Here is a 57,671-nt window from a genome sequence, read left to right as displayed (position 1 = left end):
GTCGTCGCCGGGCGCCTCGCCCTCGCCCTTGACGTAGTGGTCGAGCCACTGGACAGTCAGGAACTTCACCCGGTCCGAATCCGAGCGGGGGCCCGCACCGCCGTCATGCCCGCCGGTGAACCAGGCCACCCGTACCGGGGTGCCGGTGGCGGCGATGCCGCGCGCGTTGGCGTCCGCCTCGCCGAGCGGGAAGAGGGTGTCCGCCTCGCCCTGCACCAGCAGGGTGGGCGCGGCGATCCGGTCCAGCACGCCCGCCGGGCTGGACCGGCGCAGCAGGTCCACCGCGGCCTGGTCGGCGCGCCCGGTGGTGGCGATCCGCAGGTACGCGGCGCACACGTCGGCGGCGAACCGGCCGCAGGACGGGTCGGCGGCACCCGCCGGGGCGCCACCGGGACCGGTGCCCGGGCCGGCGCCCGGCCCCGGGCTGGGCGGGCCGGCGGAGGCCGGCGCGCCCTGCGGCTGGGCGGCGGTCCCGCCGGAGAGCCCGGCCGGGCCGGTGCCCACGTTGCCGCCCCCGCCGAAGAAGAGACCCGCCCAGCCCTTCTTGAACACGCCCTCGGTCGGCGCTCCACCGGTGCTCTCCGGCAGGAACGCCCGAGACAGGTCGTTCCAGGTGATCATGGGGACGATCGCGTCCACCCGGCGGTCCTGTGCGGCCAGCAGCAACGCCAACCCGCCGCCGTACGAGCCGCCGACCACGCCGACCTTCGGGTCGCCGGCACCGTCGGTGCGCACCTCCGGCCGGGCGGCCAGCCAGTCCAGCAGCCGTTGCGCGTCGCGCACCTCGTAGTCCGGGCTGTCCAGGTGGATCTCACCGCCGCTGCGGCCGAAGCCCCGCGCGGTCCAGGTGAGCACCGCGTAGCCGCGCCCGGCGAACTCCTCGGCGTCGGAACGCACCGACTCCTTGGTGCCGCCGAACCCGTGCGCCAACAGCACCGCCGGCACCTTCCGGCCCGACGACGCGTCGGCCGGCAGGTAGAGGGTGGTGTCCAGGGCCACCGGCTGGTCGCCGGCCGGTCCGGAGCGGACCGTGAGCATCGCGCTCTCGGTGCGTACGCCCGATCCCCGCGGCCACACCGCCCAGGTCACGGCGGCCGCCAGGAGCACGACGACCGCCCCTGCGGCGATCGCTCGACGGCGGGTGGGCAGGGCACGCCGGAACCACGCGGCCGGCGACGGCGATCTCATGCGGCACACGGTACGGCCCGCAGGCTGAGCGTTGGCTGAGATCCGCCGTACGTCCGTCCGGTTGCCCCGATCGGCGATCGGGCGAGGTGCGACCGCTCACCGTCGGAGGCGGCACAGCGAGTTGAGTTCGGATCACGTGAATTCCGATCTTCGGCGGATATCCACCTCGATCCCTTCATGTCACACCCACCGATGGGACGGAGCGTGCCGACAACACGGACGAACGGTGACATCGCTCGATCTGACGCAAACCTGACTCGCCGGCAACCGCTTGGCCAACGGCGATTCGGTTAGTTTTCCGGTCCGGTGCACGGGACCCGTCGGCCAACCCGACACCGCGCCGAGCCCCCGCCCGACGCCGGAGGAGACACACATGACAGTCCCCGCGCCGCGGGCCCGTCGACGACCGTCCAGGTGGGGCCGGCTGCTGCCGCTGCTGCTCGTCGTGGCACTGCTGGCACCGGTGGGTCTGCTCTTCACGCAGACCTGGCGGCAGACCGGCGACAACCGCGACCTGGCCGCCCGGGAACGGCTCGGCGTGCAGTACCTCCGCGCCCTCGCCCCGGTCACCGCCGCCCTGGTGGAGGCCCAGTCCGCCGCGGTCAACGGCCGCCCCGCCCCCCGCGAGGCGCTGACCCGCGCGGTCGAGGACGCCGCCGCGGTGGACACCCGGATCGGCACCGACCTGCGCAGCCAGGAACGCTGGGCCGGGCTGCGGGCCAAGCTGGAGGCGTTGCGGGACCGCAGCCCCACCGACCCCGAGTCCGCCTACACGGCGTACGGGGAGGTCACCGATCTGCTGCTGGCCCTGCACCGCAAGGTCCGGGAAAGCTCCGGACTGGTTCGCGACCCCGGCGCCGACTCCTTCTTCCTCCAGGACAGCGCCGGCCAGGAGCTGCCCGAGGCGGTGGTGTTCGCCGGGCGGCTCGCTGACCTCGGCACGCTCGCCCCGCGCCGGCCGGCCGCCGAGCAGACCCGCGGCCTGATCGAGCTGACCGGCCTGCGGGTGGCCGCCCTGGCCCCCGCCACCGACCTGGTCGACAACCTGCGCGCCGCGGTGGACAGCTCGGAGAGCACCGACCTGGGCGCGAACGTGCTGACCCCGCTCGACACCTACCAGCGCTCGGTGGAGGCGCTCGCCGCGTCCTCCGCACCGGCCCCCGGCACCGGCGCGGTGGACCCGGGCCGGCTGGCCGCCGCGCGGCTCGCCACGCACACCGCCGCCCTCCAGCTCCAGCCGGTCATCCTCAGTGAGCTGGACGCCCTGCTGGTGGAGCGGATCGACGGGCTGGACCGGGACCGCTGGCGGGCCACCGGGGCCGGGGTGGCCGCCGTGCTGCTGCTGGGTTGGCTCGCCGCACTGCTCATCGCCGCCGGCCGTCGGGCCCGTCGCCGGGCCGCCATGCCCGTTGCGCCGGCGGACAGCCCCGACCTCCCGCCAACCGGCGACCCCTGGCAGCCGGCGGTCCACACCGGTCGACCCGGCGACCCACGGCCCCTCCAGGCGGTCGGTGCGGCCCGTGACCCGGAATCCGTCCAGTGGGGGCCGTCCGATGCTGCTCGGTAGGCTCCGGATCCGCGGCAAGCTCGCGCTGCTCGTGGTGATCCCCCTGCTCAGCATGGTCGGCCTCGCCGTGCCCGTGGGGCTCGAGCGGGCCGCCGCGGCGCAGCGGGCCAGCGACATCGCCGAGCGGGTACGGCTCGCCAGCCGGGTCGGCAGTCTGGTGCAGGACCTCCAGCAGGAACGCATCCTCTCGGTCGGCTTCCTGCTCGGCCGGGTGGAGCGCGCCGAGCTGGTCCGCAAGACCGCCGACGTGGACGACCGGGTCGCCGACCTGCGGGCCGGGGGCGGCGACGCGCTGACCGACCAGGTCGACCACGCCCTGTTCGGGGTGTCCAGCCTCATCGACCTGCGGACCGCCGTCCTCGCCCGGGCGGCGAGCCCCACCCAGGTGATGGACGCGTTCGGCCCGGTCAACCGGGGCATGATCGAGTCGCTGCGGCTGCCGTTCAGCGTGGACACCGACACCCGGCCGGGCCGCCAGGTGCTGGCACTGGACGGGCTGCTGCGCGCCGACGAGGGGCTGGGCGCCTGCGCCACCCTGATCGTGCTGGTCAAAGCGACCGGCAGCGCGCAGGCCAGCGCCGGTTACGTGGCCTGCATGGCCGCCCTCCAGGTGGACAGCCAGCGCTTCCGCAGCCTGATCACGCCCGAGCAGTTGAAGGTCGCCCGGCTCAACGACGTGGCCGTGGCCGCCCGTACCAGCGCCGACTTCCTGGTCACCAGCGCCCGGGACCCGGCCGGCGCGATCCGCCACGTGCCCCTGGACGCCCTCTTCCCGTCCGTCCGCTCGATGATCCGCCTCGGCCAGTTCGTGGAGAAGAAGCTGGTCGCCGACGTACTCGCCGAGGTGACCGCCGAGCAGCGGCGGGCGCTGACCGTCGCGTACCTGGTCGGGGGCACCGCGGCGCTGATCCTGGCGTTGGTGGTGCTGCTCAGCACGGTCGTCGCCCGTACGGTGGCCCGACCGCTGACCCGGCTCACCCGCTCCGCGGACCGGGTCGCCCGGGTCGCCGAGGCGGAACTGGTGCGGGTCACCGACGACGACGCGGAGAGCGCCCAACCGGTCCGGCTGGACCCGGTGGACATCCGCGCCAACGACGAGATCGGTGACCTGGCCCGTGCCTTCGACCGGGTGCAGAGCACCGCGGCCCGCCTGGTCGAGCGGCAGGTCGCCGGCCGGCGCAACGTGGCGCAGATGTTCGGCCACGTCGGGCGGCGCACCCAGAACCTGGTGGGCCGGCAGATCGCGCTGATCGACCGGCTGGAGCAGCAGGAGACCGACCCGAGCCGGCTGGAGCACCTGTACCGGCTGGACCACATCTCCAGCCGGCTGCGGCGCAACGCCGGCAGCCTCGTGGTGCTCTCCGGCTCGGCCGGGGCCGACGCGCACACCGCGCCGGTGCCACTGGCCGACGTCGTCCGGCTGGCACTCGGCGAGATCGAGGACTACACCCGGGTGGAGGTGCGGGTGCCCGCCGGCATCTCGGCCGCGCCTGCGGTGGTCGGCGACCTCGTTCTGGCGCTGGCCGAGCTGATGGAGAACGCCACCATCTTCTCCCCGCCGCACACCCGGGTGCTGGTGGCCGGGGAGGCGTCCGGGCTCGGCGCCCGGATCACGGTGGTGGACCACGGCATCGGGATGAGCGAGCAGCGGCTGACCGACGAGAACGCACGGCTCACCCGGCGGGAACGACTCGACCTGGCACCCACCGAGGTGCTCGGGCTCTTCGTGGTGGGCCGGTTGGCCCGCCGCCACGGCTGGGCGGTGAGCCTGGCCGCCACCGAGGGGGGCGGAGTGACCGCCCAGCTGGAGATCCCGCCGGCGTCGCTGGTGCTCCGCCAGGCCGACCGGGTCGGGGCCACCGTGGCCCGGGCCACCGTGCCGGACCGCGATCGGCGCTCGCCGGCCACGCTCGGCCGCGGCCGGGGAGCACCGTCCCTCACGGCCACGGCGGCGCCGACACACTTCGACTCGGACCTGCTCAGCCGGGCCACCCGCAGCCTGGAGTCCGGCGCGTCCTGGAACGCGTTCGGCACCGGGGAACCGGCCGGCGCCGACGCCCCGCAGATCAGCGGGCCGGCGCACGCCCCCGACACGACGGCACCCGCCCCGGTCGACCTCCCCGCCACCGGGTCCGGCCTGCCCCGCCGACCGGCCCGTGGGGCCGCCAGCGTCGGCCAGGGCATCGCCGGAGCCCGCATCCCCCACCCGGACCGCACCGCGCCGGCCCCGGACAGCCCGGCACCGTCCGGCACACCGACCGGCCCACGGGTCCGGCAGCGGGTGCCCGGCGCCAGCCTGCCCCCCGCCTCCGCGCCGGTCGGGCCGGTGGACGCCACCGGCGCCGACCCAGCCGCCGCCCGCGCGCTCGTCGAGGCGTTCCAGTCCGGCGTACGACGGGCCGAAGCCGAACCGACCGGGGCGACGCCGGGCCGACCCCTGCTGTCCCGGCGGGTCCCCGGGACGAGCCTCACCGTCACCCCGCCCTGCCAGCCGGCCGTCCCGCACCTCGGCGACCCGGCCGAGGTCCGCGACCTCATCACCGATTTCGAGGCGGGCGTCGCCCGCGCTCTCCGCGAAGTCAGCCCAGACCGCCGGAACGAAGAAGGATCATCACGGTGACCAGCCCCTTCCTGCACGACAACGTCGACCACCAGAACCAGTCCGCCGCCGGGGACCTCAGCCCGGAGGCCCGCACGTTCAACTGGCTGCTGGACTCCTTCACCTCCAGCACCGCCGGGGTGCTGGAGGCCATAGCGGTCTCCTCGGACGGGCTGCTGATGGCCATGTCGGCGATCAAGGACCGGTCCAACGCCGAGCGGCTGGCCGCCGTGGTCTCCGGCATGACGAGCCTCGCGGGTGGGGCGGCCAGCTGGTACGCCCTCGGCGGCCTCAACCGGGTGATCGTCGACATGGCCGACGGCTACCTGCTGATCAGCGCGATCAGCAGTGGATCGGTGCTCGGCGTCGTGGCCGACCGGTCGGCGAACCTGGGCACGGTCGCGTACGAGATGACGCTCTTCGCCGGACGGGCGGGAGGCGCCCTCACACCACGGCTGATCGCCGAGCTGAAGAACGCCGTCCAGCAATGACGTCCGACGTCTCCGGCGAGGATCCGGACGCGGAACCGGGGTTCCGGATCCGTCCCTACCTGCGCGCGGCCCTCTCCAGCGAGGGCGGCGCGCCGATGGCGCCGGAGGCGGAGGATCGGTCCGCGAGTCCCCGGCCGTTCGTGCTGACCTCCGGGCGGGTTGCGGGCGCGGACCCGGCGATCGGGCTGGAGACGCAGGTGAGCGCCCGCCCGGACGACGGCCTGTGGACCGCGGCGGCGGCCGTCGCGTTGGCACCGGAGCTCCAGGCGATCATCGCGCTCTGCGCCGAGCCGATCTCGGTGGCCGAACTCTCGGCGCGAGCCCGGCTGCACTTCGGCGTGACCCGGGTGCTGGTCGGCGACCTGCGGGCTGCCGGACACCTGGATGTGCACGTCAGCGACGACGACCATGCCCTCAACCCCGACCTCATCCTGCGAGTGATTGATGGACTCCGTGCGATCTCCTGAATGGCCGGTCGCCCCGCTCGGGGGGCTCGCCGGCAACAGCGCCGCCGCCCGCTACGGCACATCGCCGGGTGCCGGCCCCACGCTCGGGCGCACCGGCCAGCCACCGGCCGCGCCACCGCCGCCGTACCGGCTGCCGACCGGCGCCGGGTCGGGGCCGCCACCGGCCCACCGGCCGCCGGCCGCGCCACCCGTCCCGGTCAAGATCCTGGTTGCCGGCGGATTCGGGGTGGGCAAGACCACCACGGTCGGGGCGATCTCCGAGATCGCGCCGCTGACCACCGAGGCCGAGATGACCAGCGCCGGGATCGGGGTGGACGACCCGGGCTCTCGGTCGGCCAAGACCACCACCACCGTTGCCATGGACTTCGGTTGCGTGACCATCGACCGAAGCCTGAAGCTGTACCTGTTCGGTACGCCGGGGCAGGCCCGGTTCGGCTTCATGTGGGACGACCTCGCCCGGGGAGCGCTCGGCGCGCTGGTGGTGGTCGACAGCGCCCGGCTGGACGACTGCTTCCCGGCGATCGACTTCTTCGAGCGGGCCGGCCTGCCCTTCGTGGTCGGGGTCAACGCCTTCGACGGGCGGCTGGCCCTGGAGCTGGGTGAGATCCGGTGGGCGCTGACCATCGGGGATCATGTACCCCTGGTGCAGTTCGACGCTCGGGACCGGCTCTCGGTGCGGGACGCCCTGCTGGTCGTCCTGGATCGTGCGCTGGACCGGGCCACCCGGGACAGGAGGGCCTGAGCCGACCGGCTCCGGCCGTGGCGGGAAGGGGTGATCTGGTGAGGGGCGACCTGGACGAGACGCTGGCCCGGCTGGCCCGGCGCGAGGAGGCGCTGCGCCGGCGGGCCAACGACCGTGACGAGACCGCACCACTGCCGGGCCCGGCCGGTGAACCGGCCCAGCCCGGGGACGGCCGCACCGACGCCCGCAACGCCGGGCCGGGCCGGCACGCGGGGTGGGACACCCCCGCCGAGGTGGCGGGGTGGGGCCCGGTGGAGGAGGTGGCCGAGGCGGTACGTCAGGTCGTCGGCGCCCACCCGGGGCTGGCGGTGACCGTCCGCGTCGAGCACGCCGGGCGGACGTACCCCCTGCGGGTCTCCTGGGACGGCCCGCAGGTCACGGTCGGTCCGGAGCCCTCGGCGGCCCCGGTGGAGCCCCCGCCGGCCTGGCCGCTGTCCGGGCGGACGGTGCCGGCCTGGGCGCCCGGCCCGAACGGGTTGACCCCGGACCCGGCGGCACGGCTGGCCGAGCTGATCCGGCGGGACCCGTCGCTGCTGGACGAGCTGGATCCTCGGCGCTGACGGCGGAACGGGCTGACGGCGGCTACGGTCGGGCGGTGGCGCAACCCGACCTGACCCTCACGGCGAGCCTGCGGCCGGCGGCGCTGGACGCCCGACGGGGCATCGTCCGGCTGCACCCCGAGGTGCTGACCGCACTGGGGCTGCGGCCCGGCGACCCGGTGCGGCTGGCCGGTCGACGGGAGACGGCCGGAATCGTGGCGGCGGCCGGGGCGGGCACGAGCGCGGCCCTGCTGTACGCCGACGACCTGACGCTGGGCAACCTCGGCCTGCACGACGGCGGTCAGGTACGGGTGAGCCCGGTGCCGCTGACCCCGGCGAGCCGGGTCACCCTGGCCGGGCCGGTGGAGGTGATCGCGGCCGTCAGCCCGGAGATGCTCCGGCTCGCCCTGCTCGGCAAGGTGGTCACCTCCGGCGACGACGTCTCGCTGCTGCCGCAGGACGTGTCGCCGGACGCGTCGGTGCGCAGCCTGATCGAGGCGGCCCGACGCAGCCTCGCCAACACGGTCGGGTTCGCCTGGACCAGCACCCTGCTCACCGTTGTCGCGGTCGAGCCGACCGCCGGCGCGCTGGTCACCATGGACACGCTGGTCGGCTGGGAGCACGGCCCGGTCACCCACGGCGCGATCCCCGGTCGGCTCACCCCGGCGGAGCGGCCTCTCGCCGGTTCCGGCGTGCGCCGCCCGGCCGAGGCGGCTCCGGCCGGTGCGGTGGTGGGCCCGCCGGAGGAGGACGACGCTCCCGACGTCGACGAGCTGCCCGGGCTGCGGGCCCAGGCCGAGGAGTTGACCGAGTTGCTCGACCTCGGTTTCCACCACCGGGAGGTGCTGGGCCGGCTGGGCACCACCATCTCGATGGGGGTGCTGCTCGGCGGGCCGGCCGGTTCCGGTAAGTCGGCGCTGGTCCGGGCCGTGGCGGCCCGGGTCGGCGCCCGCGTCCACCCGCTCTGGGCACCCGAGGTGGCCGCGCTGGCCAACCAGGCCGCCGCCGACCGGCTGCGTGCCGCGGCGGCGGCGGTCCGTGCCGGCGGGCCGGCGGTGCTGCTGGTCACCGACGTGGAGGCGCTCGCCCCGGCGGACGAACCCGGCCCGGTGGCGACGGTGTTCCGCCAGGTGCTCGCGGAGACCGTCCGGTCGGGTGCCGCCGTGGTGTGCACCACCGGCCGCCCGGAGGCGGTCGACCCGGCCCTGCGTGCTCCGGACCTGCTGTCGCTGCGGATCAACATCCCGCTGCCCGATCCGGCGCTGCGCCGCGAGCAGCTCACCGTGCTGACCCGGCAGGTGCCGCTGGCCGACGACGTCCGGTTGGACGAGGTTGCCGGGCGTACCCCCGGGTTCGTCGCGGCGGACCTCGCGGCCCTGGTCCGTGAGGCCGGGGTACGGGCGGCGCTGCGGCAGAAGTCGGCCGAGACGCCGACCGTGTCGATGGCCGACTTCACCGCCGCCCTGGAGGTGGTCCGGCCGACCACGATGGCGGCGTCCACGCTGGAGCTGGCCTCGGTGACCCTCGACGACGTGGGTGACCTGGTCGAGGTCAAGCAGACGCTGACCGAGTCGGTGCTCTGGCCGTTGACCTACCCGGACACCTTCGCCCGACTCGGCGTGCAGCCGCCGCGCGGTGTGCTGCTCTACGGGCCGCCGGGCTGCGGCAAGACGTACCTGGTCACCGCGCTCGCCGGCTCGGGCCGGGCGAACGTGCTGTCGGTGAAGGGCGCGGAGCTGCTCTCCAAGTGGGTGGGTGAGAGCGAACGCGGAGTCCGTGAGCTGTTCCGCCGGGCCCGGGAGGCGGCCCCGACGCTGATCTTCCTGGACGAGGTGGACGCGCTGGCGCCGGTCCGTGGGCAGGCCACCGACGGCGGGACCACCGACCGGGTGGTCGCCGCGCTGCTCACCGAGCTGGACGGCGTGGAGACGCTGCGCAACGTCGTGGTGGTCGGCGCGACGAACCGGCCGGACCTGGTCGACCCGGCGCTGCTGCGGCCGGGCCGGCTGGAGCGGCTGGTCTACGTGCCGCCGCCGGACGGGGCGGCCCGCGCGGAGATCCTGCGGGCCGCGTCCCGGCACGTGCCGCTGGCGCCGGACGTCGACCTGGCCGCCCTCGGCGGGGAGCTGGACGGGTTCTCCGCGGCCGACTGCGCGGCGCTGGTCCGGGAGGCGGCGCTCGCCGCGATGCGTGAGTCGCTGGCCGCGGCCACGGTCACCGCCGCACACGTCGCCACGGCCCGGCGCCGGGTCCGTCCGTCGTTGGACCCGGCGCAGGTCGCCTGGCTGGCGGCGTACGCCGCCGAGGGCGGCTGAACACACAAAACTGATCTGCGAGTCAACCTTTCGTCGTGCCCAGGGTGTTCCTAGGACGGCACATTCCTCAGTGGAGATATCCACGACGACGTCAGGCGGTGTTTCTTGCGCAAGCTGCTCTCGCTTCTTCTCGTTCCCCTGGTGGCGGCGGCCACCCTCACCACGGTCGGCTCGCCCGCGACCGCCCATCCGACGAAGCCGTTCCCGAGCCGGATAGCCCTGCCCGACGGGTTCACCCCGGAGGGACTGACGATCGGCCGGGGCACCACCGTGTATGTAGGGTCCATTTTGGACGGTGCGGTGTGGCGCGGTGACTTACGCACCGGGCGCGGCTCGGTGCTGATCCCGGGCGTGCCGGGCAAGGACAAGGCCGGCCTCAAGCTCGACCAGCAGGGCCGGCTGTGGACCGCCGACTTCTCCGGCGGCGGCGCCAGCGTCTACGACGCCGGCAGCGGCGCCCAACTGGCCCACTACCAGTTCACCGACGAGCCGGGCAGCTTCGTCAACGACCTCGTGATCACCAAGCGAGCGGTCTACTTCACCGACTCCGGCCGGCAGGTGCTGTACGTGGTGCCGCTGGGCCCGGGTGGCCGGCTGCCGGCCGCGACGGCCTTCCGGGTACTGCCGCTCACCGGCCCGGCGGCGACGCCGGACGCGTACCACAACGGGATCGTGGCACTGCCGGACGGCGATCTGCTGGTGGCGCAGATGCTGCCCGGCCGGCTGGTACGCATCGACCCGCGCACCGGCGGCAGCCGCCTCGTCGACCTCGGTGGCTACTCGGTGGAGCGGGCCGACGGGCTGGTGCTGCGCGGCCACACCCTGTACGTGATCCGGAACCTGACCAACGTCATCGCGGTGGTACGGCTGAACGCCGGGTACAGCGCCGGGGTGGTGCAGCGGGAGATCACCGGCCCGCAGCTGCGGGTGCCGGCCACCGGTGACCTGCTCGGCTCGGCGTTGTACGTCGTGAACGGCCGGTTCGACGTGGAATCCACGCCCGACACGGACTACGACATCGTCCGGGTGCCCGCCTGATCCCACCCGGCCGGCGGCGGCCCCTTCGGGGGTTGCCGCCGGCCGGTTCGGGTCAGTCGGTCGGAAGGAGCGGACCGAGTGGGCCGAGATCCAGATTCAGGTCCTCCGGGGCGAGGCCGAAATGCTCGCGCAGACCGGTCATCTGCTCCTCCAACGCCATCAGCGTCACCCCGATCCGCTCGATCTGCTCCTCGGTCAGGTCACCGAGGTCGACCCGGCGCAGCGCCTGCCGCTCCATCAGCTGACGCAGCAGCTCGACGATCGTGAGCACCAGGCTGGCCAGCCCTCGCTCGACCGAGTCACGGTCCACCGCGATCCGGCGGTCCAGCGGGGTGACCCGGGGCGGCTGCCACGACTCCGCGCCCAGCGCCGCGGCCAGCTCGGCCGCCTCGTCCCGCCCGGTCATCCGGCGTCCTCCGGCGGGGCCAGCGCGCCGACCGAGGCGACCAGCGCACGCAGCGAGATCCGGACGAGGTCCACGTCCGCGATGGCCAGAGTCAGATCGCCGCTGATCACCACGCCGGTGGCGAGCACCCGGTCGAGCAGATCCACCAGGGCCACCGGACGATAGGCCAGCGCGTCGTCGGCGCTGTTCGGTGCGAGCGAGGTGGTCACCGCGGCTCCCGTACGGTGTGCGTCGGCTCGGCCGGTCGCTCCGCGACGAAGGAGTACGGCGGCCACGGGCCGGTCAGCTCCAGCTTGATCTCCGGATGCCGGTCGGCCAGCGCGCCGACCAGGGCGGTGAAGTCGGCCAGTACGGCGAGATCAAGCAGATACGCCCCGTTGAGCACCATCGAGGTGGCCGCACCGGACAGCCGCCGGTCCTGGGGGGCGTGCCGCCGGCCCGCCACGGCCAGCTCGCACAGGGCGGCGTGCACCTCCTCGGCCGCCGCGCTGGCCGCCTGCTGACCCTCATCCCGCGCGGTCAACTGGGCCCGGCGCCGGCGCAGGTACGCCGTTCCCACCCCGCCGGCGCCAGCCGGTTCGGCGCTCACGGCGGCGGCACCCGGCACCAGGTAACCCTTCACACCCCACTCGCCGCGCCCGGTGAGGCGGTCCAGAGTAGCGACCAGCTCGGCCCGACGGGCGGCCAGCGACTCGGCCACCCGGCCGTCGTCGGTGTGCACAGTGGCGAGCCGGGCGGGCACCACCGGCCCCCGGCGCGCCAACGCCGCGACCACCTCGTGGTGCGCCCGAGCCGCTCGTTCCAGCCAGGCCAGGTCCTCCAGGTTGCGGCGCAACGGCTGCTCGCCGTACTCGTCGAGCGGCGCGGTGCTGACCACCGCGACCAGCCCGGCGGCGGACACCGCCCGGACCGGAGCGCCGTCCATTCCGGCGATCGCCGCCAGCGCAGCCCGATCGGCGTCCCGAACCACACCGTGCAGCCACGCCCCGGCGACCGCGGGCCGGGCGGCGGCTGCCTCAACCGTCGAACTCATTCCACTCCTCCAGTTCGGCGTCCCGGCGCCGCGCCTTGGCCGCCACCCGGGGGCGGCGCTCCGCCTCGACCTGCTCCGGGTCACGCGGTCCCGGCTCCACCGGGGGCCGGGCCCGCGAGCTGAGCCACGGGTCGTGCTCCCACCAGTCGATGCCGATCTGACGCGCGGTGTCGACCGACGCGATGACCAGCCGCAGTTTCAGCGTCAGCAGCTCGATGTCGAGCAGGCTGACCCGGATGTCGCCGGCGATCACGATGCCCCGGTCGAGCACCCGCTCCAGGATGTCGCCCAGGTTGGCCGGCTCGTGGCCGGCGGGCAGGACCTGGCCGGAGTTCTGCACGACCGACGGAGCCTGCGGTCTGGTCATCTCAGCCCACCTCGCCCTTCCCGCGCTGGTAGCGGCGCACCCGCCGGTATCCCAGCAGGCCGCCCTCGATGTCGAGTTCGACCTCGTAGAGGCCGAGCAGATCGGTCGACGCGGGAATCCGGTGATCCTCGACCACCTCGACCCCGATCAGCCAGCCGTCGTCGGTGGCCTGGACCGAGGTGGCTCCGACCGGGTCCCGGCCGGACAGCTCGACAACCTGGCGCAGTCCTTCCCGGACCGCCTCGGCGGCCGACACGGGCTCGACGTACTCCTCCTCGTCGTACTGATCGGCGTCGCCGCCCTCCGGCTCCCGCCGGCGGGTGCGTTCGCCGTCGCTGCGGATTGCCACCTCGCTCACCTCCCCCGCCGCCGGTCCGGGTCACCCGGCCGGTCGGCACGCCGTCGATGGCCGGTCCCCCGTGGCCCCCCGGAGCGGGCCGGGCGGTCACCCGCCCGGCCCGCGCCCAGGGCAGCGCTACGAGCGCCGCCACCCGCGCCCATCAGCCGGTCCAGGACCTGCTGCTGTCTCAGGTCACGCTCCTGCGAGGTGATGTCGCCAGCGGCCGCCGCCGCGTCCAACTCCTCCAGCTCACGCCGGATGTTGGCCGGGTTGTACCGCTGTGACTCCGCCTCCCGCGCGATCACCTTCACCACGGCGGTCAGCCCTCGCATCGGTGCGTACGGCAGGGTCAGCAGCCCCCAGAGGATGTCCATGCGTCACTCCACCAGCTGATGGGCGCTGACGAAGTCGTACGGGGCGAGCGGCCCGAGCAGCCGCATCCGGATCAGGTCCCGGCGCTGCTCGGCGAACTCCTCCAGTACCCGCACGAACTCCTCCTCGTCGTCGGCGGCGACCAGGAAGGCGACGTTCATCGCGTCCAGTTCGCTGCTCGGTGGGCGCGGCACGTGCGCCACCGCGTACGGGGTGAGCACCTCGATCAGCGCCCGGTTCTCCGCCTCCCGGCGCAGCTCCACCCCCTGGCTGATCATCTCGCCGAGCCGGATCCGCTGTTCCCGGCTCTCCGCCTCCGGCCGGCCGCGCACATGGTCGGCGAGCGCGGCGGCGGAGCGGTTCTCGGCGAGGAAGTCGCTGATCATTTCCTCCTCGTCGAAGCGGCCGTGCACGGTGTACTGCAGCCGGTCCTCGAACTCGTCGAGGGCGTCGGCGAACCGGTCGTGGTGGGCCTCCAGCAGGTCCTGGACCGCGTCCGGCCCGGTCACCACCGTGCCGAACCGGACCGGCAGCACGGGCGCGACGGCCGCTGTCCCGTCCAACAGCGTCTGGTACGCGGTCAGGTCGGCCGGGCGGCCCATCGGCTCCTCCAACCCGACCTCGCTGACCAGCGCGGCCAGCTCGCCGTGCCGGACCACGGTCACCTCGCCCGGCGGGTTGCCGACCCCTTCCGCGTCCGGGGTCGGCTCCACGTCGGACGGCACGATGCCGTAGATGAACAGCCCGGCCTCGCCGGCCGGCTGGGCCTGCTCGTCGGTCATCTTCCCCGCTCCTCGTCCCGGCGTCGGCGTGGCCGCTCCCGCTCCCGATCGGAGCCGCGGTCGCTCAGCGAGTCCGCCACCGCGCCGCTGATCTCCTGGGCCGCCTTGCCGAGGCCGGAGATCGCCTTGCCCTTGGTCGCCGCCCCGGCCGCGTCCCCCACCATGTCGGGCAGCCCCTTCGTGCCCTTGGGCACGATGCTCAGCCGGTCGACCGCCTCTGCGAACCGCAGGTACGTGTCGACGCTGGCGATCACGATCCGGGCGTTGATCTCCAACAGCTGGATGCCGACCACGGCGACCGACACCTGCGCGTCGATCACCACGCCCTTGTCCAGCACCGTCTCCACGACGTCGGCCAGCGTGCCGCCGCCGCCGCCGCCGCGCTCCAACGCGCCGCCCTGGCTGCTGGTCGTCGCGATGCTCACTGGTCACGCTCCTCACGTCGACGGCGGACCACCGGCCGTCGTGGTGCCTCCGGGGCCCGACGGGCGGCGGGGCGGGAGCGCTGCGGCTCCTCGCGCGGCTCCCGCTCCTCGCGGGGCTCCCGCTCCTGCCGGGGTTCCCGCTCCTGGCGCGGTTGGGGGCGGCGGGCCCGCTCCGGCTGGCGCCGGCGCGGCGGAGGCTGCTCCTCCTCGGGCTCTTCCTCGTACCCCTCGTCGTAGTCCTCGCCCTCGTCGTACGCCTCGTACTCCGCCTCCTCCGGGGGACGGCGACGCTCCGGCGGCCGACGGCGGCCGCGCTCGGCGGGCCGGCGCCGCTCCTCCTCCGGCTGTTCCTCCCACTCCTCCTCGGCCTCCTCGACCCGGCCCTGCTCCTCGCGGGCCTCCTGCTCCTCGCGGAGCGCGGTCTCGTGGTCCTTGACCACCTGGGAGTCCTCGATCTCGCCCCGCCAGCCCTCGACCGAGTCCGGGTCGAGCACGGTCGTGGTCATCACGTGCCGGACGAAGTGCTTCAACTCCAGCCGGGCCCGTCGGCCCTGGGCCCGCCAGAGGTTGCCGGTGTGCTCGAAGAGCCCCTGCGGGTGGTACTCCAGCACCACCAGGATGCGGGTCAGGTCCGGGGCGATCTCGTGGAAGCTGACGGTGCCGTCGACCGAGCCCTTCTCACCCTTGGACCGCCAGTGGATGAGCTTGTCCGGCACCTGCCGGACGATGGTCGACTCCCAGGTCCGGTGCGACCAGAAGACCTGCGCCTTCCAGGTCAGCTTCTCGTCCGAATCGGCGTCGACGGTCTTGACCTTCTTCATGAAGCTCGGGAAGTCGCCGAACTGGGTCCACTGGTTGTACGCGACCCGCACGGGCACGCCGACCTCGATCGTCTCGACGATGTTGGTGACCTTCTGCTTCTTGCCGCCCTTGCCGCCACCCTTCGCACCAACGCGGCCGAGAGCCGACATCACCTTCTCCTTACCGCCGGCCACACCGGCATGCACCATCGCCTTCATCGGTGACCCACCCTCGGCCAGCTTCTGCGCGCCGGTGGCGGCGGCGACCAGACCGGGTCCGCCGCCCTGGCGCGCGTACTGACTGAGCCGGCCGGTCGCGCCGGTGAGCCGCTCGGTCACGACCGTCATCGCCCGCTCGCCGATCGCCTCGGCGAGGTTGCGTACCTCGGCGGTCAACTGGCCGCGGAGCTTGTCGCCGAGTCCACCCGGGTTGGTGTTCGCCGCCATGGTCACCGCCCCCGTCGCTGGCCGGCCGCCGCGTCGTCCCGGTCGGTCTGCTTCGCGGTGTCGCGGTCGGTGTCGCGGCCCGTGTCGTTGTCGGGGCCAGCGTCGTCGTCGGGGCCAGCGTCGTTGTCGCCCGCACCGCCCTGTGGTCCGGATCGACGGCGCAGGGCGTCGGCCGAGCCGCGCAGCCGACCGGTGAGCGCGTCCACGCCGCTGCCGGCCGCCGCTGTCGCGGCGGCCCGCCCGGCGTTGACCAGTGGGCCGCCGAGCCGGCTCAGGTTGCTCAACTGCGGGGACGCGTGCAGCACGTCGGTGCCCCGCTTCAGCAGCCCGCCTGGATCGCTGCTGGCCCGGCCGGCGGCGACCGCCGCGGCCAGGGTGAGTGCGGTACGCAGCTTGCGGCGGCGGCCCAGCAGGTAGCCGAAGCCCACCGCCAGCCCGATTCGTGTTCCCGTCTTCATCAGTTCTCCTTCTTCCCCGGGGATCCGGACGCCTGCTGGTGGGGGCCAGAGAAGGGCTACCGGGGAACGGCTCGAACCATGCCTTCAATCAGGCGTCCCGTATCTGCGGACCCGGCGGGCAGTACCCGGAGGCATTCCGCCGAAACCATTTCGGCAATTTCCCTCTGCATCGCCGACCGCCATCAGGAAACACGGGAATGGACGCCCCAGAACGGACGTCCAGGCGGTAACCACCAGGGAGAACGACAGAGAAGACGAACCTTCAGAATCGTTTCAGAGTGCGGGCGGAGTCGAATCGAGGCAGATTTCGGCGTGCACCTTGCCGCCCTCCTCGCGCAATTTCGCACCGCACTTTTTCAGCACGCCGACCGCGCCGACATTGTCCGGCGTCGTCTCGGCCACAACGCCCCGCATGCCGGCGCGGGCGGCGGCGTTCAGCAACTCGCGCAGGGCGGTGGCGCCGATCCCCTGCCCGCGTGCGGAGCGACCCAGCCACATCCCGGCCTCCACCGTGCCCGGCTCGTCACAGCGCGTCATCCGGATCATCCCCACGACCTCGCCGCCGACGAGGATCGCGTACATCTGGGAACGGGTCGGGCCGTCCAGGCCGCCGAAGCTCGCCCGGTGGAAGTCCCGGAACGCCTCGCGGCGGGCGAGCGACCAGCCGGCGGGGGCCTCCACCGGGGGCATCACGTCACCCGGCTCGGCCTCGGCAGCCGCTACGGAGAGCAATGGCTCCAGGTTCTGCTCATCCACCGGCTCCAACCGGACCGCACCCGCCACGTGCCGCAGTCTGCCGCCCTCACCGGCCGAAGTCCACCCCATTGGGCATCCACTGGCGGTCCGGCTACCGGTACCGGCCGGTCGGACCGCCCGAGTGTTCCACCTCACGCTCTGTTGCCACCCGGCTGGATGGCGGGGCCCTCAGGCCTCCGGCCCGAACTCGCAGAACACCACCGAGGCGTCGTCGGTGGGCTTGTGCCGGCGCAGCCGGTCGGGGAGGTCACGCTCGGCCTCCCGGACCCGGTCGAGCAATGCGCCCGGGCCGTCGGCGCTCAGCATGTCCAGCAGGCCGGCCCAGTCGGTCAGCTCGAACTGCTCGACAGCGCTCGACGCGCCGTCGCTGAGCAGCGCCGCCCGGCGCAGCGCCGACCGCCCCCGCAGGGGCACCGTCCCGTTCACCGCGTGGAAGGCCGCGTCCGGGTCGGCGGCCGCCACCCAGTAGCCGTGTGTGCGGTTCATCCGCTCCCGCTGGACGCCCACGGCGTGCCGGAAACGGGTGACCGGGTCCGAGTCGCCGGCCGGCACGGTGGCGACCGTCCGGCGCAGCTCGGCCATCGCCGACTCCAGCCGGTCGTCGGTCACCACGCTGACCTGGCCGGTGTCCAGCACCAGCGGGCTGTCGCAGAGCACCAGGTAGTCCACCCTGTCGCCGCACTCACGCAGCAGGCAGACGGTGCTGGACGGCGTACCCGGATGGTCGAGGTCGCACTGGCCGCCGTGGTCGGCGCGGACGGCGAGGATGGCCGCCGCCAGGTTGCTGGTCAGCCGGGCCGACGGTCGGGCAGCCTCGGCCACGCCGATCCGCGCGGCCAGGTGCCGGACGTACCACTCGGGCCCGTGCACGCAGCCGGTGTCGAAACCCTCCGGCACCGTGGCGCCATCCAGGACGCCGACCAGCGGGCCGAACCGGAAAACCAGATCCTCGTTGACCGGCCGGCCCGGGGCCGGCGCGGACGCGCAACTCACCCGCATCATCGGCACCGACCCCACCCCGGCCTGATCAACGTTGCCGGAGGTCGTCAGCGGCCGCACGGGTCTGCCCCTGCACCTGACCGGCGGCTGAGCGACCCTGGTCGCGTACCGCGGACACCCCCTGCTGCGCGGTCGACCGCACCGACTGCGCCGCCTGCTGCGCGGGCTCCCGCAGGTTGTCCTGCATCTGGTGGCCGACCTGGCTCGCCTGCCCGCGCAGCTGGTCGGAGCGCTCGCTCACCATGCCGCGGGCGCGTCCGGCGAGTTGCCGCTCACGCCCGGTCGACGGAAGCAGCGAGGCAGCCAGCAGCCCGACGCCGAAGGCGACCACGCCGGCGGCCAGCGGGTTGCCCTGCGCCTGCTCCCGGGACTGCCGACCGAGCGAGCGCGCCTCGTCGCGCACCGAGCCCATGGCCTGCCGGGACTGCTGCCCGACCGAACGGGTCTCGTCACGTACCGAGCCGGCGACGTGCGACATCCGCTGACTCGTCTCCTGCCCCATGTGGCTCGAGCTACCCATCACCTTCTCCTTCGCTCGCGTGACCGCACCGCGGGCCTGCCCGACGCGCTCACCCGCGATCCGACGCGGGTTGACCCTCTCGGCCAGCGCGTCGACGTCATTGCTCAACTCGGCGCGGGTGGTTTCGATCTCCCGCCGGATCCGATCCGGATCACTGGACATGATCTGTTCCCTCCCGACTCGTTCACCGACCTCGCAGGGCGTTCGGTACTTCCCGGGCGGTCTGCTTCGTCCGAGGCAGCACCGCACGCGCCTGTCGCAGCTGGCTCCGGGCGTTGATGAAGAGCCCACCGGCCACGACGGCCCAGATCACCGCGACGATCAGCGCCGCCCAGCCCTGGTCCATCGTGTTCGACAGGCCCCACCACACGGCGTACGACACGAACAGTACGGCCAGGAACCCGGCCAGCCCGGCCCCGCCGAACATGCCACCGGCCTTGCCGACCTGGCTCGCCTCCTCGCGGATTTCGGCCTTGGCCAGCTCGACCTCCTTACGCATCAGCGTGGAGAGGTCCCGGGTGACGTCACCCAACAGGTCGCCAACCGAGGCCTGGGACCGCTCCTTCTCGGGGGCACTCACAGCGCCACCCCACCCGGTACGTCCGGACCGGGCCGACCGGCCGGCGAGACGTTCTGCGGCCGCGCCGCCCCGGTGTACGGCTGGTACGGCGCGTCGACCGCACGGTCGTAGGGTTGCGGTCCGCCCCCGTCCGGATGGCCCTGCCCTGCCGGTTGGCCGCCGGACATCCCTGCGCCGCCACCGCTGGTCAGACCACGGGTGAGTCGACCGACCAGCAGTCCAGCCACCGCCGCCCCGGCCAGGAACATCCCCGGGTTGCGCCGGGCGTACGTGCGTACCTCGTCCAGCACCTCCCCCGGCTCCCGCCCGTCCAACCAGCCGGCGGCCCGTTGCGCGGCGTCCCCGGCCCGGCGGACCGCCTGACCGGCCAGCCCGGAGTCACCGTCCCGCTCGGCCATCGAGTTGAGCCCCTGGCCCAGGTCACGCAGCCCGTCCACCGCCCGCTGCTGTTGCGACCGGGCCTGCTCACGTAGCTGGTTGGTGGCCTCCCCGGTCAGGTGCCGGGCCTGCTGGCGCGCCTCGGCGGCCACCTGTCCGCCCTGCTCGGCGGCGGTGTGGGCCACCTGGCCACCGGCCTGGGCCGCCTGCTGTCCGACCCGGGACGCCTCCTGCCGAGTCTGCTGTGCGGTGCCGGTCGCCCCCTGCGGTGGCCGGCTCGGGTTCATACCCGTCATAGCCCGCTCCCTCCGTCGGCCCGGAGCCGCGCGGGAGCGGCCCGGGACGCTCCCCGCCTACCCGCCGGGTCTGGTGGCATGCACCGGCGGCCGGGACGGAGCCGGACACCGGTCGCAGCGGTCGGCGAACCGGCGGGCGGGAACGCGACAATCAGGAGTCGAGGCAGATTGGGTGCGCGGAACGTCAACGGCGGCGGTTACGGGAGCGGGAGGAGCGCAGCCGGCGGAGCCGGCCGATCAGCACGGGGTCGGCGGCCAGCGCCGCCGGGTTGTCGAGCAGCCCGTTGAGCAGTTGGTAGTACCGGGTCGAGGAGACCCCGAAGGTGTCCCGGACGGCCTGCTCCTTGGCGCCGGCGTGCTTCCACCACTGCTGCTCGAAGGCGAGGATGGCCCATTCCCGCTCGGTCAGCCCCGCCGCGGGTGTGGTGGCATCGGCTTCGGTGACCGGCTCGGCGTCGGCCGTGCTCTCGACCGGCGGCGCCGGCCGGGGCGTCGGGACGGTGGGCCCGCCACCAGCTGCCGCAACGCCCGGGTGAGCCTCGGTGGACGGCTCCGGGGCGGTCGGGGTGGCGTCGGCGGGCATGGCGCTCAGCCTAACCAGGGTCGACCAGGGTCGCAGCAGCCGGCGCGGCCGGCCCCGCTCCGCCGGGTGACCCCGGCGGCCGGACCGGCCGCGCCGCACCGTTCAGGAGATGTCGCGCCGGCGCATCGACCAGAGCGCCGCGCCGAGGATCACCACCAGCCCGACCGAGAGCAGTACGGAGGACTGCTGCCAGGTGATGTCCAGCGTGTCCGGTTTGCACTCGCCGTAGTAGGTGGCGTTGCAGGAGTTCCAGTCCTGCAGGGTGATCTTCTTCTGCATCCAGGCCGCCATGTAGGTGGGGAGCAGCCACGCCTCGGTGAACCGCACGCTCGCCATCGACAGCAGGATGCCGAGGCCGAACTGGCCGACCACCATCACCGCCACCACGCCGCCGAGGGCCATCGCGGTGTGCCGGCCCAGCGAGGCCAGCGCGAAGCCGATGGTGGTGACCACCAGCACCAGCACCACGCCGCGCAGCCCGGTCAGGGCGAACGACTGCCAGGCACCGGACGTCATCTTCTCGGTGCTGCCCCGGAACGTGGCGACCGCCCAGAACCCGGCGAACCAGAGCACCGCCGCGGGCAGCGTCACCGCCAGAATCCCGGTGATCAGCGCCGCCAGCTTGGTGAGCAGGACCGTGAGCCGCTTCGGCCGCCAGAGCAGCAGGTTCATCATGCCGCCGGTGCTCCACTCGGCACCGACGAACGACGCGCCGACCACGAACCCGACCAGGGCGAGGATCGCCGCGAACGGGATCAGTGTCTCGTCGAACGTCTCCCGGAAGTTGAACGTCGAGGGCAGGAACCAGTCCGCCTGGATCTGCTCTCGGGGTGGCGCCGTGATCATGGAGCAGTCGTCGGGGTAGCGGCCGTCGTTCGCTGTGCCGGCCGTCTTGGCCTGCTCGCACGCGACGCGCTCCTGCTCGCTCCAGCGCACCTGCTCCTGGTACTGCTGGTCGGCCTGGCGCTCGGCCCGGGCCAGCTGGCTGGCGTCGATCTTCTGGTTGGTGAAGAAGACACCGACGACCACCGCGGCCAGCACCAGCAGGCCGAGCAGCGACATGTAGCGGGTGAAGCGCCGCTTGGCCAGCCGGCGCAGCTCCGTACGATAGAGGCTCACGCGCCCCACCCTCCCCCGGTGGCGCCGGGCTGACCCGTCCCACCGACCTTCGTGGACTCGTCGACCTGCCGGTGCTGGCCGGGGACCGGCGCGGTGGCGGTCAGTTCGAGGAAGACGCTCTCCAGGTCGACGGCGACCGGGGCCAGCTCGCTGACGTAGAGGTTGTTCTCGGCGAGCAGCCGGGTGACCGTGGCCGGCTTGTCGACGCCGGCCAGCATCAGGTGGTCCGGGTGCCCGGTGACCCGGATCCCGGCCCGGGTCAGGGCGTCGGTGGCCGCCGGCAGGTCGCTGACCGCCTCCAGCCGGACGCGGACCGCGCCGGAGGAGTGCTGGGCGAGCACCTCGTCGACTGGGCCGAAGGCGACCCGCCGGCCCAGCGAGATGATGGTGACCGAGTCGCAGATCAGCTGGATCTCGCCGAGGATGTGGCTGGACAGCACCACGGTCATCCCGGATTCGGCGAGGTTCCGCATCAAGGTGCGCATCTCCCGGATGCCGCCCGGGTCGAGGCCGTTCGCCGGCTCGTCGAGGATGAGCAGCTTCGGGTTCTTCAGCAGGGCGGAGGCGACGGCGAGCCGCTGCTTCATGCCCAGCGAGTACGTCTTGACCCGCTCGCCGGCCCGGTCGCGCAGCCCGACGAGCTCCAGCACCTCGTCGACCCGGGTGGTCGGCACCTCGCCCGCCCCGGCCAGCAGGGACAGCGTGTCCCGGGCGGAGAAGTGCGGGAAGAACTGCGGGCTCTCCACGATGGCGCCGACCTGACCGGCGACGCTGGGCAGCGCGCCGGGCACCTCGTGCCCGAGCAGCGCCATCCGGCCACCGTCGGGCCGGATCAGGCCGAGCAGCGTGCGCAGCGTGGTGGTCTTGCCGGACCCGTTCGGGCCCAGGAAGCCGTGCACCTGCCCGGCGTCGACCCGCATGTCGAAGCCGTCGAGCGCGTTGCGGGTGCCGCGTCGACGACTCTTGTACGTCTTACGTAGACCTTCGATCTCCAGGACAGCTGGCAAGCTGCACCTCCCCCGATGGTGGGCGTGACAGCCGACACCATACGCGGTATGCAGACAGGCGCAATACGCGGTATGCATCGACGCGCCGAGCGGCGCGTTTCATCGACGGAGGGTGACGGGTCAGGCGCAGACGACCTGCACGCCGGCGGCGCGGAAGGCCTCCACCACCTCCGGTGCGGCGCCGGAGTCGGTCACCAGGGTCTCCACCCGGTCGACCGGGCAGATCCGGGCGAAGGCGTGACCGCCCAACTTGGACGAGTCCGCGATGATCACCACCCGCTTGGCGCGGGCCACCATCAGGTTGTTCATCGCCGCCTCCCCCTCGTGGTGGGCGGCCGCGCCGAGCTGCGGGTCGATCGCGTCCACGCCGAGCAGCGCGACGTCGAGGGTGACCTCACGCAGCAGCGCCCCACCCAGGGGGCCGACCAGCTCGAACGACTTGGGGCGCACCACGCCGCCGGCCACCACGACCTTCATCCGGGAGCGGACCAGCAGCTCGTTGGCGATGTTCAGCGCGTTGGTCACCACGGTGAGCTGGGCACCCTCGGCACTGGTGTTCAGGTCCGGCCGGACGGCCAGCGCGCGGGCCACCTCGGTGCTGGTCGTGCCGCCGTTCAGACCGACTACCGTGCCGGGCGTGACGAGCGCTGCGGCTGCGGCACCGATCCGCTGCTTCTCCGCCGAGTGCTTCGCCGTCTTGTAACGCAGCGGCAGGTCGTAGGAGACCCCGTTCGCTACCGCACCGCCCCGGGTCCTGGTGATCATCTGCTGCTGGGCCAGCTGGTCGAAGTCACGCCGGATGGTGGCCTGGGAGACGTCCAGCCGCTCGGCGGCCGCCTCGACGCTGACCCGGCCGTTGTCGGTCAGCATCTCGAGCAGGGCGTTCCATCTGGCGTACCGGTCCACCGCGGGGGCCCTCCCAGTGACTGCACGGACGGTGATTGATTGCGTGCACACTAATGCGCGAAACTAGGGTGGCGCAAAAGACCGGCCTGCGCGATCGACGGGTCGGTTGCCACGACCACCCGGGTTCGCGCAGAATGACGCGCGAAATACGGGTGTAACGAGCCGTATTGCGCACCGGTCGGCCCTGCGAGGAGTTCCCATGGCGTACGTGGACGCGGAGATCGCGAGTCAACCCGACTGCTGGCGGGAGGCGGCCGAGCTGGCCGGCGTCGTGCACGGTGACCTGCCGCGACCCGGGGAGCGGGTCGCGGTCGTCGGTTGCGGCACGTCGTGGTTCATGGCGATGGCGTACGCGGCCCGCCGCGAGCAGACCGGCCAGGGTGAGACCGACGCGTTCCAGGCGTCCGAGTTCCCCGCTGGCCGCCACTACGACCGGCTGATCGCCATCACCCGCTCCGGCACCACCACCGAGGTGCTGGAGCTGCTCGTCGCGCTGCGCGGGCGGGTGCCCAGCACCGTCATCGTCGGCGACCCCGCGTCCCCCGCGGTCGACCTTGCCACCGCCGCGGTGACGATGCCCTTCGCCGACGAGCGGTCGGTGGTGCAGACCCGGTTCGCGACCACCGCGCTGGCCCTGCTGAGGGCCCACCTCGGCGACCCGGTGACCGCGCTCGCCGCCGACGCCGAGGTGGCGGTGCGCGCCCCGCTGCCGATCGACCCGGCAACCATCGGACAGGTCACCTTCCTCGGTCGGGGATGGACCGTCGGGCTGGCCCAGGAGGCCGCGCTGAAGTGCCGCGAGGCGGCCACCTTCTGGGCCGAGGCGTACCCGGCCATGGACTACCGGCACGGCCCCATCTCGATCGCCGCGCCCGGCCGGCTGGTCTGGGCTTTCGGCGAGCTGCCCGACGGGCTGCCCGAGGACGTGGCCGCGACCGGCGCGGCCTTCGTGCACAGCCGCACCCACGGCTGCCGCACGGTTCTGGGCAGCTGGGCCGCCGGTCGCACCCCCGTCGACCCGATGGCCGACCTGATCCTGGCGCAGCGTTTCGCGGTCGCGCTGGCGACCAGCCGTGGCCTCGACCCGGACGCACCCCGCCACCTGACCCGGTCGGTGGTGCTGGCGTGAGCGAGCGCAGCGAGCGAACCAGCAGGCACAGCAGCGTGGCGCGAAGCGCCGGCACGCAGCGAAGCGGCGTGCCGGCGTGAGCCACGCCGACCGGGTGGTCGTCGCGCTGGACGTCGGCGGCACCGGCATGAAGTGCGCCCTGGTCCGGCCGGACGGCGTCGCGGTACGCACCGAGCGGCATCCGACGAACGCGGCACGGGGCCCGGCCGCCGTGGTCGGCACCATCCTGGACGTGGCCGAAGGTCTGGCCGGCAAGGCCCGCGCCGACGGGCTCACCCCGATCGCGCTCGGCATCGCCGTGCCCGGAGTGGTGGACGAGGCGAAGGGCGTCGCGGTCTGGTCGGCGAACGTGGGCTTCCGGGACGTACCGCTGCGGGACCTGGCGGTGGCGCGGCTCGGCCTGCCCACGGCGCTCGGCCACGACGTGCGGGTCGGCGGTCTCGCCGAGGCCCGACTCGGCGCCGGGCGCGGCACCGGGCACGTCCTCTTCGTCGCGATCGGCACCGGCATCGCCGCCGCGCACGTGGTCGACGGCGCGGCCGCCGTCGGCGCCCACGGCGCCGCCGGGGAGATCGGCCACATCCTGGTCCGCCCTGACGGGCCGCGCTGCGGCTGCGGCCGGCCCGGCTGCCTGGAGGCGGTCGCCTCGGCCGCCGCGATCGGCCGCCGCTACGCCGAGCTCGCCGGGGAGTCATCCAATCCGCCGGTGACGGCGGCCGAGGTGGCCGAGCGGGCCGCGGCCGGCGAGCCACTCGCCGTCCGGGTCTGGCAGGAGGCGGTCGAGGCGCTCGCCGACGGCCTGGCCTCCGGGCAGGCGCTGTTCGACGTGGCGACGATCGTGCTCGGCGGCGGCCTGGCCCAGGCCGGGGACCGGCTGCTCGTCCCCCTGCGGGCGGCGCTACACGAGCGGATGACCTTCCACCGGCAGCCGCGGTTGGTCGCGGCGGCCCTCGGCGACGAGGCCGGTTGCCTCGGCGCCGCCCTGCTCGCCCTGGACGCCGCGCGCGTCCGTGACCATCAGGAGAAGCGATGACGGTACGGGTGAACGGCCGAGTGGTGACCCCCAACGGCGTCATCCGGCAGGGCTGCGTCGAGTGGGACGGCGACCGGATCACAGCGGTCGCGGAGTACCCGTCGGTCCGCGACGGGCACTGGATCCTGCCCGGCTTCGTCGACATGCACACGCACGGCGGCGGTGGGCACACCTTCACCACCGGGGACGCCGACCAGGCCCGGGCGGCGGCCGGCTTCCACCTGGCGCACGGCACCACCACCCTGCTGGCCAGCCTGGTCAGCGCGCCTTTTCCACTGATGCGCGCGGCCACCGAGGCGTACGCCCCACTGGTCGACGAGGGCGTGCTGGCGGGGATCCACTTCGAGGGGCCCTACCTCTCCGCCGCCCGCTGCGGGGCGCAGAACCCGGAGTACCTGCGCGACCCGTCCACCGACGAGCTGGCCGAGCTGATCGAGCTGGGTGGGGGCGCGATCCGGATGGTCACCCTCGCCCCGGAGCGTGACGGCGCGCTGGAGGCCATCAAGCTGCTCACCGCCCACCGGGTGGTGGCCGCGGTCGGCCACACCGATGCCACGTACGACCAGACCCGCGCCGCGATCGCCGCGGGAGCGAGTGTCGGCACCCACCTCTTCAACGGCATGCGGCCCGTGCACCACCGAGAGCCCGGCCCGGTGATTGCCCTGCTCGACGCGCCGAACGTGGTCTGCGAGCTGGTCGCCGACGGGGTGCACCTGCACGACGGCACCCTGACCTTCGCCACCGCGACCGCGGGCCCGGACCGGGCCGCCCTGATCACCGACGCGATGGCCGCCGCCGGGATGGCCGACGGCGAGTACGAGCTGGGCGGCCAGGCCGTCACGGTGGCCGACGGAGTGGCCCGGCTGGCCCGGGACGGCGCGATCGCCGGCAGCACCCTGACCATGGACGCCGCGCTGCGGCACGCCGTGGACGCCGGCATCCCGATCGCGGACGCGGCCCGGATGGTGGCCACCACCCCGGCCCGCGCCATCGGCCTCGGCGACCGGGTCGGCGCCCTCCAGGTCGGACTCCGCGCCGACCTGGTGGTGCTGGACGAGGACCTGAACGTGGTCCGGGTGCTGCGCGGCGGCTCCTGGGTGGAGTGACGCGGGCTGGGCGATCGCGGCAGGACCGGGTCAGCCGATGGTGGAGACCTCGACGCCGAGGACGGCCTGTTCGTCGGGGCGGTGCACCAGCACGTCGGCCAGGTACGACTGGACCGCGTGGCGCATCCCGACGTCCCGGCCGGCCTGCTCGGAGAGCAGCCACTTGTGCTCGATGATCTGGGCGAACAGCTCCTGCGGCTCCAGCTTGCGGCGCAGGTGCGCGGGGACGGCCCGGACCACCGGCTCGAAGACCTCGGTGAGCCAGCGGTGGGCGGCCTGCTGCTCGTCGGTCAGGTCGCTCTCCGCGCGATAGGCGTCCAGGTCGTTGAGCAGCTTGCGGGCCTGGTTCTCCTCGGCGTCCAGACCGGTCAGCCGCAGCAGCCGCCGGGTGTGGTAGCCGGCGTCGACCACCTTCGGCCGGATCAGGTAGCGCCCGTTGTCGATGGTCGACATGGCCACCTCGGCCACGTCGAAGCCCAGCTCGTTGAGGCGGCGGATCCGGCCCTCGATGTCGTGCCGGGCCTCCCGCTCGACCGCCTGCTCGTAGGTGATCTCGTGCCAGAGCCGCTCGTAGCGCTGCACGACCTCCTCGCAGACCACCTCCGGGTCGATGGACTCGTGCAGCAGGCCGGCGGCCTGCAGGTCCAGCGCCTCGCCGAAGATGTTCACCCGGGCGATCTCCAGGTCCTCGCCGCGCTGCCCGTTGGAGAGGGAGGCGTGCAGCGCGCCCGTCTCCGCGTCCACCAGATAGGCGGCGAACGCTCCCGCGTCCCGTCGGAAGAGCGTGTTGGACAGCGAGCAGTCGCCCCAGAAGAAGCCGGTCAGGTGCATCCGCACGATCAACGCCGCCAGGGCGTCGAGCAGGCGGCTCATCGTCTCGGGCCGCAGCGTGTGCGAGAAGAGCGCCCGGTACGGCAGCGAGAACTGGAGGTGCCGGGTGATCAGCACCGACTCGAGAGGTTCCCCGTCGTCGGTCTGCCGGTCGGCGACGACCGCCACCGCCTCGACCGACGGGAAGTCGATCCGCTCCAGGGACCGGAGCAGGTCGTACTCCCGCTCTGCGATCCGCTCCCGAGTCTCCTTGAACGCGTAGACGTAGTCGCCGAGCCGGACGAACCGGACGACGTGCCGGGAGATGCCCTGCGGCAGAGCCACCAGGTGCTGGGCAGGCCACTCCTCCAGCGGTGTCGACCAGGGAAGGTCGAGCAGCGCCGGGTCCACGAGGGCAGAGGTGATCCGCACGGGGCCAAGCATGACGCCTCGCCCCCGCGTCCGCCTCCCATCGTGGCTGGGCCCACAGCGCGGGATGTCCCCGCCCGGCGCGGGCCCCGGTAGCGTGGTCCCGTGCTCAAACCCACCGCGGTACGACGTGACCTGCGGCTGCGGCCCGTCCGCCCGTCCGGCTGGTGGTTCGACGCCCTGCTGCTCGTCGGGTTCGGCGCGTTGACCCTGGCTCTCGCCGGGGGTGCGCTGCTCGGTGTGGATCTCGCGGTGCGGGAGTGGGCCTACGCCCACCACCCGGCACCGATCTACTGGACGGCGCGGGTGTTCAATTTCCTCGGGCAGGGTGGCTGGCTGCTGATGCCGCTCTCCGGGGCGCTCGCCGTCGCGGTCGCCTGGCGGGGCCGCACAGTCCGGCCGCTGCTGCTGGTGGCCGGGGCGTTCGTGCTCCTCTACCTGACGGTCGGACCGCTCAAGGTCCTCACCGACCGAGCCGCGCCCAGCTCGGATCTGCCGCCGCACGAGTCGGTGCGGATCTTCAACGACCTGCCGCCCACCGAGTACGACCTCTCCTACCCGTCCGGGCACGTCGCCAACGCGATCATCTGGTACGGGGTGATGGCCGTGCTGCTGACCGCGCTGACGGCCGGGCGACTGCACCCGACCGTGCACCGGCTGGTCCGATTCGCCCCGCCGGCGATCCTGCTGGTCACCACCACATACCTGAACTTCCACTGGCTCACCGACGGCGTGGCGGCCCTGCTGCTCGGGCTCTTCCTGGACCGGCTGCTGCACCGGGTGCCCTGGGACGATCTGCCGCTGCCCGGCCGGCTCCGCGAATGGGACCGGCCGTTCACCTCGTACCCCTAGGTTCGACGGGTGGATCAACTGGCGCGCCGGCTGGGCGTACCCGATGCGGTGGTCATCGGGCTGGGGTCGATGCTCGGTGCGGGCGTCTTCGTGGTGTTCGCACCGGCCACCGCGGCGGCCGGCGGCGCCGGTCTGCTGCCCGCGCTGGTGCTCGCCGGTTTCATCGCCTTCTGCAACGCGACCAGTTCGGCGCGGCTGGCGGCCCGCTACCCGGAGTCCGGCGGCACCTACGTCTACGGCCGGGAGCGCCTCGGGCCGTTCGCCGGTTTCCTGGCCGGATGGGGCTTCGTGGTCGGCAAGACGGCGAGCTGCGCGGCGATGGCGCTGACCATCGGCGCGTACCTGTGGCCGGGTCAGGCCCGGCTGGTCGCGGTCGGCGCGGTGGTCGCGGTGACCGGGGTGAACCTGCGCGGCATCGGCAAGACGGCGACCGTCACGAAGCTGCTGGTCGGCCTGGTGCTCGCGGTGCTGACCCTGGTCGCGATCGTCGGAGTGGTGGCCGGGCCGGTGCACCTGGACCGGCTCGGCGACTCCGGCGGCTCCGACCGGGGCGTGCTCACCGCGGCCGGGCTGCTCTTCTTCGCCTTCGCCGGGTACGCCCGAATCGCCACCCTCGGCGAGGAGGTCCGCGACCCGGAACGGACCATCCCCCGGGCGGTGCCGCTGGCGCTCGGCGCGGTGCTCGCCATCTACCTGGTGCTGGCCGTCATCACGCTCGGCGTGCTCGGCGCGGCCCGGCTGGCCGGTTCCACCGCGCCGCTGGTCGACGTGGTGACCGCCGCCGGCCTGCCCGGCCTGGCCTGGCTGGTCCGCGCCGGGGCCACGATCGCGGTCACCGGAGTGCTGCTGTCCCTGGTCGCCGGGGTCGGCCGGACGACCCTCGCCATGGCCCGCCGCCGTGACCTGCCCGGCGTGCTGGCCGCCGTGCACCCGGTGCACCAGGTGCCGCACCGCGCCGAGTTGGCGGTGGCCGCCGTGGTGATCGTGGTCGTGCTGCTCGGCGACGTACGGCAGGCGATCGGCTTCTCCAGCTGCACGGTGCTGGTCTATTACGCGATCACCAACGCGGCGGCGCTGACCCTGGGCCGGGACCCGGACCGGCGGTTGCCGGCCCGGGTGCTCGCCGGCGTCGGGCTGGTCGGCTGCCTGCTGCTCGCGGTCAACCTGCCGCTGAGCAGCGTCCTCGCGGGCTTCGGCGTGCTCGCCGTCGGTGCCGCCGTTCACGCGCTGCGGGCTCGCCGCTGACCCGGGCAGACGGCCCGGTCAGCGACTCAGCCGCCGGTAGCGACGCACGGCCAGCGGAGCGAAGGTCGCGATCAGCAGCACCGGCCACAGCACCGCCAACAGCAGCGCGTGCTCTGCCGGCCAGGAGTCGCCACCCAGGCCCGGGTTGCCGAACAGTTCGCGGATCGCCGCGACGGTGGCCGACAACGGATTCCACTCCGAGATCGTTCCGATGACCGAGGGCATCAGCTCGGGCGACACGAAGACATTGGAGATCGCGGTGAACGGGAACGCGGCCGGAAAGACGATCACACCGACCGTGTCCGGGTTGCGGACCAGCAGCGCCAGGTAGATCCCGACCCAGGTGATCGCGATTCGCAGCAGCAGGAGGAGCCCCACGGCGAGCAACGCCTTACCGACACCCTGGCGCCACTGCCACCCGACGAGCAGACCACAGACCAGCAGGGTGGACATCTCCAGCAGCGCGCGCAGCAGGTCGGCGGCACTGCGCCCGGTCATCAGGGCGGACCGTGCCATCGGCATCGACTGGAACCGGTCGACCACTCCTCGGCTGAGGTCCAGTGCCACGCCGGTCGCGGTGGCCCCGAGCCCGTACAGCATCGTCATCACGAAGACGCCGGGCAGCAGGAACTCGCGGTAGTTGCCGCCGCCCGCCACCTGCATACCGCTGCCGAACACGTACCCGAAGACCAGGACGAACATGATCGGCAGCGAGAAGTAGAGGATCAACTCCTCCGGCGCGCGGACCACGTGGAGCATGTTCCGCCTGGTCATCGTCCAGCTGTCGGCGATCGCGGTGGTCATGCCACGGCCGCCTCTCGTCCGGCGTCCACGGTCTCCCGGGCTTCGTCGGGCCGATGCCCGGTCAGGTGCAGGAACGCCTCGTCCAACGTCGCGCGCCGCAGGCCGATGTCCTCGACCGCGACGCCGGCGTCGTCCAGCGCCCGTACCACGTCGACCAGCCCGGCGACCCGGTCGATCACCGGCACGCTGAGTCGCCGGACCTCCGGGTCGAGTTCTGGCTCCGCGCCGCAGATCGGCGCGACGATGCGGGCAGCCTGGTTCAGGTCGGCGGCGTCGCGCACCACCACCTCGACCCGGTCGCCGCCGGTCATCGACTTCAGCTCGTCCGGTGAGCCCTCGGCCACCACCCGACCAGCGTCGATCACCGAGATCCGGTTGGCGAGCTGATCGGCCTCCTCCAGGTACTGCGTGGTGAGCAGCACCGTGGTCCCGTCCGCGACCAGGCTGCGAATCAGGTCCCACACCTGGTTGCGACTGCGCGGGTCCAGGCCGGTCGTCGGCTCGTCCAGGAAGAGCACCCGCGGCGTACGGATCAGGCTGGCGGCCAGGTCCAGCCGGCGGCGCATGCCGCCCGAGTACTCACCGGCGGACCGACCCGCCGCCTCGTCGAGCCCGAACCGTTCCAGCAGTTCGCCAGCGCGTCGACGGGCCTCCCGTCGGCCGAGCCGGAACAGCCGGCCGAACAACTCCAGGTTCTGCCGGCCGCTGAGGATCTCGTCGACCGCGGCGTACTGCCCGGTGAGCCCGATCCGGGCCCGCACCTCGTCCGGCTGGCGCAGCACGTCGTACCCGGCCACGGTGGCCCTTCCCGTGTCGAAGCGCAGCAGCGTGGTGAGGATGCGTACGGCCGTCGTCTTGCCTGCGCCGTTCGGTCCCAGCAGTCCGTGGACCGTGCCGGTCGGCACGGTCAGGTCAAACGTGTCGAGCGCGCGGGTCGGGCCGTACCGCTTGCCCAGACCCTCGGCGACCACCTCGAATGTCGTCATGCCCCCACGGTGCGGTCGGGCGCTGACGGATCACGCACCGTCCGCTGACGGCGGCGCACCGGCCTTCTCCGCCTCGGTGATCTGCTCGAGGAAGAGGACGATCTCGGAACGGGTGGCCTCGCCGACGTACCAGCCGGTGAGCCCGCCGGCCAGCGCCTCGTCGCAGAGCCGCCTCGCCTCGACGAGATCTCCGCGCAGGCGCGCCACCTGGGCGAGGCCGAGCCGGGCGCTGGCTACGAACTCGGGCGCACCGCTGCGCTGCGCGAGGAGCAGCGCACCCGCGAAGTCGTCCCACGCCGCCCCGAGGTCACCGGCGCGCAGCCTTATCTCGCCCCGGGTCCGCAGCATGTCGGCCTGGTCGACGGCCGACCCGAGTGCCGCGACCAATTCCATGGCCTGATCCATGTGGACGCCCGCCGCCTCGGAATCGCCCTGCCAGGCGGCCAGTTCGCCGAGCGCACCGAGCGTGATCATGGTGCCCCACCGGTCCCCGGTGCCGCGGAAGCCGTCGAGCGCGGTGGCCAGCGCGGCCCTGGCCCGGTCCCATTGGTCGCTCCACATCAGCGCCGAGCCGCTGCCCATCGCGCCGAGCGCGTTGATCCACGGGTCCGGGCCGACCAGCCGCCGCAGCTCCCCCATCAGCTCGTCGACATCCTCGGCGCCGCCGGACGGCGGCCCGGTCGAGATCCCCGACAGGTACAGCAGGAACGGCTGTCGAGGCGGCCGGTCGAGGCTGCGGATCACCGACCGCTGCGTCCCGACCGACGGCAGGTGGCCGGAACCAGCGAGCGAGGCGTTGTAGACGCAGAGGGTGAACTCCTCGCTCAGCCCCGGCGGTGCTTCGGTGCCGAGCAGTTCGAGGACGTCGGCAGCCAGCCGCGCCCCTTCCCCGCGCATGCCACGCAGCCACCAGTAGAACGACAGGGCCGCGACCATCCCAGCCGCGTCGGGCGCGTCACCGGCCGCCGTGGCACGGCGCAGCGCCGCGTGCAGGTTGTCCCGCTCCGCGTCGAGTCGTCGCAGCCAGTCCAGCTGTTCCGCTTGCCGAAGATGGTCGCTGGCCGTCCAGGCGAACTCCAGGAAGTACGCGGTGTGCGCGCGGCGCAGCTGGTCGGCCTCGCCGGCCTCGGCGAGACGCTCGGCGCAGAAGGCCCGCACCGTTTCGAGCATCCGGTACCGGCCGCCGGTCATCTCCACGAAGGACTTGTCGACCAGACCGGTCAGCGCGTCGACGAACTCGGCGGTGGGCAGGCCACTGACCCGCCCAGCCGCCTCCAGCGTGGCACCACCAGCGAAGACGGTAAGCCGTCGAGCCAGCCGCCGTTCGGCGTCGTCGAGCAGATCCCAACTCCACTCGACCACGGCCCGGAGCGTGCGGTGTCGCGGCGAAACGGCCCGACTGCCCGTCGAGAACAGCCGGAACCGATCGTCGAGTCGGGCGGCAACCTCGGCGACGGACAGGGCCCGCAGCCGCGCGGCGGCCAACTCGATCGCCAACGGCAGGCCGTCGAGGCTGCGGCAGATCCGCAGCACCATCTCGACGTTTGCCGGTGTCACGGTGAAGTCGGGCGCGACGTCGGCGGCCCGCTGGGCGAAGAGGCCGACCGCGGCGTAGTCGTCGGCGTCCAGCGCCGATGCGCCGAGCGGTGGCAGGGTGAGCCCGGACAGCGGGCACAACGCCTCACCGGCCAGCCCGAGCGGCTCGCGACTCGTGGCCAGGACGCGCAACGCCGGACACGCATTCAGCAACCGGGCGGCCAGCCGGGCCGCGTCGGCGATGACGTGCTCGCAGTTGTCGAGCACCAGCAGCAGTCGCCGCTCGGCGAGCGCCTCGACCAGCCGATCGGTGGTCTGCCGGCCCGGCTCGGCCGGGGCGCGCAGGCCGGCGTCGCGCAGCCCGAGCGCGCTCAACACCGCCTGCGGTACGTCCGAACCGTCGGCCAGCCCGGCCAGCTCGACGAAACAGACCTCACCGTCGAGGCGGCCCGCGGCCTCGATCGCCAGGCGCGTCTTGCCCGCACCCCCGGGGCCGGTGAGGGTGACCAGCCTGCGCTCCCCGAGCAGCTCGCCGACGCGTTTCAGCTCATCCTCCCTCCCGACGAACGTAGTGAGCTGGCTCGGCAGCGCCTGGTCGGCCGTCTGACGTTCCTCGCCGCGCAGCACCGCCAGGTGAATCGCGGCCAGCGCGGCAGACGGGTCGACGCCGAGCTGGTCGGCCAACGTGTGCCGGGCGTCCTCGAACTCGGCCAGCGCCTCCGCCGGCCGACCCAGTGCCGCCAGGGCGCGCATGAGCTGGCCGCGCGAGCGCTCCCGCAACGGATGCGCGACGACCAACTCCCGTAGCTCCGCGACCAGCGCACCGTGTGCGCCCAACGCCAGGTCCGCCTCGACCCGATCCTCGATGGCGGCCAACCGCAGCTCGTCCAGCCGGGCCGCCGGTGCGGGCGCGCCGATGACATCGACCAGAGCGGGACCACGCCACAGCTGCAGCGCCTCCCGCAACAGGTTCGCCGCCCGTGGCCAGTCGCCGTCGGCGAGCGCGCGGCGCCCCGCCTCGGCGAGCCGTTCGAACCGGTACGCGTCGACATCGTCGGGATCCACCGCGAGGCGGTAACCGGCCGGATGGAACTCGACCGGATCATGCTCGGCGGGCAGAGCCTGCCGCAGCCGCGACACCTGGGACTGGAGCGCGTTGGCCGCACCTCGAGGCGGATGCTCGCCGTACAGGCCGTCGATCAGCCGCTCGGCGGAGACCACCCGGCCCACGTCGAGCAGGAGGAGCGCCAGCAGCGCGCGCAGCCGCGGACCGCCGACGGGGACCTCTCGCCCGTCCGCCAGCACGACCTGGGTCGGCCCCAGGATGCGGAAACGCATGCCATGGATTGTCGCTCAGGCTGACCTGCTGAGCCGCACGGTGCACGCCGTGCCCGCCGACCGGCAACATCAGCACGGGCTTCGGAATGCTCGCCATGGGCATCGGCTGGTACGCCACCAGGCACTTGGTCGGCGAGCGAACCACCGGACCGGACGGCGACAGTTAAGCCTGAGCCGCAGAGTCGTCGACGACTCTTACCGAGAAGACGAGATCGTCGAACGTCGGCGGGGCCGTCGAAGCGTGATTGCAGTGGTAGAGCCGCTCGGTTTCGGAAACCCACTCCACCCACAGCCCGGCGTTCTCGGTCCACCGCTCGACTCGTGACCAGCCCGGTCCGGCTTCCTCGTAAACATTGCATACTTGAAGCACCCCGTGCGGCGATTGGCAACCGATCGTGAACGTTCGACCGTCGCCAGCCCAGAGGATCAGTTCGGGCGATCCCACATCAGCACCATTCCGGATCTGACCTCTCGGCGCCATCAGGGCGATGCCCTGCTTCACTCCGGCACCTTGCGCGAGGACCGTGAGAGACAAGGTCGATTCGATCGGCAACCCACCCCAGGCGTCTCCCGTCGTTACCGCCAACAATCCCCATTTCAACGTCAGCGGCAGCACTGGCGGGCGCCTCAGCCGCTGATTCCGCTTGCTGACGTCCAGCAGCCCCGTGCTGATGGTCAGACCGGTGCTGGCGTAGTCGACCGGACTGCCGTCCTCGATGCCGAAGGACCCAAAGGTGTCCTGGAGATGACGCAGCACGGAAAGCCAACGATTCTTGTCACGCATTCCGGTGAGTAGCGCCTGATGAAGCGCGAGGATGTCCGCGTTGGAGGAAGAAAGTTCCTCCCCGCCCGCGCCCTCGTAATGCACCGAGAATGACCCGTCAGGGTTCACCGACACTTGGATCACCGGGTCGCGGTCAGCACTCTCGATGACCGCGACCCGACTGTCCGAAACGTTCAGACTGTCGAGAGTCCAGTACAGCTCGTCAGGCTCGTTCCCGTAGGTGTAACTATCGAGCTTGGTCCTGACGGTATAGGTACTAGACATCAACAATCCTCATCAACTAGCTGGGTACGTGTTCGTGAACGGAATCCTGTTCCCCTTGAGCTTACGGTGCGGATCGATATCAGCATGCTCGTCGGGCCAGCGCGGAACCGTCTTCGTCCCGCCGTCACGCCTGGCGACGGGCTCGTGTGAGAGCTCCATCGTCTCCTGCTCGCCGGTCCAAGGATTGGCTCGTTGCGGGCCTGCCCATCCGCGCCGCTTGACCTCGGCCCGCTGGGCGGGGGTCAGTGGCGAATCCGGGTCGTTGTAGTGCTGCTTCCAGTGCTCCCGCCGCTCGGTGGTACCCCAATCCGAACCGTCGGCATCCGGGTCCTCAAGCCACCGGCCATTGCTTCCACGTGCCTGTCCGCCAGTGGCGCACTCACACGTGGCGTGGTGACCGTCCTCGGCACCGCCACAGTTGTGAACGAGTACCGGCTCGTCGCCGACGACCACAAAGTACGTGTGGATGTCTGCGACGGTGAGGTCGCGCATCTCCTCGACGCCGAGCTTGTTGAGCACTGCGACGACGGTGACCGCACCCTTGCCCTTGACCAGCAGCTTGGTGCCGGGCTTCAGGTCCTTGGCGTCGTCCCACTTCCGCTTCGAGGCGTTCCAGAACGGGTGGTGCCAGGTCGTCTCGACCTTCGTCACCTTGCCGTCCTGGTCGCGGACGGTGAGGTCGGTCAGGTCCTTGTCGGTGTTCCGGTGCAGTTGGGTGACCTGCTTCGGCTCCGACTTTCCGGCGACCGGGTCGGTGGCCATGACCTTGTCGCCGACATTGACGTCCTCGATCGGCCGGCTGGTGCCGTCCGCCATCAGGACCCGGGTCTTCGGATCGAAGCTGTGCCGACGACCGGTCTTGCAGCCGCCACCACCGCCACCGACTGCGAGGCCGAGCGGGTTGAATCCACCCCCGCCGCCGGAACGCGCGCCTCCGCCGCCCTTGCGGCTCAACGCCCCGAGCCCCGGCACCATGTTCTCCGCAGCCGACCGAGGGTTGTAGGTGCCCGACGTGGCCAGCTGCCCGACCGCGTCCTCGATGCCGTTCTCGGCGGCCTCGGTCGCCAGGCGACCCACCAGGCCGGTACCGACCTTCTTCGCCACGGCGGCACCGACCCGCGCCGCGATGGCGCCGCCCGCACCGCCGATCAGCCCGGTGACCGCACCGGTGCCCAGGGAGCCCAGCGCGTCGCCGATGCTGTGGATGTCACCCTGCGCGGCGTCCTTGGCGAGGCTGATCAGCGCCCCGGCACCGGCCATGCAGGCGATCGCACCGACACCGGCGGTCACCGCCGTGCAGGCGATACCCGCGAGGATCGCGCCGCCGATAGCGGCGACCTCCAACAGGACGTCCTTGTGCTCCTTGACCCACTTGGTCGTCGCATTCGCGGCGTCCCGTACCGCGGTGGTGGCCTTCTTGACCACCCGCTGTGCCTTGGCGGCCACCTTCTTACCGGCCTGCTTGAGTTTCGCCGCCGCCTGCTTGGCGCGTTTCTTGACCGCCGCCGCCTTCTTCGCGACGTACTTCTTGGCCTGGTTGTACTTCTTCTTGACCGCGCGTTTCGCCTGGTTGTACTTCTTCTTGATCTGCTTTTTGACCTGGTGGTACTTCCTCTTGGCCTGGTGGTACTTCTTCTTCACCGCCGCCTTGGCCCGTGAAGCGGTCTTCTTCACCGTGGACTTCGCGGCGCTGTAGGCCGAGGAGGCGTACGAGTAGGCCGACGACGCGTACGACGAGGCGTACGAGTAGGCGGACGACGCGTACGAACGGAAGCTCGAACTGACCGAGCTGACCGCCCGGGAGAAGGACTTCTTCAGGCTGCCCAGACCGAAGTGCCCCGTCGGGTCGGTCACGGTCAGCGGGTTCGCGTCGCCGTACTGGTAGCGGTTGGCGTTGATCGAGTCCGGCAGCGGGCTGTTGCTCGCCGTGTCCCGGGTGTCGAACTGCCCGGTGTCCGTGTTGTACCAGCGGGCGTGCATGTTGACCCGGCTGGTCAACGCGTCCGTCCACTCCGACTGGTAGCCGAGCTGGCCGACCAGGCCGCTGGTGGTGAGCGCCTTGCCCAACGGGTCGTAGGTCACCGACCCCGTCAGCGCGGCCCCGGTCGGGGTGAACTGCCCAACCACGTCGCTGTGCAGGTCCGTCCAGACCATCCGCTGGTTGCCGCCGCCGGTGGTGCCGACCACCTCGCCGGACGGCCCCCGCACGTAGGTCGCGCTGGAGTCCCCCGCCAGGTCGTTGCCCAGACCGGTGTACGCGTGACCGGGGCGAATCGCCCGACCCAGGCCGTCGTACGTGTAGGTCTGCGTACCGCCCGCCGACTGCTGCGACACGACCTGCCCGAAGGCGTCCGTGCGGGTGACGTTGCCGCCGGCGTCGGCCAGGGTGCCCCGGGCCGTGTACGTGTAGGTAGCACCGTCGGCGGTGAGCAGCCGGTTCCGCTGGTCGTAGGTGAACAGCTTGGAACCGTTCTGCACCCGGTTGCCGGCCTTGTCGTAGGCGTACACCGTGGTGGTGGCGCCGTTGTTCCACGACGTCAGCCGGTCCGCCAGGTCGTAGGTGTAGGTGTTCGAGGCCGAGCCGGCGAACCCGGTCGTCGACTTCGAGGTGATGTTGCTGTTCTCGTCCCAGCCGTACGTGATCTTCGCGAGGGACGCCCCGGCGGACGACTTCAACTCGTCGCCGGTGAGCCGCCGCAGCGGGTCGAAGGTGAAGTTGCGGGTGTTGCCGTTCGACCCGTAGGTGATCTTCGAGACCTGGGAGAGGGTGTTGTAGGTGTACGCCATCTGCACGCCGGCCGACGGGTTGGCCAGCGACGACAGGCGACCCGCGCCGTCGTACCCGTAGGAGGTCGTGCCGGCGGCGTCCTGCCGGGAGGCGAGCCGGCCGTCCGGGTCGTAGCCGAACGTCGAGTCGCCCGACGGGCCGGTCACCGACCGGGGCAGACCCCGGTCGTCGTACGCGATGGTGTTCGTGCCGCCCGAGCCGGACAGCGACGTCATCCGGCCGGCCACGTCGTAGCCGAAGGTCCGGTCCTCGGTGGCGACCTCGGCGCCCGCGCCCGACTGGCGTACCAGCTGACCCAGGTCGTCGTACTCGTTGGTGACCGTCACCCCACCGGGCATGGACTGCTTCACCGGTCGAGCGGACCGGTCGTACTCCAGGGTGAACGTGCGGTCCGCCGGATCCGGGTGCGCGGCCGTCGCCGGTTCGATCATCGCCTCCGGCAACCCCCACGAGTTGTACCTGGTGAGGAAGGCGTTGCCCCGACCGTCGGTGAACCGGGTGCGGTTTCCCTCCAGGTCGTAGCCGAACGTGGTGACGATGGAGTCCGACGCCGAGATCGGCTGCGTCTCCTTGGTGACCACGCCTGTCGCGTCGTACTCGTAGGTCACCGTCGTCTTACGAGCGTCGGTGCTGGCCACCATGTTGCCGGCCCGGTCGTAGCGGGCCGACTGCTCCGACAGCAGAGTTCCGGTCGGGCTGTACTCGGCGGTGCGGGTGGCCCGATCCGCCATGTCGTAGGTGACCGAGGCGTACGAGCCGTCCGGGCGGATCGTCTTCGTGGTCCGACCCTCGGCGTCGTACTCGTAACGGCTCACGTTGTTGGCACCGTCGGTGACCGTCAGCGGGTCACCGAGCACGTTGTACGTCGTCGAGCTGTTCACACCGGCAGCCGTGGTGACCTGCGACGGCCAGCCCTGGGCGTTGTACGTGTAGTTGGTGGTGTGGTTCTTGCCCTCCTGCCGCACCACCTCCGTCGAGGTGACCGTGCGGCCCAGGTAGTCGTAGGTCGCGGCGCTCACCGCGCCGGTCGGGTCGGTCGACGACAACACGTTGCCCGCGTCGTCGTAGGTGTAGGTGGTGGCGCCGTCGTTCGGCGCGATCTCCTTCGACGTCCGGCCCAGCTGGTCGTACTCGTAGCGGGTGATCTTGCCCAGCGGGTCGGTGACCGTCTTCAGCTGACCGGCCGTGTCGAAGCTGTAGCGCGTCTCAGGCACGATCGGCGTCGACGACCCCGGCGGGGTGTAGGCGGGCGCCTTCTCCGACACGACGCGGCCGACCGCGTCGTACTCCACCACCGACCAGTTGCCGTTCGCGTCGCGGGTGTCGGTGGGCTCGTCGAACGTGTTGAACCCGACCCAGCTCACCGCGTTCGCCTGCGCGGGAATCTGACCGGGCTGCTCGACCGTGGCCGCCGGGGCGGTGGTCTTCACCGCCCGGCCCTCCTCGTCGTACCCGTAGTGGGTGGTGTTGCCGTTCGGGTCGGTGACCGAGGTGGGTAGGTCGTCGGAGTCCAGCACCTGCGAGGTACGGATGACGTGCGCGTCCGCCGCCGGGGCGGTCCCCGCCTTGACCTGCGAGACCTCCGCGTCGGTCAGGGCCTTCTGGTAGACCTGCACATCGCTGACCGAGCCGGGGAACCCGCCCCACACACCCGCACCGCCGATGGTGAAGCCCGTCGACGTGTTGTTGAAGGCCTCCGTCGTGGTCGCCGTGGCTTGCAGTGCGCCGTTGGCATAGAGCTTCATCGTCTTGCTGGCTGGATCGGCCGTCAGCGCCAGGTGCGTCCAGGTACCCGCCACTGCGGAACCGACCGGCCCGCCGCCCTGGAGGAACGTGTTGGTCCCGTCCGCCTTCCGGACCGCCACGCCGGCGTACCACCGATCGTCGCCGGGTGCGTAGAAGACCTTTGCCGCAGAGTCCCCAATCGCGCCCGAGGCCTCGAAGACGAGTTGCTCACCTCCCAGGGCGGGATTCTCCGTGGCGAGCTTCGCCCAGGCCGAGATCGTGAACGCCCGCTTGGTGTCCAGGATCTGGCCGGTCTTCAGGTGCGCGTTGGTGCCGTCGAAGACGGCCGAGCCGCCCCGGTCGGTGGACCAGGTGACGTTGCCAACCGCGGTGGCCGGGCTGTTGCCGGTGGAGTCGGCGGCCTTCGTACCGCCGGTCTCGTCGAGCTTCCAGCGCCCGACCGGGGTCAGCGCCGCCGACGGGTACTCGGTCTCGGCGATGGCGCGGCCGGCGCTGTCGTAGAGCGCGTCGGAGAAGCTGGTGACGGTGCCGTCCGGGCCGGAGGAAACCGTGGAGATGACGTTGTCGTCGGCGTCGTAGGTCAACGCGGTGCGCCGCTTCAGGCCGTTGGGGTCGACGACCGAGGCCGTCGTGCGGCCCGCCGCGTCGTACTCGGTGGCGGTGACGGTGTGACCGTTGTTGGTGATCTCGCTGACCACGTTGCCGGCGGCGTCGTAGAGGTTCTCCTCGACCACGAACGTCCGGGTGCCGTCGGTCCGGCTGACCTTCGCTTCCAGACCGTTGTCGGTGTACGTCCAGCTGGTGGTCCAGCCCATCGCGTCGGTTTCGCTGGCGAGCCGGCCCGCCGGGTCGTACGCCCGGGTGGTGGTCACCAGGTCGCGGGGCGCCGACGGGCTGTTCGGGTCGCCGGTGAAGTTCTTCACCGTCGTGGTGAGCAGGTTGCCCTCGACGTCGTAGGTGCTGGTGGTCACCCCACCGTCGGCCTCGGTCTCCTTGACCACGCGGCCGTACCTGTCGTACTCGAAGCTGGTGGTCTGGTTGACGCCGTTGGTGGTCGACGACTCCTGTCCGTAGGAGTTGTAGGCGTGCCGCTCGGTGCGGGACGCGTCGCCGCCGGTCAGGTCGCTGACCGTGACCTCGGTGATGTTGCCGTCGTCGTCGTGGACGGTGGTGGTGCGGGCGGTGTGGATCGCGCCGGTGACCCGGTTGGTGACTCCCGGCTCGGTCTCGGTGATCTCGCGGCCCAGTCGGTCGTACTCGTGGCTGGTGGTGAGCCCCGCCGGGTGGCTGTCGGTCACCTCGGTCTCGGTGAGCAGCCGGCCCAGCCCGTCGTACGTGTAGCGGGTGATCTTGCCGCTCGGCTCGACCATCTCGGCGACGTCACCACTGGCGTAGTAGGTGATCGTCTGGGTCTGCCCGCCGGCGGTGGTCACGGTCGCGGGCAGGCCGGCCGGGGCGAACCCGCCGTCCTTCGCCGCGACGGTGGTGCCGTCGGTGAAGGTGGTACGGGTGACCCGGCCCAGCGGGTCCGTGATGCTGGTCTGGTTGCCCTTGCCGTCGTAGCCGTAGCTGGTCAGGTACCGGTTGTCGGTGGCCGACGACGATCGGCCGTCGCGCATGGTCAGGATGACGTCGTTGCGCGGGTCCGGCGTGCCACCGATCTTGATGGAGCTGCCGGTGGCCCAGCCACCGGTCCCGTTGCCCGACACGAGGTACATGTCGTTGTCGGTGGTCTTGTGGTAGACGATGTCGGCCCGCTTGTCGCCGTCGAAGTCCCCCGCGCTGAGCAGGGCCTTGGCGCTGCCCCACCCGGTGCCGACCCGGGTGGCGGTGGTGCTCAACCAGCCGCCGGTCCCGTTGCCCCGCAGCATGTAGAGGTTGTTGTCCGCGCTGCTGCGGTAGATCACGTCGGCCTTGCCGTCGCCGTCGAAGTCGCCCGGCGAGACGAGCAGGTTAGCGGCGCTCACGTTCGGGCCAATGAGGGTCGGGGTGGTGCTCAACCAGCCGCCCGAGCCGTTGCCCTTCAGCAGGTACAGGTTCTTGTCGGCGGAGCTGCGGTAGATGATGTCGGGCTTGCCGTCACCGCTGAAGTCCTTGGAGTAGACCATCAGGTCCGCGGCGCTGACATTCGGGCCGATCTTGACGGAGGTGCCCGACAGCCAGCCGCCCGCGCCGTTGCCGTTGAGCATGTAGAGGTTGCCGTCGGAGGCGCTGCGCCACAGGAGGTCGGGCTTGCCGTCGCCGGAGAAGTCCTTGGCGGCCACCGCCAGGTTCGCCGCCGACAGGCTGGTCCCGATCTGCGTGGGCAGGCTGGTCAGCCAGCCACCCGCACCGTTGCCCTGCACCATCTGAATGGTGTTGTCGGCGGCCCGGTAGACCACGTCCGGGGCACCGTCGCCGCTGAAGTCCTCGAACATCGTCGGCAGCGCGGCGGCAGCCCAGTTCAGCGGCTCGGCCGAGTTGGCGTAGTAGGTGTAGTAGACCGACGAGCACTTGCTGGCCGACTGGTCCTGACAGGTGATGACCTGCTTCGTGTTGCCCCGGGCGTCCTGGAGCTCCTGACTCCACACACCGCGGGGGTCGTACGTGAGGTTGCCGTAGCCGCCCACGTCGTACCCGAACTTGGTGGTGTTGCCCAGGCCGTCGGTCTGGGCGACCATCCGGCTGCCGTTGACCAGGTCGTAGCTGTAGCTGATCTTCTCACCGGTCGGCCCGGTCACCGTGACGGTGGAGACGGGCATCGGGATCGCGCTGGCGGCGCCGTTGACCATGGTCACGGCGACCGGCGCGGTCTGCTTCGACGCCTGGAAGTGCGCGCCGACCTGGTCGGCAGAGAGCTGCGACCGGTAGAAGGCGACCTCGGCGATGGAGCCGGGGAAGTACCCGACGTCGCGGGTGCCGTGCATCGGCCAGGCGCCGGCCCACTTGCCCGCGCCGATGTACGCGTTCTGCCCGTCGGTGGCGACCAGCGCGTTGTCGAGCTTGCCGACCGCCGCGCCGTCCAGATAGAGCGACTGGGTGGTGGTGGCTGCCGAGAGCACCACATGGTGCCACTTGTCGTCGTTGACCACGCCCGCACTCATGATGACCCGGGTGGCGCTGCCGGTCCAGAACCCGCCCCGCAACTTGCCGTCCGTGCCGACGTAGAGCGCCGGGGTCCAGTTACCGGCGACCGCCGGGTCGGCCAGGGGGCTGGCCTGGTAGCCGTAGAGCACACCGCCCGCGGTGTTGCCCGCCGGCATCTTGAACCACAACTCGACCGAGTTGGGCCCGGTGGTCGGCATGTCCTCGGGCGGAAGCTGGAGGTACGACGTCGTGCCGTTGAAGGACGCTGCCCGACTGTCGCTGAACGGGCCGGCCACCCCCAGGGTGGCAGAGCTGTAGGTGGCGACGCCGCCCTGCACCTCGTTGGCGGCGTCGGTCGCCTCGACGTCGCCGAGCCGCCAGTAGTCGGCCGGCTTGGCGCCGAGCACCGACGCCGCGTAGACGTCGCTGCTGCCCGAGACGGTGGGCGTGCCCATCGTCCAGAGGCCGCCGTTCTCGTCGGTGACGGTGGACACCCGGCCGGAAACCTTGTCGTACCCGACCTGGGCGGTGACCCCACCCGAGGGGCGGACCACCTTGGTGAGCACCGGGTGGGCGGTCCGGCCGGAGCTGTGCAGCTCGGTCACCGTGGTGCCGGTGAGCGCCTGGTTGAAGAACGACACCTCACCGATCGAGCCGGTGAAGTATGTGGCCTTCGGGGGCGAGACACCGGTGTTGACGTGGTTCGGCCAGAGGCCACCGACAAACCCGGCGCCGACCAGCACGTTCGCCGACCCACCGGGAATCTGGGCGATGGTGCCGTCGAGGGTGCCCTTCTCGACGCCGTCGAGGTACAGCTTCTGCGTGTCCCCGGCGCCGGCCAACACCACGTGGTGCCAGGCCCCGTCGGTGACCGTCACGTTCGAGTTGATCGGGGACGGGGCTCCACTCCAGAACTGCCCGCGCAGCTTGCCGTCACTGCCGATGTAGAGCGACGGCGTGTAACTGCCCGCCGGGGTGCCGGTGGTGATCGCATCGGCCTGGTAGCTGAACAGCACGCCGTTCGGGGTGGTGGTCTTGAACCACATGCTGACCGACTGGTACTGGCCGTCGCTGACCAGGTTGCCCGGCAGCTGCACGTGGGAGCTGGTGCCGTTGAAGCCGGCGGTGGTCGCGGTGGAGCCGGGCAGCGCCGCCGCCTGGCCCAGCGCGACGTTGTTGTAGCGGGCGTTGTCCACGCCCGCGTTGCCCAGCACCGAGCTCGCCGCGGTGGTGGCACCGGCGGCCTCGGTCAGCCTCCAGTACGAGTACGGCCCCGCGTTCAGGGTCGCGTTGGCGTACTGCGAGGTGGTGTCGTGCTGGTACGTGGTGCAGGCCGCGAAGTTCGTCGGGGGGCAGACCTTGGCGAGTTGGTCGCTCGTGCCGTAGGTGTACTGCCAGGTCGTCGAGGTGTTCCAGTCACCGGGCACCGCCGGGTCGGTGTACACCGTCGCCGGGTGGGCGTACGCCGAGCCGGCCGGGGTGGACCAGGTCACGTACAGGGACCGACCGGAAGCCGAGGTCACCTTCGTCACGTTCGAGCTGGCGTCGTACGCGAACGTCATCGTCCGACCGTTGGCATCGGTGACGCTCGTGATCTTGAAGATCCCGCTGCCGGCCGACTGGGCGAAGACGTAGAGAGAGGCGTCCTTGTCGGTAAGCGTGTAGCCGGTGACGGCACCGCTGACGTCCTTGTTCTCCTTCAGGACGGAGAACCGGCCGGAAGCCGGGGCGAACGATCCGTCGGCGTTGCGGCCGAGTGCCACGTCCTGGCCGGTCGGGTACGTGATGAGGACCGACTGCACCTGGCCCGCCACGTCGCGTACCTGGGTGGCCCGGGTGTCGAGCATGCTGGACCAGCCGGCGCCGAAGGCGTTGCTGCGCCGGGCATCCAGGCTGTTGTAGCTACGCGTGATCGCCAGCGATGGGCCGACCGTGGCGACGCTGGCGTCGGTGGCCGAGGTGGTGTAGTTGCCGATACCGGGGTCGTAGCCCTTGCCGGAATTCTGCGTCAGACTCCCGGTGAGCAGCGGCTGCGGCACCGACGTGGTGAACGCGTACGCCGGATAGACCGCGCTGGAGCCCGCCTTGTCGTTGACCTGGACGGTGTAGAGGTAGCTCTTGTTCCAGGTCAGCTTGCCCGCTGGAATGGTCCAGCTCGCCGTCGCGACCCAGCCCGAGTTGGCCACCACCGCGCCGGTGCCGGCGTCGGTCACCACGTAGTTGTAGGTGAAACCCTTGGCCGGCCACTTGTCCGGGTCGACCGCCCGGGAGTGCAGCTCAGGGGTGAGGGTCTGCACGACCGCGTTGTTGGTCGGGTAGCGGACATTGACCTGCGGCGCGACGTTGTTGGTGTACGTCAGCTCCAGGTACGGCTTGTAGCTGCCGTCCGAGTAGTTGGCGGCGGTGAACCGCTTCCAGGCCGTCGAGTCCGTCTCCGAGGCGGTCAGCGCGAGACCCTCGTTCATGCCGCCGGTCGACCAGTCGTTGAACGTGTCGACGGCGAGGGGGACGGTCACCCACTTGCCGGTGCTCCGGTTGGGTGGGTCGTTGGTGCAGGCCGGGTAGTTGTCGGTGATGGTCAGCGAGCCGATCGAGGGGGAGATTGTCGGCCCGGGGTGCGCGCCGGTCGTCAGGTCGGCAACCGTCCACGGCTGCGTCACCCGGTGCACGTTGAACGCCTTGTGCGAGGTGCAGTTGAACGACCAGGTGTGGAAGAGGCGCAGCTTGGCCGCGCTGAACCGCTTGCCGGCGAGGCCGTCGCTGGCGAACTCGTCGAAGTGGATGAACGAGCGCGCCTTCACGCCACCGCCGTCGTACGTACCGACGGGCAGGTTGTCGCCGTTGTGGTTGGTGGTCTCGCTGTCGCTGTCGACGTAGACGTCGCCGGTGGTGCCGGTGGTCGCGGTGGGGTCCACCCGCACCGGGTACTGGCGGGCCGGGTCCCGCAGCCAGGCCGGGTCGGCCACGACCCGCAGCGCGGGCGCGCCGTCGACCGTGATGATCTCGAAGGTGACCGCGTCCGACTCGGCCGGGGCGCCGGAGCGGGGGTCGACCTTCGAGTCCTGCATCGAGCCGTGCGGGAACCAGGCCACGGCCTTGCCGTCCGCGTTGAGCAGTTCCACCGAGCCAGCGGCGGTGAGCCGAGGGGTCAGACCGGTGAGCCGCAGCGGGAACACCCAGGTCGACGCCGCCTCCGGCGAGCGCAGCACCAGGGTTTCCTTGACGCCGGCGTCGAAGGTGGTCAGCTCCAGGTCGGTGTGCGGGAGAACGTCCCGGTAGTGAGCGGTCGGCCCGGCCACCTCGGGGGCGTTGATCGTGCCACCCTCGAGCCGGTAACCGACGCTCTCACCGCCAGGCAGGGTGAGCTGGGCGAGGTCGCCGTCCGTGGCCGAGGCGGCGGCGCGCCCGGTGGCCTCCGGGGTTCCGCCGGTGACCGACACGCCGAGCCGGTTCGCCGTGACGTGCAGCCGTCCGTCGGAGCGGCGGGCGAGATTCGAGTCGATCTTCTGCCAGCTGCCGTCCGACGCGCGGTAGTTGACCGGGCGGTTGTACGTGCGCTTGGTGAAGGAGCCGTCGGCGTTCGCGAAGATGTCCGAGCGCGCACTCGACTTGCGGGCGTCGCGCGTGCTGGTCCGGGCGTCGAAGCCCGGCTCGGCCACATCGGTCACCTCGGGCGTGGTGGCGATCTTGTGCGGCTGGTACGCCTCCAGGGTGCCGGGCGCGGGCTGGGGCGCCCGCCCTGCGCCCGTACCGGCGTCGGTTGCCGAAGCCGGTACGTGCGGGTCGACCGTGACCGGCTTCCCCTTCTGCTGCACGGGAAGGCCCACGAACGCCGCGGTCGCCGACCAGGCGGGGCGCTGCGCGAGCCAGGTGAGCCAGGTGAGTGGGAACTCGCCACCCGGTCGCACCACGTCGGCCGGTATGGCGACAGTCAGCCCGAAGACAACGGCGACCACGAATGCGGCACGGCGTGTCCCACTGGTAACGGATCGGCGCACGGCCGGTCCCCTCCCCCGCGAAGTGAAATTACCAACGCGGAGTGTGAGGGTTCGTCGATCATGGGCACAAGATGGCCGAACGGCCAATCCTGGGAGAAACCTTGGAGCCGTCAGTCCCTGCCGGACGCCAGCGCGGAGACCACCTCAACGGCCTTACGCTGCACGGATTCCGGGTCGGTGGCCTGCTCTACGACCACATTGGGGCCCGGCGTCGCGGCACCGAAAGCGACGAACCTCGCCGAGGGGAACCGTGCGGCTGTCGGACGGACCGCCCGCACGGGCGCGTCGCCGACGGCCAGGATCACGCCGCAGCGACTCTGCACCAGACTGGCGAGGAACGTCTCGGCGTTCTCGCCGGTCTGCGGGCCGTCCACTTCGAGGAACTGCACCTTGACCCGCGTCGCCAGGGAGGCTTCCTGCATACCTGTCCACACCGGACGGGCCTCCGGGGCGGTGACGCCCGCGGTGCCGGTGAGCAGGCACGCCGTCTCGGCCCGGTACTCGCGCTGACGCGGCTCGGGCTCGGCATCGGGCCACAGCGCCCAGCCCACGACCACCACCACGATCAGGCCAGCCGCCGCCAGCGGCCACCACTTCGGCCGAGCCCGCAACCACCGTACGACCACCGTGTCGCGTCGCGGTCGTTGCGCGTCGCGGGCTCGTCGACCCACCCCACCACCAAGCACGGGCGCACCATACTCGGCCGCCTCCACCGGTGGGAGCCGCACCGGCCGCGCCAGGTGGCGTCAGCTCACCTCGCCCGTCCCGTCGTACCGGTGGGTCAGCTCGAAGTCGTCCGTTGGGCCGCCATTGGTCGTCGAGGGAGCGCCCCCGACGGGAGGAACGGGATGCGCCGCTCCGGGCGCGGACGCGGCGACCGCGGCGTCCGTCGGGTCCGGCACCGAGGGAGGCGCCGCCGCCGGGGCGTGCACCCCGCCGTGGACCGGCCCGGCCGGGCGAGGGACCGGGCCGGTGCGGGCGGGCGGCGCGCACTGTCGCGTCAGCCAGTCCAACCCGCGCCGCCGGGCGACCACGGTCAGCCGGTCCCCCGCGAAGATCACTTGCCGGGGGTCGAGGTCCTTCCACCAGATCGTCTTGGCTCCGCCCACTGGAGTCCGGGCGATCAACCGGACCTGCCCGTCCCGGTTGACCACGTCCAGCGGTCGGCCGTCCAGCTCGGAGCCCGCAGCAACCGGCACCTCGGCGACCGGCAGTGCGTGCCGGTCGACCGGGATGGTACTGATCACGGCGCGCTCGGTGAGCGCCCCGATGAAGGCCGGGGCGGCCAGATAGGAGACCGACCGGGACACCCCGAGCGCGAAGGTCTCCTCCACCCGTTCGGCGAAGTCGCCGTCGAAGAGCCGCAACACCACCCGCAGGTCGGTGCGGAGGTCCCGGGCGGCCAACGCCGCCTCCAGGTTGGCCACGTCGTCGGTGGACGCCACCACCAGCGCCTGGCAGTCGGCGACCGACGCGGCGGCGAGGGTCTCCGGCAGCGCGGCGTCCCCCACGATCAACGGCACCTCCAGCTGCCGCGCCAGGGTGCCGCCGCGCGGCTCGGGGTCCTTGTCGATCGCCACGACCTCGACGTCGTACTCGCGGAGCTGCGCCATCACCCGGGTGCCGACGTTGCCGAGGCCGATCACCACCACGTGCCCGGCCCGGGCCGGTTGCAGCCGGCCGGTGTGCAGGGCCAGCCGTGCGTTGACGATGCCGTCCACCACGACGGCGGTGATCAGCGGGATCAGCGCCAGCCCGGCCAGGTTGAGCACCACCTGCATGATCTGGGCGTCGGCCGCCTTGTCCGTGTCCGGGTCGGCGCCGCTGAGCGTGGTGACCAGCGTCAGGTACAACGCCTCCACCGGGGAGACGTCCTCCGCTCGGGAGATCAACGCGCCGAGCACCGCGATCACCGCGAGCACCACCATCACCGCGATGCCGATCTTGCGGGTGGCGAAGCCGCGTACCGCTCCCAGCAGCACCGTGACCGGGCGACGCCGACGGCGGGCCCGGACCAGCCGGCGGGCGGCGACCTCGGTGCCCGGCGGCTGACCGGTCGCCTCGGCGAGGACCAGGTCCGCGCCGGCCTGCTCGGCCGGCAACAGCTCCACCCCCTGCTCGCTGACGTCCGCCAACGCGCAGACCACGTCCTGCGCACGGACGTCGGCCCGACGAGCGACCCGTAGGGTCTTGTCCCGGTGCTGGAAGGAACTCGGGTCGACCTCGCCGAGGGCGGCAGCCACGAAGGCCGGCGCGGCCATCTCGGCGTCGGAGAGCACCTCGACCGGCGCCTTGAGCAGCTTGCGCACGCCGTCGGCGAGGGTGCCGTTGAACATCCGCAGCACCTGACGGACCCGCTGGTCGACGGCCTGTGCGCAGAGCGCGGCGTGCAGGTTACCCACGTCGTCCTGGTGCAGCAGGGCCAGACCGGTCGCCCCGGCCAGGCCCGCGGCCTCGAAGGTGGCCACGTCCAGCCGATCCGAGCGGACCACCCGGACGCCACGCAGCCCGGCCACGTCCGGGCCGTTGCTGCGGTAACGCTCCGGCACCACGACGGTCACCCGGGCCCCACCCGCCGGCAACTCGGATTCGAGCATCGCCCGGGCCACGTAGTAGGCGAGCGCGTCCTTCCCGCAGATCACGTAGTGCGGTCGCGGGTCACCGGCGGACCGCAGCCGCCAGTTCCACTCGACCGCCCGTCGCGCCCGGTCCCGCCACGGCTCCGCCATGCCCGGATCGTAATCAGCACGACCATGGTGGGCGACCCCGTCCGGATCATCCCCGACCAGGCATGCCCGCCCCGGCGACGGGTAGAGCAGCGCCATGCAGACCTTCCTCCCGTACCCGGACTTCCTGGCCAGCGCCCGCACGCTGGACCAGAAGCGGCTGGGCAAGCAGCGGGTGGAGGCCATCCAGGTGCTGCGCGGGCTCACCCGACCCGGGTACGGCTGGCGCAACCACCCGGCGGTGAAGATGTGGGCGGGGTACGAGGAGGCGCTCACCCGCTACGGGCTGGACATGTGCGCGGTCTGGTCCGAGCCGGGCAGGGCTGACACCTGCGCCGCCACGCTGACCGTCGACCTCACCGCCGCCTGCGGCGCCGGCGTCGTGCGGACCCAGGACGAGCTGGCCCGGGCCGGTGAGCTGCCACCGTGGCTGGGCCGCGACGACCTGCACCTGAGCCACCGCTCGTCGCTGCTGCGCAAGGACCCGTCGCACTACCGCCCCCTGTTCGGCGACGACGTGCCGGAGGACCTGGAGTACGTCTGGCCCGCCTCCGACCGCCCCCGCCGCTGCTTACCAGGCCCTTGAGCCGTCGGTGGGGCAGACTGCCCCCATGGCGCTGTCGCAAGTGGTAGGTCGGCTGATCGGCGTACGGCAGCACCAGGTCGACCCGGGCGGCGGTGGCACCGACCGGGTGCCGCGACCCACCACGGCGCTGGTGGTGGGTGGCGGCATCGCCGGCATGTCGGCGGCGGTGGTGCTGGCCGAACGCGGTGTGGCGGTGACGGTGCTGGAGGCGGCGCCCACCCTCGGCGGGCGGCTGGGCGCCTGGCCCGAGGCGCTCGCCGACGGCAGCAGCCAGCAGAACGAGCACGGCTTCCACGCGTTCTTCCGGCAGTACTACAACTGGCGGTCCATCCTCCGCCGGGCCGACCCCGACCTGGGCTTTCTGAAGCCCATTCCGGGCTATCCGATCCTGAGTGAGCAGTGGCCGACCGAGGAGTTCGGCAAGCTGCCGCCCGCACCACCGGCGAACCTGCTCGCGCTGCTGCTGCGCAGCCCCAGCCTGCGCCTGGCCGACCTGCGGTCGATGGATCGCGACGCCGCGCTGCCGCTGCTCAGCTACGACCCGGTGCGCACCTACGCGGAACTGGACGACTCCACCGCCGAGGAGTTGCTGGCCTCCCTGCGGCTGCCGGACCGGGCCCGGGCGATGCTGTTCGAGGTCTTCTCACACTCGTTCTTCAACCACGAGGCGGAGATGTCCGCCGCCGAGATGGTCGCCCAGTTCCACTTCTACCTGCTCGGCAACCCGGAGGGGCTGGCCTTCGACTGCCCGGACGAGGACTACGCAACGGCGATCTGGCAGCCGCTGACCCGGCACGTGGAGCGGCACGGCGGCCGGGTGCTCACCGGGTCCACCGCGACCGGGGTCCACCGCGACGCCGACGGCTGGCGGGTGACGACCGCCGACGGCGGCGGTCACCGGGCGGGCCACGTGGTGCTCGCCGTGGACCCGCCGGCACTGGCCGCGCTGGTCAGGGCCTCCCCCGACCTGACCGAGCGGGCACCGGAGCTGGTGGCGCGGATGCCGGCGTTCGGCACGCCCGGCCCGCCATACGCCGTGGCCCGGTACTGGTGCGACGGCGACGTGGCCGCCGGCCGGGCGGTGTTCAGCGGGGTGTCCCGGCAGGCCACGTTGGACTCGGTGACGCTCTACCACCGGTTGGAGAACGAGTCACGGCGCTGGGCGCGGCAGACCGGCGGGTCGGTCGTGGAGCTGCACGCGTACGCCTGTGGGCCGGGAGTGCCGGCCGAGGAGTTGGCCGAGCGGATGCGCCGTGAGCTGGTGACGCTCTGGCCGGAGGCCGCCGGTCTGCGGGTCCGCGAGCTGCGCGCCCGGGTCCAGGCGCAGGCCCCGGCGTTCAGCCCGGGCAGCCACGCCTGGCGACCGGGGGTACGCACCGACGCGACCGGCCTCTACCTGGCCGGGGACGGGATCGCCACGGACTTCCCGAGCGCGTTGATGGAACGCTCCGCGGCGACCGGGATCATCGCCGCGAACCACATCCTGCGCGCGGAGGGCGGCGCGGCCGAGCCGGTGCACTCGGTGCGCCCCCGCGGCCTGCTGGCCGGGCGAGGCACAGGAACCTAACAAAGCGGGCATATGCCCCGCCGTGCTGCCGTAGCCTGGATTGATCATCCGTCGATCGACCGGGCGGGAGGGCAGCGGAGATGTCGCCACTGCACCGCGCCGGCGCGCAGAGCGGACCACCGGCGGAGGAGATCGGCCGGGACGACGCCTACCCGTTGATCCGCGACGAGCGGGCCTGCATCGTCACCGCCCTCCGGCTGGGCTGGTGGATGGCGGACGCGTACCACCAGGGGCAGCAGGCCGAACTCGGCCCGGCTGCCGACGCCCGCACTTCCGGCCCGCCGGCCAAGCTCTCCAACTTCACCGAGATGTCCACGCCCCGGCGGATGCGGATGTACCTCGACGGAGTGGACGTCGCGCTGGGCCAGATCGCCGAGCTCACCCGGCACGCCGGGCCGCTACCGGACACCTCGGCCGCCCGGTCCCGGCTACCCGACCTGGACCGGCCCGGCCCCGCCGACCCGGCGCCGCTGCTGCTCGCCCTCGACGACCTCAACATGGAGGTGCTGCGCTGGGCGATGGCCACCAACCACCGGGTCGGGCTGGCCTACCGCCTGGGCCGGTCGCTCGCGGACACCGTCCGGGCCGGTGACGCCGCCCAACTGTCACGGCGCTTCGGCGGCCGGCAGATCCAGATCAGCCGGTGGCTGGAGGAGTTGGCCACCGTGCTGCCGCCGTACTCGGCCGCCGTGGTGCGCCGCTCGCTGGCCACCTGGGCGACCGCCGTGGACCAGGCCGGCCGGGGCGACCCGACCGCGCCGACCCTCACCGAGCTGGCGCGGGAGCTGCGCAACCAGGGCGATCTGTGGCGCGGCGTACTCACCGGCGGGCTGCATCCACGCGACCTGCTCGACGAGGAGGACTACGCGGTGGTCGCCCGAAACCTGATCATCCGGGACCGCCGGCTGGTGGCGCAGGCGGCCCGGGGCATCTTCTGGCCCGTGCTGGTGCCCCTGCTGGTGGTGCTCTTCGTGGTGGTCGGGGTGAGCGCCGCGGCGGCGTCCGGCTCGCCGACAACCCGGGCCACCGTCGCGCTCCTGGGCCTCGGTGCCGGGCTGGCCGCCATCTGGCGGTCGGTCTCCGGGCCCGCGCTGGCGGTCGCCGGCGAGGTCAACCGGCCACTGCTGGACAGCGAACTCGCCGCGCGGATGGCCGTGCGGGTGGACCGCCCGCTGGCCACCGCCTGGCAGACGGCGGGGACCAGCGGCCGGACCCGGCGGCAGCGCCGCCCGGAGGAGCCGGACAGCCGATCGAAATACGTTGCCCGTCTGTCCCGCGCCGACCTACCGTGAGCGCGCAAGGTCAACCACCGCCACGGGAGCAGATCATGACGATGTCGCACGTCACCACCGTGCCATCGGTGCTGCCCGGCGGCGGTTGGCGAGCGGAAGACCCCCGGGCGGGACGGCCCGACTGACGCGTGCCCGTACGCGCCCAGCCGCCCGTCCGACAGCCGGACCGGGCGGCTCTTCGCTGTCCGGAGCAGTTCGTCCGTCACCACCATGGAGGGAGAACCCGGTGGACGCCGTCCTCGTCATCAACGCCGACCTCGGCCCGCTGCACCGGGTCACCGTCCAACACGCCGTCCGGATGCTCTGCCGAAGGGTCGCCGAGATCCACGAGGCCGAGCCGGATCAGGTGATCGGCGTCTTCCCGATGCCCCGGGTGGTGCGGCTGGTCCGCTACGTGGTCACCCGCTGGCGGTTCAGCTCCGGGCCGGCGTGGTCCCGGGCCGGCGTCCTGCGCCGCGACGACCGCTGCTGCGCGTACTGCGGCGGCCCGGCGTCCACCATCGACCACATCCTGCCCCGCTCGCGCGGCGGCCGGAACACCTGGCGGAACACCACCGCCGCCTGCTACGGCTGCAACCAGCGCAAGGGTGACCGGACGCCGGCGGAGGCGGGCATGCCGCTGCGCCGGGAGCCGGCGAACCCGGGCTGGGCGGCGCTGGCCGGGCGGTGACGGACCGGCCGGCGGGAACGGGGGGCCGCGCCGGGGGGTACGCCCTCCGACGCGGCACCCGCCGGCCCCCGGTCAGCCGGCGCGTTCCTTGACCTTCGGCATCGGGCGGCCGTTGGCGCAGTGCACCCGGATCTCGCTCTGGTGCCCGGCGGAGGTCAGTTCAACTTCGATCTTCTTCGCCGGGCCCGGGTCGTACGCCTCCGCCCGGTACCCAGGTGCCGGCGTCACCCCGAGCACCTCGGCCGACCCTCCGACACAGCGGACGGTGACGGTCCCGCCCTGGGTGTCGACCGGCACTCCCGGTCGCGGCGCGGGCGTGGGTGCGGCCCGGGTCGGGGTCGGCCCGGGGACGCCGACGGTCGGGCTCGGGGGCGGTGTGCCACCCGGACCGGTCGGCGCGGCGGACGGGGCGGTGCCGGCCGGCACGCCTGCGCTGGCCGGCGGGGCGGCTCGTGGGGGGTCCGCCGGGCCGGGCGGCTCGGCCGTGCGGGGCATCCCCACGGTGGTGGTGCCGCCCGGTCCGATGCCGGTCCGTGGCGTGCCCGCATCCTGACGCCGTGTGCTCGGGTCACCGAGCGATCCGGCCATCGCCACCGCGGCGACCACCGCACCGCCGACCGCCAGCACCAAGCGTCGGCGACGCCAGGACCGCCGCCGGTCGTCACCGGTCGTTCCGGCTGCGGCAGCGCCAACCGGCTCGGCGGGCCCGGTGACCGGGGAATCGGCCACGTCGGCTCGCCCCGCCGGCTTCGCCCCGCCGCCGGCGGTCCGTTCGCTGGCGGGCGTTCCCGTAACGGTCAGTTCGCCGGCGGTCCGTTCCGTGGCCGTCGTTGCACTGGCGGTCAGCAGGATGCGGGCCGCCTCCGCCGCGGGTGGACGGTCGTCGGGGTCGCGGGCCAGGCACCACCGGTAGAGCCGGTGGATCTCGGCCGGCACCCCGTCGATCTCGGGCAGCGGGTCCGGTTCGACGTGCGCGTGTGCGCGGAGCATCGCGGTCTGCGCCTCGGGGCGCCAGGGCAGCCGGCCGGTGAGCACCCGGTGTGCGAGCAGGCCGAGGGCGTACACATCGCAGGCCGGCAGCACCTCGCCGGCTTCCAGCCGTTCCGGCGCGAGGTAGGCGGGCGTGCCCAGCAGCCGACCCTCGAAGTCGATCTCGGGATCGCCGGCGACCGCCGCGATGCCGAAGTCAAGCACCTTCGCGCCGGTGGGGGTGAGCATCACGTTCTCCGGCTTGATGTCGCGGTGCACCAGACCCTGGGCGTGCGCGGCCGCGAGCGCGGCCGCCACCTCCCCGCAGACCCGCAGGCCCGCGCGGGGCGGTAGCGCCCCGGAGGACAGCCGGTGGTCGAGGGTGTGACCGTGGAGCAGCTCCATCACCACGAACGGAACCGGCCGGCCCGACAGCCGTGCTTCGCCGTAGTCGTAGACGCTGGTGACGTGCGGGTGCGACAGCCGGGCGGCGGCCTTGGCCTCGGCCCGGATCCGCAGTCGGGCGTTGGTGTCCGACGCGACGAGCACCTTCACCGCCACGTCCCGTTCGAGCACCTCGTCGTACGCACGGTGCACCGCGGACATGCCGCCACTGCCGAGACGCTCCAGGAGCCGGTAGCGGCCCGCAAGCAACTGATCACGCTGCACGACGGACAGCCTGCCGTACCGCCCCTGCGCCACGCCAGCCGGGATCGAGATCGTCAAATGGCCGGACCGACCGGGCGGGCTACAGCCGCTCAGTCACCAACGGGCGGCTGCCAGGCGAAACGGGGTGTCCGGCGCTCGGCGACCGCCGCCACCCCCTCCCGGGCCTCGCCGCTGGTCGCCACCTTCCGGTGCCACCAGGCGACCCGCGCCGGCCCCGCCCGGTCGTCCACGATCTCCTTGGCGGCGGCGACGCTCATCGCCGACCGCTGGGCGATCGCCGCGGTGAGGTCGTCGACCCGCGCGGCGAGCCGATCGCCTGTCAGCACCTCGTCGACCAGACCGACCCGCAGGGCCCGCTCGACGTCGATCAGCTCGGCGGTGAACAGCAGGTGCTTGGCGGCGGACGGGCCGACCAGCCGGGTCAGCCGGCGGGTGGTCGGCGCCGGGTAGACCAGCCCCAGCCGGGCCGGCGGTACACCGAACCGGGCGTCGTCGGCCGCGATCCGCAGGTCACAGGCGACGGCGAGCTGGCAGCCGCCGCCCACGCAGGCACCCCGGATCGCCGCCACGGTCGGCTTGGCGAAGCTGGCCAGCCGCTCCTCGGCGGCCACCGCGATGCTGGCGTCACCGGCGTCCAGCAGCTCGGCGAGGTCGTTGAGGTCGGCCCCGGCGCAGAAGGCGTCGCCCGCGCCGGTGAGCACCAGCGCCCGTACGTCGGGGTCGGGCTCCAGCCGGTCCAGCAGTTCGGGGAGCTGCCGCCACATGGCCGCGGTCATCGCGTTGCGGCGGGCCGGGTTGCTGATCACCACGGTCGCGACCGGCCCGGTCACCTCGACCGTCAACTCCGCGTCCGACACGTGCACCCCTTCCCGCGCCACCTGGCCGACGTTCGCCGGTGCGGCGACCATAACGGCGCGGACCCGGCGACCACCGTCGAGGGTGGCCGCCGGGCCCTGGTGTCGGTCAGGTCAGGAGACGGTGAGCGCGGTGTCGTCGACCACGAAGGACGTCTGCAGCGAGGAGTCCTCGGTGCCGGTGAACTTCAGGCTGACGGTCTGACCGGCGTACGCGGCCAGCGAGAAGGACCTCTGGCTGTAGCCGGCGGCCTTGTTCAGGTTGGAGTAGGTCGCCAGCGTGGCCAGCACCGTCCCGCCGGAGTTCAGCACCTGCACGCGCAGCGTGTCGTACGCGACGCTGGTGGTGGTCTCGGCCGAGTCGATGTGCAGCCAGAAGCTGAGCGCGTACGACGAGCACCCGGACGGCAGGCTCACCGACTGGGCGAGCGTGTCGGTGTGGCTGCTGCCGTACCCGTTGAGCCAGGCCTTGTACGACCCGGTGCGGGCGGGCTGGCTGCTGGAGTTGGTGATCACGCCGGACGTGGCGGTCCAGCCGGTCGCGCCGGACTCGAAGCCGGGGTTGGCCAGCTTCTGCCCGGGCGCGGTGCAGCCGCCTCCGGTGCCGTTCACGGTCAGCGTGTACGTCGCGCTCCGGGTGACCGAGCCCGCGCCGTTCACGGTGACCGAGTAGGTGCCGGGTGGGGTGCCCGCCGAGGTGCTGATGGTGAGGGTGGACGAGCCGCCCGAGGTCACCGACGAGGGGCTGAACGCGGCGCTCGCCCCGCTCGGCAGGCCGGACGCCGAGAACGTCACGGTCTGCGCCGTGCCGCTGGTGGTGGCGGTGGCCACCGTGGTGGAGGCCGAGCCGCCCGGGTTCACCGAGCCGGCGGTCGGCGAGAGCGACACCGAGAAGTCGTTGCCG

At 72.6% G+C, this 57,671-nt stretch carries 47 protein-coding genes and 1 pseudogene (2 of these 48 running past the window's edge); 17 read left to right on the top strand and 31 right to left on the bottom strand.

The genetic code is table 11. The features are described 5' to 3' along the window. Positions 1-1,188, bottom strand: the beginning of a protein-coding gene (locus tag AB0K07_RS24315) for an alpha/beta fold hydrolase (protein ID WP_363757833.1). It extends 1,677 nt beyond the left edge of the window; 1,188 of the gene's 2,865 nt are visible here — the first part of the coding sequence; it begins with the start codon at positions 1,186-1,188; the stop codon falls past the left edge of the window. Positions 1,189-1,561: 373 nt separating this feature from the next. Here AB0K07_RS24315 and AB0K07_RS24310 point away from each other — a divergent pair, with 373 nt between their 5' ends. From AB0K07_RS24310 to AB0K07_RS24275, 8 genes are all read left to right on the top strand, one after another. Beyond that, positions 1,562-2,755, top strand: coding sequence for a hypothetical protein (locus tag AB0K07_RS24310; protein WP_363757831.1), 1,194 nt, complete (start codon positions 1,562-1,564; stop codon positions 2,753-2,755). Then, positions 2,742-5,375, top strand: a complete 2,634-nt coding sequence (locus AB0K07_RS24305) for a nitrate- and nitrite sensing domain-containing protein (protein ID WP_363757829.1) — start codon at positions 2,742-2,744, stop codon at positions 5,373-5,375. The genes AB0K07_RS24310 and AB0K07_RS24305 overlap by 14 nt, the downstream gene beginning before the upstream one ends. Continuing rightward, positions 5,372-5,845 carry a roadblock/LC7 domain-containing protein gene (locus AB0K07_RS24300; protein WP_363757827.1) on the top strand — a complete coding sequence of 158 codons (474 nt, stop codon included), beginning with the start codon at positions 5,372-5,374 and terminating at the stop codon, positions 5,843-5,845. The genes AB0K07_RS24305 and AB0K07_RS24300 overlap by 4 nt, the downstream gene beginning before the upstream one ends. Next, the gene (locus tag AB0K07_RS24295; RefSeq protein WP_363757825.1) at positions 5,842-6,312 is read left to right on the top strand and encodes a DUF742 domain-containing protein; all 471 of its coding nucleotides are present in this window, start codon (positions 5,842-5,844) and stop codon (positions 6,310-6,312) included. The genes AB0K07_RS24300 and AB0K07_RS24295 overlap by 4 nt, the downstream gene beginning before the upstream one ends. Beyond that, complete coding sequence (locus tag AB0K07_RS24290; protein ID WP_363757823.1) at positions 6,290-7,054, top strand: ATP/GTP-binding protein; 765 nt, start codon at positions 6,290-6,292, stop codon at positions 7,052-7,054. The genes AB0K07_RS24295 and AB0K07_RS24290 overlap by 23 nt, the downstream gene beginning before the upstream one ends. 38 nt (positions 7,055-7,092) lie before the next feature. Next, positions 7,093-7,614: a hypothetical protein gene (locus tag AB0K07_RS24285; RefSeq protein ID WP_363757821.1), complete on the top strand. Its 522-nt coding sequence runs from the start codon at positions 7,093-7,095 to the stop codon at positions 7,612-7,614. Between the two features lie 35 nt (positions 7,615-7,649). Continuing rightward, positions 7,650-9,908 (top strand): AAA family ATPase, encoded by a 2,259-nt coding sequence (locus AB0K07_RS24280; protein WP_363757819.1) that lies wholly within the window; start codon positions 7,650-7,652, stop codon positions 9,906-9,908. Positions 9,909-10,013: 105 nt separating this feature from the next. After that, positions 10,014-10,946: a superoxide dismutase gene (locus AB0K07_RS24275; protein WP_363757817.1), complete on the top strand. Its 933-nt coding sequence runs from the start codon at positions 10,014-10,016 to the stop codon at positions 10,944-10,946. 52 nt (positions 10,947-10,998) lie between these two features. On the opposite strand, the gene AB0K07_RS24270 is transcribed toward AB0K07_RS24275, so the two are convergent. From AB0K07_RS24270 to AB0K07_RS24180, 19 genes and pseudogenes are all read right to left on the bottom strand, one after another. After that, positions 10,999-11,352 carry a gas vesicle protein K gene (locus AB0K07_RS24270; RefSeq protein WP_363757815.1) on the bottom strand — a complete coding sequence of 118 codons (354 nt, stop codon included), beginning with the start codon at positions 11,350-11,352 and terminating at the stop codon, positions 10,999-11,001. Next, the gene (locus AB0K07_RS24265) at positions 11,349-11,561 is read right to left on the bottom strand and encodes a gas vesicle protein (protein ID WP_363757813.1); all 213 of its coding nucleotides are present in this window, start codon (positions 11,559-11,561) and stop codon (positions 11,349-11,351) included. Before AB0K07_RS24265 ends, AB0K07_RS24270 begins: the two co-directional genes overlap by 4 nt. Continuing rightward, positions 11,558-12,385, bottom strand: a complete 828-nt coding sequence (locus AB0K07_RS24260; protein WP_363757811.1) for a GvpL/GvpF family gas vesicle protein — start codon at positions 12,383-12,385, stop codon at positions 11,558-11,560. The genes AB0K07_RS24265 and AB0K07_RS24260 overlap by 4 nt, the downstream gene beginning before the upstream one ends. After that, the gene (locus tag AB0K07_RS24255) at positions 12,369-12,752 is read right to left on the bottom strand and encodes a gas vesicle protein (RefSeq protein ID WP_363757809.1); all 384 of its coding nucleotides are present in this window, start codon (positions 12,750-12,752) and stop codon (positions 12,369-12,371) included. The genes AB0K07_RS24260 and AB0K07_RS24255 overlap by 17 nt, the downstream gene beginning before the upstream one ends. Position 12,753: 1 nt before the next feature. Next, positions 12,754-13,101, bottom strand: coding sequence for a gas vesicle protein (locus tag AB0K07_RS24250; protein ID WP_363757807.1), 348 nt, complete (start codon positions 13,099-13,101; stop codon positions 12,754-12,756). Between the two features lie 5 nt (positions 13,102-13,106). Then, entirely contained in the window at positions 13,107-13,466 is a 360-nt protein-coding gene (locus AB0K07_RS24245; RefSeq protein WP_363757805.1) for a gas vesicle protein GvpG, read from the bottom strand. A 3-nt stretch (positions 13,467-13,469) separates the two neighbouring features. Beyond that, a complete protein-coding gene (locus AB0K07_RS24240; protein ID WP_363757803.1) occupies positions 13,470-14,246 on the bottom strand; it encodes a GvpL/GvpF family gas vesicle protein in 777 nt (258 codons plus the stop codon). Positions 14,247-14,455: 209 nt separating this feature from the next. Beyond that, positions 14,456-14,635 (bottom strand): annotated as a pseudogene (gene gvpJ / locus AB0K07_RS24235) (gas vesicle protein GvpJ); the annotation flags it as partial. 32 nt (positions 14,636-14,667) lie between these two features. Beyond that, entirely contained in the window at positions 14,668-15,918 is a 1,251-nt protein-coding gene (locus AB0K07_RS24230; protein ID WP_363757973.1) for an SRPBCC family protein, read from the bottom strand. A gap of 2 nt (positions 15,919-15,920) precedes the next feature. Next, positions 15,921-16,376, bottom strand: coding sequence for a hypothetical protein (locus AB0K07_RS24225; RefSeq protein WP_363757801.1), 456 nt, complete (start codon positions 16,374-16,376; stop codon positions 15,921-15,923). A gap of 273 nt (positions 16,377-16,649) precedes the next feature. Further along, positions 16,650-17,159, bottom strand: coding sequence for a GNAT family N-acetyltransferase (locus AB0K07_RS24220; RefSeq protein WP_363757799.1), 510 nt, complete (start codon positions 17,157-17,159; stop codon positions 16,650-16,652). Between the two features lie 141 nt (positions 17,160-17,300). Then, a complete protein-coding gene (locus AB0K07_RS24215; RefSeq protein WP_363757971.1) occupies positions 17,301-18,134 on the bottom strand; it encodes a hypothetical protein in 834 nt (277 codons plus the stop codon). Between the two features lie 25 nt (positions 18,135-18,159). Beyond that, entirely contained in the window at positions 18,160-18,813 is a 654-nt protein-coding gene (locus AB0K07_RS24210; RefSeq protein WP_363757797.1) for a DUF3618 domain-containing protein, read from the bottom strand. A 22-nt stretch (positions 18,814-18,835) separates the two neighbouring features. Continuing rightward, positions 18,836-19,231: a phage holin family protein gene (locus AB0K07_RS24205; protein WP_363757795.1), complete on the bottom strand. Its 396-nt coding sequence runs from the start codon at positions 19,229-19,231 to the stop codon at positions 18,836-18,838. Then, the gene (locus tag AB0K07_RS24200) at positions 19,228-19,905 is read right to left on the bottom strand and encodes a hypothetical protein (RefSeq protein WP_363757793.1); all 678 of its coding nucleotides are present in this window, start codon (positions 19,903-19,905) and stop codon (positions 19,228-19,230) included. Before AB0K07_RS24200 ends, AB0K07_RS24205 begins: the two co-directional genes overlap by 4 nt. A 184-nt stretch (positions 19,906-20,089) precedes the next feature. Then, a complete protein-coding gene (locus AB0K07_RS24195; protein ID WP_363757791.1) occupies positions 20,090-20,488 on the bottom strand; it encodes a DUF3263 domain-containing protein in 399 nt (132 codons plus the stop codon). Between the two features lie 102 nt (positions 20,489-20,590). After that, positions 20,591-21,607, bottom strand: a complete 1,017-nt coding sequence (locus AB0K07_RS24190) for an ABC transporter permease subunit (protein ID WP_363757790.1) — start codon at positions 21,605-21,607, stop codon at positions 20,591-20,593. Further along, positions 21,604-22,614 carry an ATP-binding cassette domain-containing protein gene (locus AB0K07_RS24185; RefSeq protein WP_363757788.1) on the bottom strand — a complete coding sequence of 337 codons (1,011 nt, stop codon included), beginning with the start codon at positions 22,612-22,614 and terminating at the stop codon, positions 21,604-21,606. Before AB0K07_RS24185 ends, AB0K07_RS24190 begins: the two co-directional genes overlap by 4 nt. A 120-nt stretch (positions 22,615-22,734) precedes the next feature. Continuing rightward, entirely contained in the window at positions 22,735-23,520 is a 786-nt protein-coding gene (locus tag AB0K07_RS24180) for a DeoR/GlpR family DNA-binding transcription regulator (protein ID WP_074314987.1), read from the bottom strand. Between the two features lie 199 nt (positions 23,521-23,719). Here AB0K07_RS24180 and AB0K07_RS24175 point away from each other — a divergent pair, with 199 nt between their 5' ends. The 3 genes from AB0K07_RS24175 (at position 23,720) to nagA (ending at position 26,788) form a co-directional block, all read left to right on the top strand. Beyond that, positions 23,720-24,649 carry an SIS domain-containing protein gene (locus AB0K07_RS24175; protein WP_363757785.1) on the top strand — a complete coding sequence of 310 codons (930 nt, stop codon included), beginning with the start codon at positions 23,720-23,722 and terminating at the stop codon, positions 24,647-24,649. Between the two features lie 76 nt (positions 24,650-24,725). Beyond that, a complete protein-coding gene (locus tag AB0K07_RS24170; protein ID WP_363757783.1) occupies positions 24,726-25,682 on the top strand; it encodes an ROK family protein in 957 nt (318 codons plus the stop codon). Then, positions 25,679-26,788, top strand: coding sequence for an N-acetylglucosamine-6-phosphate deacetylase (gene nagA, locus AB0K07_RS24165; protein WP_363757781.1), 1,110 nt, complete (start codon positions 25,679-25,681; stop codon positions 26,786-26,788). The genes AB0K07_RS24170 and nagA overlap by 4 nt, the downstream gene beginning before the upstream one ends. Positions 26,789-26,818: 30 nt before the next feature. Here the strand turns inward: nagA and AB0K07_RS24160 are convergent, their stop codons facing one another. After that, positions 26,819-28,042, bottom strand: coding sequence for a DUF4032 domain-containing protein (locus tag AB0K07_RS24160; protein WP_363757779.1), 1,224 nt, complete (start codon positions 28,040-28,042; stop codon positions 26,819-26,821). 90 nt (positions 28,043-28,132) lie between these two features. Between AB0K07_RS24160 and AB0K07_RS24155 the strand changes: the two genes are divergently transcribed. Beyond that, positions 28,133-28,879 carry a phosphatase PAP2 family protein gene (locus tag AB0K07_RS24155; protein WP_363757777.1) on the top strand — a complete coding sequence of 249 codons (747 nt, stop codon included), beginning with the start codon at positions 28,133-28,135 and terminating at the stop codon, positions 28,877-28,879. Between the two features lie 9 nt (positions 28,880-28,888). Beyond that, positions 28,889-30,124, top strand: a complete 1,236-nt coding sequence (locus tag AB0K07_RS24150) for an APC family permease (RefSeq protein ID WP_363757775.1) — start codon at positions 28,889-28,891, stop codon at positions 30,122-30,124. An 18-nt stretch (positions 30,125-30,142) separates the two neighbouring features. Here AB0K07_RS24150 and AB0K07_RS24145 read toward each other — a convergent pair whose 3' ends face one another. From AB0K07_RS24145 to AB0K07_RS24115, 7 genes are all read right to left on the bottom strand, one after another. Continuing rightward, positions 30,143-30,928 carry an ABC transporter permease gene (locus AB0K07_RS24145; protein WP_363757773.1) on the bottom strand — a complete coding sequence of 262 codons (786 nt, stop codon included), beginning with the start codon at positions 30,926-30,928 and terminating at the stop codon, positions 30,143-30,145. Further along, the gene (locus tag AB0K07_RS24140) at positions 30,925-31,914 is read right to left on the bottom strand and encodes an ATP-binding cassette domain-containing protein (RefSeq protein WP_363757771.1); all 990 of its coding nucleotides are present in this window, start codon (positions 31,912-31,914) and stop codon (positions 30,925-30,927) included. The genes AB0K07_RS24145 and AB0K07_RS24140 overlap by 4 nt, the downstream gene beginning before the upstream one ends. 30 nt (positions 31,915-31,944) lie before the next feature. Continuing rightward, a complete protein-coding gene (locus AB0K07_RS24135) occupies positions 31,945-34,788 on the bottom strand; it encodes a BTAD domain-containing putative transcriptional regulator (RefSeq protein WP_363757769.1) in 2,844 nt (947 codons plus the stop codon). A 163-nt stretch (positions 34,789-34,951) separates the two neighbouring features. Further along, positions 34,952-35,836, bottom strand: a complete 885-nt coding sequence (locus AB0K07_RS24130) for a hypothetical protein (protein ID WP_363757767.1) — start codon at positions 35,834-35,836, stop codon at positions 34,952-34,954. Positions 35,837-35,848: 12 nt separating this feature from the next. Next, positions 35,849-47,392, bottom strand: a complete 11,544-nt coding sequence (locus AB0K07_RS24125; protein ID WP_363757765.1) for a LamG-like jellyroll fold domain-containing protein — start codon at positions 47,390-47,392, stop codon at positions 35,849-35,851. 152 nt (positions 47,393-47,544) lie between these two features. Continuing rightward, positions 47,545-47,997 carry a hypothetical protein gene (locus AB0K07_RS24120; protein WP_363757763.1) on the bottom strand — a complete coding sequence of 151 codons (453 nt, stop codon included), beginning with the start codon at positions 47,995-47,997 and terminating at the stop codon, positions 47,545-47,547. A 183-nt stretch (positions 47,998-48,180) separates the two neighbouring features. Then, positions 48,181-50,163, bottom strand: coding sequence for an NAD-binding protein (locus tag AB0K07_RS24115; protein ID WP_363757761.1), 1,983 nt, complete (start codon positions 50,161-50,163; stop codon positions 48,181-48,183). 94 nt (positions 50,164-50,257) lie between these two features. On the opposite strand from AB0K07_RS24115, the gene AB0K07_RS24110 reads away from it, so the two are divergent. The 4 genes from AB0K07_RS24110 (at position 50,258) to AB0K07_RS24095 (ending at position 54,275) form a co-directional block, all read left to right on the top strand. Next, on the top strand, positions 50,258-50,746 hold the full coding sequence (locus AB0K07_RS24110; protein ID WP_363757759.1) for an MSMEG_6728 family protein: 489 nt from the start codon (positions 50,258-50,260) through the stop codon (positions 50,744-50,746). Between the two features lie 25 nt (positions 50,747-50,771). After that, positions 50,772-52,313, top strand: a complete 1,542-nt coding sequence (locus tag AB0K07_RS24105) for an FAD-dependent oxidoreductase (protein WP_363757757.1) — start codon at positions 50,772-50,774, stop codon at positions 52,311-52,313. A gap of 80 nt (positions 52,314-52,393) precedes the next feature. Continuing rightward, a complete protein-coding gene (locus AB0K07_RS24100) occupies positions 52,394-53,605 on the top strand; it encodes a hypothetical protein (RefSeq protein ID WP_363757755.1) in 1,212 nt (403 codons plus the stop codon). Positions 53,606-53,831: 226 nt separating this feature from the next. Then, positions 53,832-54,275 carry an HNH endonuclease gene (locus tag AB0K07_RS24095; protein ID WP_363757753.1) on the top strand — a complete coding sequence of 148 codons (444 nt, stop codon included), beginning with the start codon at positions 53,832-53,834 and terminating at the stop codon, positions 54,273-54,275. A 72-nt stretch (positions 54,276-54,347) separates the two neighbouring features. Here AB0K07_RS24095 and AB0K07_RS24090 read toward each other — a convergent pair whose 3' ends face one another. The 3 genes from AB0K07_RS24090 to AB0K07_RS24080 form a co-directional block, all read right to left on the bottom strand. Further along, positions 54,348-55,913, bottom strand: a complete 1,566-nt coding sequence (locus AB0K07_RS24090) for a serine/threonine-protein kinase (protein ID WP_363757751.1) — start codon at positions 55,911-55,913, stop codon at positions 54,348-54,350. Positions 55,914-56,002: 89 nt separating this feature from the next. Then, positions 56,003-56,821 carry an enoyl-CoA hydratase/isomerase family protein gene (locus tag AB0K07_RS24085; protein ID WP_363757749.1) on the bottom strand — a complete coding sequence of 273 codons (819 nt, stop codon included), beginning with the start codon at positions 56,819-56,821 and terminating at the stop codon, positions 56,003-56,005. 60 nt (positions 56,822-56,881) lie between these two features. Further along, positions 56,882-57,671: the end of a M4 family metallopeptidase gene (locus AB0K07_RS24080; protein WP_363757747.1), read on the bottom strand. It continues 1,592 nt past the right edge of the window; only the last 790 of its 2,382 coding nucleotides appear in the window; the start codon falls outside the window, past its right edge; its stop codon occupies positions 56,882-56,884.

It is taken from the genome of Micromonospora sp. NPDC049301, assembly GCF_040678715.1.
GTDB lineage: Bacteria > Actinomycetota > Actinomycetes > Mycobacteriales > Micromonosporaceae > Micromonospora.
The sequence above is the reverse complement of the archived record's forward strand: the minus strand, read 5'-3'. Positions and strand labels throughout refer to the sequence as shown.

Bases quoted from the DNA above. Each gene is read 5' to 3' on its own strand.
- AB0K07_RS24295 (WP_363757825.1), top strand. From the start codon at position 5,842: ATGACGTCCGACGTCTCCGGCGAGGATCCGGACGCGGAACCGGGGTTC.
- AB0K07_RS24200 (WP_363757793.1), bottom strand. From the start codon at position 19,905: ATGACGGGTATGAACCCGAGCCGGCCACCGCAGGGGGCGACCGGCACC.
- AB0K07_RS24255 (WP_363757809.1), bottom strand. From the start codon at position 12,752: ATGACCAGACCGCAGGCTCCGTCGGTCGTGCAGAACTCCGGCCAGGTC.
- AB0K07_RS24160 (WP_363757779.1), bottom strand. From the start codon at position 28,042: ATGCTTGGCCCCGTGCGGATCACCTCTGCCCTCGTGGACCCGGCGCTG.
- AB0K07_RS24105 (WP_363757757.1), top strand. From the start codon at position 50,772: ATGGCGCTGTCGCAAGTGGTAGGTCGGCTGATCGGCGTACGGCAGCAC.
- AB0K07_RS24110 (WP_363757759.1), top strand. From the start codon at position 50,258: ATGCAGACCTTCCTCCCGTACCCGGACTTCCTGGCCAGCGCCCGCACG.
- AB0K07_RS24240 (WP_363757803.1), bottom strand. From the start codon at position 14,246: ATGACCGACGAGCAGGCCCAGCCGGCCGGCGAGGCCGGGCTGTTCATC.
- AB0K07_RS24100 (WP_363757755.1), top strand. From the start codon at position 52,394: ATGTCGCCACTGCACCGCGCCGGCGCGCAGAGCGGACCACCGGCGGAG.
- AB0K07_RS24175 (WP_363757785.1), top strand. From the start codon at position 23,720: ATGGCGTACGTGGACGCGGAGATCGCGAGTCAACCCGACTGCTGGCGG.
- nagA (WP_363757781.1), top strand. From the start codon at position 25,679: ATGACGGTACGGGTGAACGGCCGAGTGGTGACCCCCAACGGCGTCATC.
- AB0K07_RS24215 (WP_363757971.1), bottom strand. From the start codon at position 18,134: ATGATGCGGGTGAGTTGCGCGTCCGCGCCGGCCCCGGGCCGGCCGGTC.
- AB0K07_RS24210 (WP_363757797.1), bottom strand. From the start codon at position 18,813: ATGTCCAGTGATCCGGATCGGATCCGGCGGGAGATCGAAACCACCCGC.
- AB0K07_RS24310 (WP_363757831.1), top strand. From the start codon at position 1,562: ATGACAGTCCCCGCGCCGCGGGCCCGTCGACGACCGTCCAGGTGGGGC.
- AB0K07_RS24290 (WP_363757823.1), top strand. From the start codon at position 6,290: ATGGACTCCGTGCGATCTCCTGAATGGCCGGTCGCCCCGCTCGGGGGG.
- AB0K07_RS24145 (WP_363757773.1), bottom strand. From the start codon at position 30,928: ATGACCACCGCGATCGCCGACAGCTGGACGATGACCAGGCGGAACATG.
- AB0K07_RS24130 (WP_363757767.1), bottom strand. From the start codon at position 35,836: ATGTCTAGTACCTATACCGTCAGGACCAAGCTCGATAGTTACACCTAC.
- AB0K07_RS24140 (WP_363757771.1), bottom strand. From the start codon at position 31,914: ATGACGACATTCGAGGTGGTCGCCGAGGGTCTGGGCAAGCGGTACGGC.
- AB0K07_RS24260 (WP_363757811.1), bottom strand. From the start codon at position 12,385: ATGAGTTCGACGGTTGAGGCAGCCGCCGCCCGGCCCGCGGTCGCCGGG.
- AB0K07_RS24245 (WP_363757805.1), bottom strand. From the start codon at position 13,466: ATGGACATCCTCTGGGGGCTGCTGACCCTGCCGTACGCACCGATGCGA.
- AB0K07_RS24270 (WP_363757815.1), bottom strand. From the start codon at position 11,352: ATGACCGGGCGGGACGAGGCGGCCGAGCTGGCCGCGGCGCTGGGCGCG.
- AB0K07_RS24305 (WP_363757829.1), top strand. From the start codon at position 2,742: ATGCTGCTCGGTAGGCTCCGGATCCGCGGCAAGCTCGCGCTGCTCGTG.
- AB0K07_RS24135 (WP_363757769.1), bottom strand. From the start codon at position 34,788: ATGCGTTTCCGCATCCTGGGGCCGACCCAGGTCGTGCTGGCGGACGGG.
- AB0K07_RS24115 (WP_363757761.1), bottom strand. From the start codon at position 50,163: ATGGCGGAGCCGTGGCGGGACCGGGCGCGACGGGCGGTCGAGTGGAAC.
- AB0K07_RS24085 (WP_363757749.1), bottom strand. From the start codon at position 56,821: ATGGTCGCCGCACCGGCGAACGTCGGCCAGGTGGCGCGGGAAGGGGTG.
- AB0K07_RS24230 (WP_363757973.1), bottom strand. From the start codon at position 15,918: ATGGCGGCGAACACCAACCCGGGTGGACTCGGCGACAAGCTCCGCGGC.
- AB0K07_RS24225 (WP_363757801.1), bottom strand. From the start codon at position 16,376: ATGAAGACGGGAACACGAATCGGGCTGGCGGTGGGCTTCGGCTACCTG.
- AB0K07_RS24195 (WP_363757791.1), bottom strand. From the start codon at position 20,488: ATGCCCGCCGACGCCACCCCGACCGCCCCGGAGCCGTCCACCGAGGCT.